General features: G+C 53.3%; 57 protein-coding genes (2 of these 57 only partly in view). 33 read left to right on the top strand and 24 right to left on the bottom strand.

What is annotated here, in order from left to right; all coding sequences use genetic code 11:
* Positions 1 to 151, bottom strand: the 5' portion of a protein-coding gene (locus tag H6853_09275; protein USO03692.1) for a hypothetical protein. Its footprint begins 98 nt before the window's first position; only the first 151 of its 249 coding nucleotides appear in the window; its start codon is at positions 149 to 151; its stop codon lies off the left edge, out of view.
* 340 nt (positions 152 to 491) lie between these two features.
* Here H6853_09275 and pal point away from each other — a divergent pair, with 340 nt between their 5' ends.
* From pal to H6853_09250, 5 genes are all read left to right on the top strand, one after another.
* Positions 492 to 1,022: a peptidoglycan-associated lipoprotein Pal gene (gene pal / locus H6853_09270; GenBank protein ID USO03691.1), complete on the top strand. Its 531-nt coding sequence runs from the start codon at positions 492 to 494 to the stop codon at positions 1,020 to 1,022.
* Positions 1,023 to 1,146: 124 nt separating this feature from the next.
* Positions 1,147 to 1,917, top strand: a complete 771-nt coding sequence (gene ybgF / locus H6853_09265; GenBank protein ID USO03690.1) for a tol-pal system protein YbgF — start codon at positions 1,147 to 1,149, stop codon at positions 1,915 to 1,917.
* 8 nt (positions 1,918 to 1,925) lie between these two features.
* Positions 1,926 to 2,909 carry a tRNA lysidine(34) synthetase TilS gene (gene tilS / locus H6853_09260; GenBank protein ID USO03689.1) on the top strand — a complete coding sequence of 328 codons (984 nt, stop codon included), beginning with the start codon at positions 1,926 to 1,928 and terminating at the stop codon, positions 2,907 to 2,909.
* Positions 2,906 to 3,577, top strand: a complete 672-nt coding sequence (locus H6853_09255) for a hypothetical protein (protein USO03688.1) — start codon at positions 2,906 to 2,908, stop codon at positions 3,575 to 3,577. The genes tilS and H6853_09255 overlap by 4 nt, the downstream gene beginning before the upstream one ends.
* A 120-nt stretch (positions 3,578 to 3,697) precedes the next feature.
* On the top strand, positions 3,698 to 5,632 hold the full coding sequence (locus H6853_09250) for an ATP-dependent metallopeptidase FtsH/Yme1/Tma family protein (GenBank protein ID USO03687.1): 1,935 nt from the start codon (positions 3,698 to 3,700) through the stop codon (positions 5,630 to 5,632).
* Here the strand turns inward: H6853_09250 and H6853_09245 are convergent.
* Positions 5,629 to 6,564: a hypothetical protein gene (locus H6853_09245; GenBank protein USO03686.1), complete on the bottom strand. Its 936-nt coding sequence runs from the start codon at positions 6,562 to 6,564 to the stop codon at positions 5,629 to 5,631. The genes H6853_09250 and H6853_09245 overlap by 4 nt on opposite strands.
* A gap of 90 nt (positions 6,565 to 6,654) precedes the next feature.
* Between H6853_09245 and H6853_09240 the strand changes: the two genes are divergently transcribed.
* The 4 genes from H6853_09240 (at position 6,655) to sucD (ending at position 10,772) form a co-directional block, all read left to right on the top strand.
* Positions 6,655 to 8,013 (top strand): phosphoglucosamine mutase, encoded by a 1,359-nt coding sequence (locus H6853_09240; GenBank protein ID USO03685.1) that lies wholly within the window; start codon positions 6,655 to 6,657, stop codon positions 8,011 to 8,013.
* Positions 8,010 to 8,279, top strand: coding sequence for an ankyrin repeat domain-containing protein (locus H6853_09235; GenBank protein USO03684.1), 270 nt, complete (start codon positions 8,010 to 8,012; stop codon positions 8,277 to 8,279). The genes H6853_09240 and H6853_09235 overlap by 4 nt, the downstream gene beginning before the upstream one ends.
* Positions 8,280 to 8,420: 141 nt before the next feature.
* The gene (gene sucC, locus H6853_09230; GenBank protein ID USO03683.1) at positions 8,421 to 9,626 is read left to right on the top strand and encodes an ADP-forming succinate--CoA ligase subunit beta; all 1,206 of its coding nucleotides are present in this window, start codon (positions 8,421 to 8,423) and stop codon (positions 9,624 to 9,626) included.
* A 270-nt stretch (positions 9,627 to 9,896) separates the two neighbouring features.
* Positions 9,897 to 10,772 carry a succinate--CoA ligase subunit alpha gene (sucD, locus tag H6853_09225; protein ID USO03682.1) on the top strand — a complete coding sequence of 292 codons (876 nt, stop codon included), beginning with the start codon at positions 9,897 to 9,899 and terminating at the stop codon, positions 10,770 to 10,772.
* Position 10,773: 1 nt separating this feature from the next.
* On the opposite strand, the gene H6853_09220 is transcribed toward sucD, so the two are convergent.
* Positions 10,774 to 11,199 carry a hypothetical protein gene (locus tag H6853_09220; protein ID USO03681.1) on the bottom strand — a complete coding sequence of 142 codons (426 nt, stop codon included), beginning with the start codon at positions 11,197 to 11,199 and terminating at the stop codon, positions 10,774 to 10,776.
* Positions 11,200 to 11,758: 559 nt separating this feature from the next.
* Here H6853_09220 and H6853_09215 point away from each other — a divergent pair.
* The 3 genes from H6853_09215 to odhB all read left to right on the top strand — a co-directional run bounded on the left by H6853_09215 (position 11,759) and on the right by odhB (position 16,589).
* Positions 11,759 to 12,280: a hypothetical protein gene (locus H6853_09215; GenBank protein ID USO03680.1), complete on the top strand. Its 522-nt coding sequence runs from the start codon at positions 11,759 to 11,761 to the stop codon at positions 12,278 to 12,280.
* A 116-nt stretch (positions 12,281 to 12,396) separates the two neighbouring features.
* On the top strand, positions 12,397 to 15,297 hold the full coding sequence (locus tag H6853_09210; protein ID USO03679.1) for a 2-oxoglutarate dehydrogenase E1 component: 2,901 nt from the start codon (positions 12,397 to 12,399) through the stop codon (positions 15,295 to 15,297).
* A 56-nt stretch (positions 15,298 to 15,353) separates the two neighbouring features.
* Complete coding sequence (odhB, locus tag H6853_09205) at positions 15,354 to 16,589, top strand: 2-oxoglutarate dehydrogenase complex dihydrolipoyllysine-residue succinyltransferase (GenBank protein ID USO03678.1); 1,236 nt, start codon at positions 15,354 to 15,356, stop codon at positions 16,587 to 16,589.
* 24 nt (positions 16,590 to 16,613) lie between these two features.
* Here odhB and H6853_09200 read toward each other — a convergent pair whose 3' ends face one another.
* Positions 16,614 to 17,585: a deoxycytidylate deaminase gene (locus H6853_09200; GenBank protein ID USO03677.1), complete on the bottom strand. Its 972-nt coding sequence runs from the start codon at positions 17,583 to 17,585 to the stop codon at positions 16,614 to 16,616.
* A gap of 45 nt (positions 17,586 to 17,630) precedes the next feature.
* On the opposite strand from H6853_09200, the gene H6853_09195 reads away from it, so the two are divergent.
* Together H6853_09195 and H6853_09190 are read left to right on the top strand one after the other, a co-directional pair.
* Positions 17,631 to 18,056: a nucleoside deaminase gene (locus H6853_09195; protein USO04657.1), complete on the top strand. Its 426-nt coding sequence runs from the start codon at positions 17,631 to 17,633 to the stop codon at positions 18,054 to 18,056.
* A gap of 93 nt (positions 18,057 to 18,149) precedes the next feature.
* Positions 18,150 to 19,547, top strand: coding sequence for a dihydrolipoyl dehydrogenase (locus H6853_09190; protein ID USO03676.1), 1,398 nt, complete (start codon positions 18,150 to 18,152; stop codon positions 19,545 to 19,547).
* A 534-nt stretch (positions 19,548 to 20,081) separates the two neighbouring features.
* Here the strand turns inward: H6853_09190 and H6853_09185 are convergent.
* From H6853_09185 to fsa, 3 genes are read right to left on the bottom strand one after another with little or no spacing between them, the layout of a single operon-like run.
* The gene (locus H6853_09185; GenBank protein ID USO03675.1) at positions 20,082 to 21,026 is read right to left on the bottom strand and encodes a tyrosine recombinase XerC; all 945 of its coding nucleotides are present in this window, start codon (positions 21,024 to 21,026) and stop codon (positions 20,082 to 20,084) included.
* On the bottom strand, positions 21,005 to 21,712 hold the full coding sequence (locus H6853_09180) for a DUF484 family protein (protein USO03674.1): 708 nt from the start codon (positions 21,710 to 21,712) through the stop codon (positions 21,005 to 21,007). Before H6853_09180 ends, H6853_09185 begins: the two co-directional genes overlap by 22 nt.
* A 35-nt stretch (positions 21,713 to 21,747) precedes the next feature.
* Positions 21,748 to 22,404: a fructose-6-phosphate aldolase gene (fsa, locus tag H6853_09175; protein USO03673.1), complete on the bottom strand. Its 657-nt coding sequence runs from the start codon at positions 22,402 to 22,404 to the stop codon at positions 21,748 to 21,750.
* Between the two features lie 48 nt (positions 22,405 to 22,452).
* Between fsa and H6853_09170 the strand changes: the two genes are divergently transcribed.
* Positions 22,453 to 24,666 (top strand): primosomal protein N', encoded by a 2,214-nt coding sequence (locus H6853_09170; protein USO03672.1) that lies wholly within the window; start codon positions 22,453 to 22,455, stop codon positions 24,664 to 24,666.
* Positions 24,667 to 24,818: 152 nt separating this feature from the next.
* Here the strand turns inward: H6853_09170 and H6853_09165 are convergent, their stop codons facing one another.
* Complete coding sequence (locus tag H6853_09165) at positions 24,819 to 26,126, bottom strand: fused MFS/spermidine synthase (protein USO03671.1); 1,308 nt, start codon at positions 26,124 to 26,126, stop codon at positions 24,819 to 24,821.
* Positions 26,127 to 26,315: 189 nt separating this feature from the next.
* Between H6853_09165 and H6853_09160 the strand changes: the two genes are divergently transcribed.
* From H6853_09160 to atpC, 6 genes are read left to right on the top strand one after another with little or no spacing between them, the layout of a single operon-like run.
* Positions 26,316 to 26,915, top strand: a complete 600-nt coding sequence (locus tag H6853_09160; GenBank protein USO03670.1) for a F0F1 ATP synthase subunit delta — start codon at positions 26,316 to 26,318, stop codon at positions 26,913 to 26,915.
* Between the two features lie 3 nt (positions 26,916 to 26,918).
* Entirely contained in the window at positions 26,919 to 28,469 is a 1,551-nt protein-coding gene (gene atpA, locus H6853_09155; protein USO03669.1) for a F0F1 ATP synthase subunit alpha, read from the top strand.
* 20 nt (positions 28,470 to 28,489) lie between these two features.
* The gene (locus tag H6853_09150; GenBank protein ID USO03668.1) at positions 28,490 to 29,395 is read left to right on the top strand and encodes a F0F1 ATP synthase subunit gamma; all 906 of its coding nucleotides are present in this window, start codon (positions 28,490 to 28,492) and stop codon (positions 29,393 to 29,395) included.
* Complete coding sequence (locus H6853_09145; GenBank protein USO03667.1) at positions 29,395 to 29,598, top strand: hypothetical protein; 204 nt, start codon at positions 29,395 to 29,397, stop codon at positions 29,596 to 29,598. The genes H6853_09150 and H6853_09145 overlap by 1 nt, the downstream gene beginning before the upstream one ends.
* A 26-nt stretch (positions 29,599 to 29,624) precedes the next feature.
* The gene (gene atpD, locus H6853_09140; GenBank protein ID USO03666.1) at positions 29,625 to 31,055 is read left to right on the top strand and encodes a F0F1 ATP synthase subunit beta; all 1,431 of its coding nucleotides are present in this window, start codon (positions 29,625 to 29,627) and stop codon (positions 31,053 to 31,055) included.
* Between the two features lie 6 nt (positions 31,056 to 31,061).
* Positions 31,062 to 31,490 carry an ATP synthase F1 subunit epsilon gene (gene atpC, locus H6853_09135; protein USO03665.1) on the top strand — a complete coding sequence of 143 codons (429 nt, stop codon included), beginning with the start codon at positions 31,062 to 31,064 and terminating at the stop codon, positions 31,488 to 31,490.
* Positions 31,491 to 31,496: 6 nt separating this feature from the next.
* Here atpC and H6853_09130 read toward each other — a convergent pair whose 3' ends face one another.
* From H6853_09130 to H6853_09115, 4 genes are all read right to left on the bottom strand, one after another.
* Positions 31,497 to 31,970, bottom strand: coding sequence for a hypothetical protein (locus tag H6853_09130; protein ID USO03664.1), 474 nt, complete (start codon positions 31,968 to 31,970; stop codon positions 31,497 to 31,499).
* A gap of 59 nt (positions 31,971 to 32,029) precedes the next feature.
* On the bottom strand, positions 32,030 to 32,785 hold the full coding sequence (locus tag H6853_09125) for an aminotransferase class IV (protein ID USO03663.1): 756 nt from the start codon (positions 32,783 to 32,785) through the stop codon (positions 32,030 to 32,032).
* Positions 32,782 to 33,939, bottom strand: a complete 1,158-nt coding sequence (gene pabB / locus H6853_09120; GenBank protein ID USO03662.1) for an aminodeoxychorismate synthase component I — start codon at positions 33,937 to 33,939, stop codon at positions 32,782 to 32,784. Before pabB ends, H6853_09125 begins: the two co-directional genes overlap by 4 nt.
* 203 nt (positions 33,940 to 34,142) lie before the next feature.
* A complete protein-coding gene (locus H6853_09115; GenBank protein ID USO03661.1) occupies positions 34,143 to 36,908 on the bottom strand; it encodes an ATP-dependent DNA helicase in 2,766 nt (921 codons plus the stop codon).
* 60 nt (positions 36,909 to 36,968) lie between these two features.
* Here H6853_09115 and H6853_09110 point away from each other — a divergent pair, with 60 nt between their 5' ends.
* Positions 36,969 to 37,196: a hypothetical protein gene (locus H6853_09110; protein ID USO03660.1), complete on the top strand. Its 228-nt coding sequence runs from the start codon at positions 36,969 to 36,971 to the stop codon at positions 37,194 to 37,196.
* A 35-nt stretch (positions 37,197 to 37,231) separates the two neighbouring features.
* On the opposite strand, the gene H6853_09105 is transcribed toward H6853_09110, so the two are convergent.
* Together H6853_09105 and H6853_09100 are read right to left on the bottom strand one after the other, a co-directional pair.
* Entirely contained in the window at positions 37,232 to 37,903 is a 672-nt protein-coding gene (locus H6853_09105; GenBank protein USO03659.1) for a hypothetical protein, read from the bottom strand.
* A gap of 3 nt (positions 37,904 to 37,906) precedes the next feature.
* Positions 37,907 to 38,641, bottom strand: coding sequence for a hypothetical protein (locus H6853_09100; GenBank protein ID USO03658.1), 735 nt, complete (start codon positions 38,639 to 38,641; stop codon positions 37,907 to 37,909).
* A gap of 29 nt (positions 38,642 to 38,670) precedes the next feature.
* On the opposite strand from H6853_09100, the gene H6853_09095 reads away from it, so the two are divergent.
* From H6853_09095 to H6853_09060, 8 genes are all read left to right on the top strand, one after another.
* Complete coding sequence (locus H6853_09095; GenBank protein ID USO03657.1) at positions 38,671 to 40,278, top strand: lysine--tRNA ligase; 1,608 nt, start codon at positions 38,671 to 38,673, stop codon at positions 40,276 to 40,278.
* A 232-nt stretch (positions 40,279 to 40,510) separates the two neighbouring features.
* Entirely contained in the window at positions 40,511 to 42,076 is a 1,566-nt protein-coding gene (locus tag H6853_09090) for a hypothetical protein (GenBank protein USO03656.1), read from the top strand.
* An 80-nt stretch (positions 42,077 to 42,156) separates the two neighbouring features.
* Positions 42,157 to 42,894, top strand: a complete 738-nt coding sequence (locus H6853_09085; protein USO03655.1) for a hypothetical protein — start codon at positions 42,157 to 42,159, stop codon at positions 42,892 to 42,894.
* A 71-nt stretch (positions 42,895 to 42,965) separates the two neighbouring features.
* The gene (locus H6853_09080) at positions 42,966 to 43,535 is read left to right on the top strand and encodes a response regulator (protein ID USO03654.1); all 570 of its coding nucleotides are present in this window, start codon (positions 42,966 to 42,968) and stop codon (positions 43,533 to 43,535) included.
* On the top strand, positions 43,532 to 44,047 hold the full coding sequence (locus H6853_09075; GenBank protein ID USO03653.1) for a hypothetical protein: 516 nt from the start codon (positions 43,532 to 43,534) through the stop codon (positions 44,045 to 44,047). The genes H6853_09080 and H6853_09075 overlap by 4 nt, the downstream gene beginning before the upstream one ends.
* A 41-nt stretch (positions 44,048 to 44,088) precedes the next feature.
* Positions 44,089 to 46,152, top strand: coding sequence for an excinuclease ABC subunit UvrB (uvrB, locus tag H6853_09070; protein ID USO03652.1), 2,064 nt, complete (start codon positions 44,089 to 44,091; stop codon positions 46,150 to 46,152).
* Positions 46,149 to 46,616: a hypothetical protein gene (locus tag H6853_09065; GenBank protein ID USO03651.1), complete on the top strand. Its 468-nt coding sequence runs from the start codon at positions 46,149 to 46,151 to the stop codon at positions 46,614 to 46,616. The genes uvrB and H6853_09065 overlap by 4 nt, the downstream gene beginning before the upstream one ends.
* Positions 46,613 to 46,993: a hypothetical protein gene (locus H6853_09060; GenBank protein ID USO03650.1), complete on the top strand. Its 381-nt coding sequence runs from the start codon at positions 46,613 to 46,615 to the stop codon at positions 46,991 to 46,993. Before H6853_09065 ends, H6853_09060 begins: the two co-directional genes overlap by 4 nt.
* Here H6853_09060 and H6853_09055 read toward each other — a convergent pair.
* Positions 46,990 to 47,343: a hypothetical protein gene (locus H6853_09055; protein USO03649.1), complete on the bottom strand. Its 354-nt coding sequence runs from the start codon at positions 47,341 to 47,343 to the stop codon at positions 46,990 to 46,992. The genes H6853_09060 and H6853_09055 overlap by 4 nt on opposite strands.
* A 249-nt stretch (positions 47,344 to 47,592) precedes the next feature.
* Here H6853_09055 and H6853_09050 point away from each other — a divergent pair, with 249 nt between their 5' ends.
* Positions 47,593 to 48,183, top strand: a complete 591-nt coding sequence (locus tag H6853_09050; GenBank protein USO03648.1) for a PepSY domain-containing protein — start codon at positions 47,593 to 47,595, stop codon at positions 48,181 to 48,183.
* A 15-nt stretch (positions 48,184 to 48,198) separates the two neighbouring features.
* On the opposite strand, the gene H6853_09045 is transcribed toward H6853_09050, so the two are convergent.
* From H6853_09045 to H6853_09035, 3 genes are all read right to left on the bottom strand, one after another.
* Complete coding sequence (locus H6853_09045) at positions 48,199 to 48,744, bottom strand: hypothetical protein (protein USO03647.1); 546 nt, start codon at positions 48,742 to 48,744, stop codon at positions 48,199 to 48,201.
* A 159-nt stretch (positions 48,745 to 48,903) separates the two neighbouring features.
* On the bottom strand, positions 48,904 to 49,116 hold the full coding sequence (locus H6853_09040; protein USO03646.1) for a cold-shock protein: 213 nt from the start codon (positions 49,114 to 49,116) through the stop codon (positions 48,904 to 48,906).
* A 329-nt stretch (positions 49,117 to 49,445) separates the two neighbouring features.
* Entirely contained in the window at positions 49,446 to 49,868 is a 423-nt protein-coding gene (locus H6853_09035; protein USO03645.1) for a hypothetical protein, read from the bottom strand.
* Between the two features lie 174 nt (positions 49,869 to 50,042).
* On the opposite strand from H6853_09035, the gene H6853_09030 reads away from it, so the two are divergent.
* Positions 50,043 to 50,351, top strand: a complete 309-nt coding sequence (locus tag H6853_09030) for a hypothetical protein (protein USO03644.1) — start codon at positions 50,043 to 50,045, stop codon at positions 50,349 to 50,351.
* A 136-nt stretch (positions 50,352 to 50,487) separates the two neighbouring features.
* Positions 50,488 to 51,231, top strand: coding sequence for a hypothetical protein (locus tag H6853_09025; GenBank protein ID USO03643.1), 744 nt, complete (start codon positions 50,488 to 50,490; stop codon positions 51,229 to 51,231).
* On the opposite strand, the gene H6853_09020 is transcribed toward H6853_09025, so the two are convergent.
* The 6 genes from H6853_09020 to H6853_08995 all read right to left on the bottom strand — a co-directional run.
* Positions 51,228 to 52,877, bottom strand: a complete 1,650-nt coding sequence (locus H6853_09020; protein ID USO04656.1) for an alpha-glucosidase — start codon at positions 52,875 to 52,877, stop codon at positions 51,228 to 51,230. The genes H6853_09025 and H6853_09020 overlap by 4 nt on opposite strands.
* A gap of 74 nt (positions 52,878 to 52,951) precedes the next feature.
* Complete coding sequence (locus H6853_09015) at positions 52,952 to 53,524, bottom strand: peptidylprolyl isomerase (protein ID USO03642.1); 573 nt, start codon at positions 53,522 to 53,524, stop codon at positions 52,952 to 52,954.
* A gap of 92 nt (positions 53,525 to 53,616) precedes the next feature.
* On the bottom strand, positions 53,617 to 54,099 hold the full coding sequence (locus H6853_09010) for a hypothetical protein (protein ID USO03641.1): 483 nt from the start codon (positions 54,097 to 54,099) through the stop codon (positions 53,617 to 53,619).
* 197 nt (positions 54,100 to 54,296) lie between these two features.
* On the bottom strand, positions 54,297 to 54,767 hold the full coding sequence (locus tag H6853_09005; protein USO04655.1) for a hypothetical protein: 471 nt from the start codon (positions 54,765 to 54,767) through the stop codon (positions 54,297 to 54,299).
* A 42-nt stretch (positions 54,768 to 54,809) separates the two neighbouring features.
* Positions 54,810 to 56,108: an adenylosuccinate lyase gene (locus H6853_09000; protein USO03640.1), complete on the bottom strand. Its 1,299-nt coding sequence runs from the start codon at positions 56,106 to 56,108 to the stop codon at positions 54,810 to 54,812.
* 267 nt (positions 56,109 to 56,375) lie between these two features.
* On the bottom strand, positions 56,376 to 56,507 hold the final stretch of the coding sequence (locus H6853_08995; protein USO03639.1) for a hypothetical protein. Its footprint extends 1,068 nt past the window's final position; 132 of the gene's 1,200 nt are visible here — the last part of the coding sequence; its start codon lies beyond the right edge, outside the window; the stop codon is at positions 56,376 to 56,378.

The raw sequence follows: 56,507 nt of genomic DNA, 5'->3' as shown, positions 1-56,507 counted from the left end.
GTTGTTTCAAAAACGTCTCGGCATGATCCAACTGGGCGATTTCGTTCTGGATATCCTCTACAAATTCCATCATGACGCGGTCGACCTTTTGACGGCGTTCTTCCAGAGATATTTCCTTGGGAATATCCTTAAAATTCAAAATTTTGCCCATTGTTTTACTCCCTATTTTCCACACACCGTAAACACAACGAAATTCTTACGTAAAATATATTAAAAAATTATTAACAAAGCTGCGAATTTAAACGTTTTCAACTTTTATGATATTAAGCCAGCGCCTTCTTATATGTAATAAAAATAATATAACAATGCGTTTTCAGGGGTTGTGGCTGCCTTTCAGGAAAGCAAAAATGTGGACGAAGAGGGGCAATTTTATACGTCCTCTTGTCACACTCATTTGAAATGCCTAAAAACTAAGAACGATATATCAAGTATAAAGAGATTCGTTTATAAAGAGATTCGTTTTTATTAATTTTTTTAAGGAGTTTTTCCCCATGCTCATCCGGTTTTTATCTATCGCCCTGCTTGCCGTGAGTTTGACAGCCTGTTCTTCCAATAAGGAGGGGGATGTCGAGCCGCTTGTTATGGGTGAGCGCGAAAATGTTTCACAAGGTCCTCTGGACGGCACGGAAGGCTACGGCGGCGAAGGGGTAGAAAGCTCTGCCGTTCCGGGCTCGCAGCAGGATCTGGTCGTCAATGTCGGGGACCGTGTTTTCTTTGGGTATGACCGGTATGATCTGGCGCCGGAGGCCCGTGACGTTCTGGATGCACAGGCACAGTGGCTTGGCCGTTATCCGAGTGTGAATGTCACGATTGAAGGCCACTCGGATGAGCGCGGAACCCGGGAATACAACCTGGCTTTGGGCGAGCGGCGGGCGTCTTCCGTGAAGAACTATCTGACGTCCATGGGCGTTGACCCGATCCGGATTAACACAATCAGCTACGGGAAAGAGCGTCCGGCTGTGATTGGTGCAAATCCGGGATCGTGGGCTCAAAACCGTCGCGGCGTGACCCGCGTGGAGTAGTCCGATTCGTAGAAGTCATCCTTATCAGGAATTAGCATGCAGGCTTGGGCTTGCGTGCTTTTTCTGTTTTGTGCTGCCGGTTTTTCCTGCTTCCACGCCTTCTTTTGCGCAGTCCGATGATTTTATGAATCGGCTAAATCGTGTCGAGAATGAAATCGATACGTTAAACAGGGCTGTTTATAAGGGGGAGATGCCCCCGCCGGGCATCCGTTCCGAGGCGGGCTCCTCTGAAAGCGGTGTTGAAGTCCGGCTTCAGGAACTGGAGATGCAGCTTCGGGATATGACGGGGAAAATCGAGCAGCAATCTTATGATCTGCAGAATCTTCAATCAAGGCTGAACGATCTGGAAGCTGCGCAGCGTTATCAGGCGCAGGAGGATCGTTCCTCTTTTTCTCCATTGGAGAGGGATACAACGTCATATAATAAGCCGGACAGTGCGGGGGATTTGCCTGCGCAGGAGATGGATCGGGGGGCTGTGGGGATGAAGACGGCCAGGCCGGTGCCTGCGGATAGTGCGGCGGGGCAATATGAACAGGCTTTTTCCTATTTGAAGAGCGGGGATTACGGCGCTGCGGAAAAGGGGTTTGAGGTATTTCTGGAAAAGTATCCCGATCATGCCTTGTCGGCCAATGCGATCTATTGGCTCGGGGAAACTTACTATGTGCGCAACGAGTACGAAAAGGCCGCGAAAGTTTTCGCGCAGGCGTACCAGAAATACCCGGGCGGGCCGAAGGGGGCGGACAATCTGTTAAAGCTGGGCATGTCTCTTGGGGGGATGGGCAAAACAAAAGACGCCTGCATTGCCCTGGGGCAGCTTCAGACCGAATATCCTAAAGGGCCTACGCCCGTCCTGCGCCGGGCGCAGCAGGAATCGGACAAACTTGATTGCCGTTAAATTAAATTATGTGCCTGACATTTGAGGATTTAAATCTGGAGCGTTTCGGGCAGGAGCGCTGTGTGGCGCTTGCGCTTTCCGGCGGTCCGGATTCCATGGCGCTGGCGTGGCTTTTGTCATGCTGGTCGGCTGAAGTAAACGGGCCGGAAATTCATGCGCTGACGGTCGATCACGGCTTGCGGCGCGAGAGTGCTGAAGAAGCGCAGCAGGTCAAAGACCGGGTGAAAGACTGGCCCAAAATCACGCCGCATATCCTGTGCTGGAAAGGGAAAAAGCCCGAAAACCGGATCATGGAGGAAGCCCGCCGGGCGCGTTACAGGTTAATGGAAACGTACTGCTGGGAGAAGAATATCTCCTGCCTTTTTATTGCGCATCACCGCGACGATCAGGCGGAAACTTTTTTAATCCGGCTGGCAGCGGGCAGCGGGCTGGACGGTCTTTCCGGGATGAAGGACGTGCAGCCTTATAAGGACGATTTAACGCTGGTCCGGCCTCTGTTGAATGCGGGCAAGGAAGATCTGATAGAGGTCTGCCGTAAAAACAACATTTCCTATGTGGAGGATCCGAGCAATCTTTCGCCGGATTATTTGCGTCCCCGCCTGCGCGGGGCGCGGGAGGTTCTGGAAGCGGAAGGGCTCACGTCAAAACGTCTTGCGCGGACTGCGCAAAGGCTCGGCCGCGCGCGCCGGGCGCTGGAGGAAATTGCGGAAAGGGCATTTGAGGAAAGCCTGAAAGATAAAAACGAACATCGTCTTGTGTTTGACCTGCCGGCGCTTCGCAGGCAGCCGGAAGAAATTTCTTTGCGCGTTGTTTCAAAGGCGATCGCGTATTTGGGCTGCGGGCAGGAATACGGTCCCCGTATGGAAAAACTTGAGGCTTTATTTGACAAGATAATGGAGGACAAGAATTTTAAACCCTGTACGCTGGGGGGGGTGCGGTTTGCAATCAGGGACAAAAACACGTCATTATGGATGGAGAGAGAACATCAATGAAAACCATTCTTCTTTTTTTAGCGGGCCTTTTACTTTCTTTTCCTGCCGCTGCACAGGAAACGGAGAATATTCAGGGCGAGTTCCTGCAGGATATGAGCGCCTGGGGCGATGTGCGCGGCTTTATATGGGGGGTGACGCCGGAAGACGTCAAACATTTCGAGCGCGTTGTTTTGTTTGATGAAATTGAAAACACGCTGTTTTTTATTGATGAGATTAATGGAATCAAAACCCTGATTTCTTATGAATTTATAGACGGAAAGCTCTGGCGGGTCGTTATGGATATGCAAAAAGACGACTATCCCGATCCGCAGGAGATCGTCAAGGATTTCGTCCGCTTTCAGGTCGGGCTGAACAAAAGATATGGCGAGATGACAAGCACCAAGCTCGACTGGTCGAATGATTACTACAAGGATAAACCGGATTATTGGGGGCTGGCGGTCTATAACGGCCATTTGAAAATGCGTATGGACTGGCAGTCCGGCAAAACGGACGTGTCGATGACGCTGGGGGCGGAAGATTACGATTATGATTTCAAAATGACCTTTACCAGCCGGGCCATCGAAAAAGCGGTGGCGGAGGCGAAGAAGGAAGCGAACAGGGCCTCCTCTCTTTTGGCGCCGGATCTTCCGCCTTCATCCGCGCCGCCGCTGGAGGAGAGCGCGCCCTGATTCTTTCTGCGCCTTAATGTCGCCGCCTTTCTCGTAGAAACTAGGCTGAGAGCGACTTTTCATAGACAAACTTCCTGTTTCTCCCTACAGTGGAGGAAGCTTAACGAGAGTGGTTTTAAAATGGATGGATTTGGACGAAATTTAATGTTCTGGCTGGCGATCGGTCTGGTTCTGGCCTTCCTGTTTAATGTGTTTCAGGGGGCGCAGATGCAGCCTTCCGGCAAGGCCGAAAAGCTCGCTTATAGCGATTTTATGGCTGAAGCCAAGGCAGGCCGGATTTCCGATGTTACCGTGAAGGGGCAGGAGATTACCGGACATTACACCAGCAGCGGGGAGAAATTTTTAACGCTCGCGCCGACGGGTGAAAATGTTGCGGGGCGTCTGGACGGAACCGGCGTACGGATCGCGGCGGAGATGGAAGATCCTGAGAAAATGAGCGCTTTTAGCATTCTTCTGTCATGGTTCCCGATGCTTCTTTTGATCGGGGTGTGGATTTTCTTTATGCGCCAGATGAACGGCAAAGGCGGCGGCGGGGCGATGGGCTTTGGGAAGTCCCGCGCGCGCCTTCTCACGGAAAAGCACGGCAAGGTGACCTTTGAGGATGTGGCCGGGATTGAGGAAGCCAAGCAGGAACTGGAGGAAGTGGTCGAATTCCTGAAAGATCCGCAGAAATTCCAGCGTCTGGGCGGGAAAATTCCCAAAGGCGCTTTGCTGGTCGGACCGCCGGGAACGGGTAAAACACTGACGGCGCGGGCTGTGGCGGGGGAGGCCGAAGTGCCTTTCTTTACCATTTCCGGGTCCGATTTTGTCGAGATGTTTGTCGGGGTTGGCGCGTCGCGTGTACGCGATATGTTCGAGCAGGCCAAAAAAAATGCGCCCTGCATTATCTTTATTGACGAGATCGACGCGGTCGGGCGTCATCGCGGCGCGGGCCTTGGCGGCGGGAATGACGAGCGCGAACAGACGCTGAACCAGCTATTGGTCGAGATGGACGGGTTTGAAGCCAATGAAGGGGTGATCCTGATTGCGGCGACCAACCGTCCCGATGTGCTGGACCCCGCGCTGCTCAGGCCCGGACGCTTTGACCGCCAGATTGTTGTGCCGCTGCCTGACGTCAAGGGCCGCGAAAAGATTCTGGATGTGCATATGAAGAAAGTGCCGCTCGCGCAGAATGTCTCTTCGTCCGTGATTGCGCGCGGGACGCCCGGATTTTCCGGCGCGGATCTGGCCAATCTGGTGAACGAGGCGGCGCTGCTCGCGGCGCGGCGCGGCAAGCGCGTTGTCGCGCAATCCGAATTTGAAGACGCCAAAGACAAGGTGATGATGGGCGCGGAGCGCAAATCCATGGTCATGAGCGAGGAAGAGAAAAAACTCACCGCTTACCATGAAGGCGGGCATGCGATTGTCGCGCTGCATGAGCCTGAATCCGATCCGATTCACAAGGCCACCATTATTCCGCGCGGCCGGGCGCTGGGGATGGTCATGCGCTTGCCCGAAGGAGACCGGATTTCCCTCTCTCTGGCAAAACTCAAAGCGGATCTTGCGGTCACAATGGGGGGGCGGATTGCCGAAGAACTGATTTTCGGAAAAGAGAAAGTCACGACCGGCGCAAGCAGCGATATCAAGCAGGCTACCGGCATGGCGCGCTCCATGGTGACGGAATGGGGCATGTCCGATAAAATGGGCCCGCTCCATTACGGCTCCGATCAGGAAGAGGTTTTTCTGGGGCATTCTGTGGCGCAGACCAAGAACGTGTCGGACGATACGGCGGCGCTTGTGGATTCCGAAGTCCGGCGGATCGTCGAGGAAGCGTATGCGCGGGCGGAAAAAATTCTGACCGAAAACATAGACGAACTTCACACGCTGGCCAAAGCCCTGCTGGAATATGAAATGCTGACGGGGGACGAGATCAAGGGCCTGCTGCGCGGGGAGCCGATTATTCGCGACGAACCGGAAGACCTGCCGAAAGGCCCCCGCTCTTCCGTGCCTTCCAGCGGGGACGGGGCGCCGTCTTCAGACACGCCGCCCGGCGGCGCCGAGCCGCAGGGGGTTTAAGAGGGTTGGTTACCTCGGTGCTTTAAGGTCTGAGATGTTGGTGGGGTGAGGCCTATTCGGTTGAGTTCTTCTTGTATGGTAGATTCCAGTTTTCTTGGGCCGATTAAATCAAAATCACCTAGCACACTTTCATAGCTTGTTTCTGCTGTTGTTTCAAAAAGACTGGTGCGCATTCTCCGTTGTTCTTCCGGTGAAGAATTTTTATATTTATTGAACAAGGCGAGGCCAATAAAGGATGCTGTGCCGTGATAGTGCGGTTGCTGGGTATAAAGAAGAGCCTGTTGTCTTTCTGGTTTTTCAACTTTTCCATTTTTTAAATTTGAAAGAACATGAAGGGCATCGGAAAACCTTCCCAGCATGAGTAAGAGGTCTTGTTTTTGATGGTTCTTGGCAGATTCTGCGATTTCTTCTCCCCATTCATGGTCAATTGTAAGGGCATGAAGTTGTGCGTATTGCATAAAAAATGCCTGCCATTCATTGATTAAAGATGGTTGGTCAAGACTGCCAACATGTACGGGAATGTAATGACCAAATTCATGGGTTAGATAAATAACATCATTTATGGTACCGTCTCTCCTGTAATCTATCCCCTTCTCATTGCATCCGCCGCCGCCGTGTCCTGCGATAACGTCTGTTACTTTTACGTTTCCGTATGCAAAAGAGTGATCGAAAATTTGAGCGTATTTTGGTAAAAGTTTTTCCAGAACAGAGCGGGTTTGTTCTTTACTGGTTTCCCAGTCCACTTCTGTTCTCAATGTATCAGGATGATTCCATGAACCCGGAGTGTCGTTAGAAAAGGGTGGGGAATTTTGTATGTAGGGTAAAAGAATCCGGTGCATTCTCTCCATGAAGGAATCCGGGAAGTAGCTTTTTTTAAAACTGTCCTTATAATCCCAATCCGGATGTGAATATTTTTTCCATTCCTTTTTCATGGAGGGAATATAACACATAGTTTAACATAATACAAAAACCACCTCTCAATGCTTTGTTTTTTTACGGGTTTGCGGGTATAAACATTTGCTATGACACGGAAATATTTCGGGACAGACGGTATAAGAGGGACGGCGAATGAGCCGCCCATGACGGCGGACATGGCGCTTAAAGTGGCCATGGCCACGGCGCATGTGATGGGCGCGCGTAACAGGGGCGGCAGGGGGATGAACCGTGCTGTGATCGGCAAGGATACGCGTTTGTCCGGTTACATGCTGGAGCAGGCCATGGCGGCGGGCTTTGTCGCGATGGGGATGGAGGTTATTTTGACCGGCCCGATCCCGACGCCGGCGGTGGCGCGCCTGACCACGACATTGCGCGCGGATGTCGGGGTGATGATTTCCGCTTCGCACAACCCTTATCAGGATAACGGCATAAAGCTTTTCGGGCTGGACGGGTACAAGCTCTCCGACGCTTTGGAACAGGAAATTGAATCGGTTATCGATATGGATCAGGATTCGCTTTTGCCGGGGCCGGACAAAATCGGAAAAGCCACGCGGCTGGACGATGCGCCGGGGCGCTATATCGAATATATCAAACGCAGCTTTCCCAAGGGAGAAACGCTGGAGGGCATGAAGATCGTTATAGATTGCGCCAACGGCGCGGCCTATAAAGTCGCGCCGCAAGTGCTGTGGGAGCTGGAGGCGGACCTGATAAAAATGGGGAACCGTCCCGACGGGCGCAATATCAATGCGGCCTGCGGCGCGACGGATACCGCGGCGTTACAGACATGCGTCGTTGAAGAGGGCGCGGATATCGGGATTGCGCTGGACGGCGATGCGGACCGCCTGATCGTTGTGGACGAAAAAGGCCAAAAGGTTGACGGAGATCAACTGATGGGCCTGCTCGCGGTTACGAAGAAAGAGCAGGGGTTTTTGCAGGGCGGCGGGATTGTCGCGACCGTCATGTCCAATCTGGGGCTGGAGCGTTATCTGGGCGCGCAAGGGCTGGAACTTGTCCGCACGCCTGTAGGGGATCGCTATGTGGTCGAGAAAATGCGCGAAGGCGGATACAATCTTGGCGGGGAACAGTCCGGTCATATTATCATGTCCGATTTCGGGACGACGGGAGACGGCCTTTTGGCGGCGCTTCAGGTTCTCTCGATTGTCCGGCTTTCCGGCAGGCCGACAAGCGAGGTTTGCAATGTCTTTACGCCTTTGCCCCAGATTCTGGAGAACGTCCGTTTTCAGGGTGGAGAGCCTCTCGAACAGGACGCCGTGAAAGCGGCGATCAAAAAGGCGGAAGAGACGCTGGTTCACGACGGGCGGTTGCTGGTGCGTCCTTCGGGGACGGAAAGTCTTATCCGTGTGATGGCGGAAGGGGAAGATATGACAAAAATCAAAGCGGTGGTCGGCGATGTGTGCGCTGTCATTGAAGAGGTAGCGGGATGATGACGAAAGAAGAAGTGCTTTGGCGGGCAGCGCGGCGCGGTGATTGTTATGCCATCCGGCGTCTGGTTCTGGACGGGGTGGATGTCGATGCGCGCGATCCGCAAGGGCGCACGGCCATCAATATTGCGACACAGTACGGCCAGGCGGAAGCGCACAAAACCTTGCTGGCGGCCAGGGAGATGCGGTATCTGGCGTCTATCGGCGATTTGCCGGAGGGCAAATTCTACAGCCGGTTCAATGCCGGGAAAAAAGCTTCCGGCGCCTGATTTTCTCCTCTTTCGTATGCGTTTTGTATGTTTGTCCCCGTTTTGCAGGGGAGGGCTTTGCGCGGGGCAGCGAAAATGTTAAAAAGTATGGGGTCGAAATAGAATCACCTGCGGGCTCTTTCATTAAGGAACGGATTTTTCATGAATATTCACGAATATCAGGGCAAGGAATTGCTTAAGAAATACGGGGTGGCTGTGTTGGATGGCCATGCGGCTTTCACGGTAGATGACGCGGTTGCTGCGGCGGAAAAACTGCCCGGTCCGGTCTGGGTTGTGAAGTCGCAGATCCATGCGGGCGGTCGTGGCGCCGGGCATTTCAAGGATGCGGGTGATGATAAGGGCGGCGTGCGGGTGGTGAAATCCGTTGCCGAGGTGAAAGCGGCTGCTGAAGCGATGCTTGGAAAAGTGCTGGTGACCAAGCAAACGGGCGAAGAGGGCAAGGAGGTCAAACGCCTTTATATCGAGGATGGGTGCGATATTGATCGCGAACTTTACTGCTCCGTTTTGCTGGATCGGGGAACAAGCCGCGTGACCTTTATGGTATCGACCGAAGGCGGCATGGATATCGAAGAGGTGGCCAAAAAGACGCCGGAAAAAATTATCAAGGTCGGCATTGATCCGGCGACGGGGATGATGCCCTTTCATGCGCGGAAACTGGCGTTTGGGCTGGGGCTGTCCGGCGATGCGCTCAAATCCTGCATAAAATTCATGCTGGCGATGTATAAGGCGACGATGGATCTGGATGCCTCTATTGTCGAGATTAACCCGCTGGTCGTGACGAAAGGGGGCGACCTTGTTGCGCTGGATGCGAAGATGAACTTCGATGACAATGCGCTTTTCCGGCAAAAATCCGTTGTCGAGATGCGCGATGAAGAGGAAGAAGACGCCAACGAAAAAGAAGCCAAGGACCATGATCTTTCCTATGTACGCCTGGACGGGAATATCGGCTGCATGGTGAACGGGGCGGGGCTGGCGATGTCCACGATGGACATTATCAAGCTTTATGGCGGGGAGCCGGCGAATTTTCTGGATGTCGGCGGCGGCGCGGACGCCGAGCGCGTGACCGTCGCGTTTAAAATTATTCTCTCGGACCCCAATGTGAAGGGGATTTTGGTCAATATTTTCGGCGGTATCATGAAGTGCGATGTGATTGCCGAAGGCGTGATTGCGGCTGCCAGGGAAGTGTCCTTGAATGTGCCGCTGGTTGTGCGTCTCGAAGGGACCAATGTTGAAAAGGGAAAAGACCTGATGGCGGGGTCCGGTCTGCCGATTATTGCGGCGGATGATCTGGGGGATGCGGCCAAGAAGGTGGTGGAAGCCACGCAAAAGGCCCAGGCCGCTGCGTAACGATTTAAAAAGGGAGCGTATATATATGTCTAAAATAGAAGATGACTTTTCTAAGGGGGCTGACTCAGAGCCGCCCTCAGGGGGTTTTACACATTTGGGGAAATCAACCGGCGGCGTTGTCGGGTATGATAACGGGCGTAGTGGCGGTAGAGATTCGACCGGGCGGTTTGAGACAGGTCCGGACGGCAGGAAGAACCGTATCTGGCAGCCATCGTAAATTTTGGTCCGCTTTTGATCCGCTGGTGACGTTCAAATTAAAAAGGAAAAAACATGTCTGTACTCGTTGATAAGAATACAAAAGTCATTTGTCAGGGTTTCACCGGTTCGCAGGGGACCTTTCATAGCGAGCAGGCCATCGCATATGGAACAAAAATGGTGGGCGGGGTGACGCCGGGCAAAGGCGGGTCGGAGCATCTGGGCTTGCCTGTGTTTGATACGGTGGCGCAGGCTAAAGAGAAAACGGATTGTAATGCGAGCGTGATTTACGTGCCGCCGCCTTTTGCTGCCGATGCTATTTTAGAGGCCATTGATGCCGAAATCGAGCTGGCCATCTGTATCACCGAAGGGATTCCCGTTCTGGATATGGTGAAGGTGAAACGGGCGCTGCAGGGTTCGAAAACGCGGCTGATCGGGCCGAACTGTCCGGGGGTGATTACGCCGGGGGAATGCAAGATCGGGATTATGCCCGGCCATATCCATACGCGCGGGAAGGTCGGGATTGTGTCCCGCTCCGGGACGCTGACCTATGAAGCTGTCGCGCAAACGGGCGCGGTCGGTCTGGGGCAGACGACCTGCATCGGTATTGGCGGCGACCCTGTGAACGGGACGAATTTTATCGACTGTATCGAAATGTTCATGGATGACGATGAAACGGAAGCCATCCTGATGATCGGGGAAATCGGCGGTACGGCGGAAATCGAAGCGGCCGAATTTTATAAATCCCTGAAAAACAAGAAGCCGATTGCAGGCTTTATTGCCGGGGCGACGGCGCCGCCGGGGAAACGGATGGGCCATGCCGGCGCGCTGATTTCCGGCGCCGATGATACCGCGCCTGCCAAGATGGCGGCGATGCGGGCCGCCGGCTTTGTTGTGTCGGACAGTCCTGCCGGGTTGGGGCAGGCCGTCAAGGAAGCAATGGCCGCTTAGTCTAGTTTTTCGTAGGAGAGGGCGCCTTGGCCCCATAGGCAACGTACACTCCTTCACGCACCATATTGCGTAAGGCTTGTTCGGCTTTTTGATTCAACGTTTTGGCCACTTCGTTTAATGGTCGTAATTTATTGCTGCTTTCGTCCATGACCATGACGTTGGAATTTGGTGCCACAAGATTGTTAAAAGCAAGATATAAGGTGCCGTCAATTCTTTGGGCTGAAAAGCTGGGGTACGTGTAAAGTCTTTTGTCTGCCGGAGACATAAAGATTGTTTCGGAAGCAAGCTTAAAGGCAGTACAAATTTGTTGTTCCTGATTTTGTGATGTAATTGCGGAGATATTTTTCTCTAGGATGTTTAGTCCTCCTTGTAAATAGGCTGGGAGATGCGAGAAGGAGGTGCGTTCATGAGCTTCGGTATCAGACATAATAAAACTCTTCTTACGATGTTAAATTCAAAACAGCTCTATACCTAAAGTCTGCCTGTGTATATGTCAATAAAAGGCGCGTATTGATACGGAAAATATTGCCGGGTGGCAGGCCGGGCCGGTCTTTTTTGCCGCTTTTTCAGGGATTTACCTCAAATTTTAGGCGTCAGTCTGTGGCGCTTTTAAGGCGCTAACCCTTTGATTTAATGGAATTTATTTACATAACGTGAAGTCGCCTGAGGGGAGTCCTCGGACAGGGGAGATGGCCTGGGACGCTGGCCTCTGCCTTGCAAGCCTTCAGGGTGGGTATAACGGGTTTAACTGGTCAGGGAGAAAACAGATGACGAATACAATATATGTGATGGGCACAGGATTATGGTTGATGGCGCTGATGATGGTTGCGGATGGAAACTTTATGGATACCGCTGCCGCGGCGATTTTAAGCCTCACCGGATTTTAGAATTTTAGCGTTCCACCCTTCCCTTCGGAACCTGGCGGGCTGTGTTTCAACGCAGCCCGCCTCTTTTTTTACGTGTGATTTTGGTGTAGTCTTGCCTCCATGTATTTCTTTGACGATTTTATGGAAGAAGATCTGGCGCTGATTGTCTCGCTGCCCTACCGTGTGGGCGCGTGGATCGGCGGCGTGGACGATGTGGAAGGGGACAGGGATGACCGCAAGGAGGAGCGTGCCCTTCTTTCCGTTTTGCAGGGGGTTGCCAAAGAAGAGAAGGCGACCCCTTTCGTGAGCGCGGTTGTCGATCAGACGCTGACATACAGGCATATGTGGGACGCGTGGAAGGCCCTTGAGTCGCGGATTATACCGGACATGGAAAAGGCGCTCCGCCTGATGGAAGCGCGGCTGCCGGACGAAAATATCAGGAATTACAAAGAGATGTTGTTGCGGATCGCGCGCGTTGTTGCGCAGGCTGCGGGTGAGTTTGAAGGTGGCGAGGAAGTGGGCGGTGGCATGATGAGCCGTCTTCTGGAGCGCTTTTCGGATCCTCTCGCGGATGAGCCTGAAAACATTAGCGCAGCGGAAGCGGCAGCTCTTCAGAAGTTAAAGGAAAGTCTCAAACCCTGAAAGAGAGAGGGGTTTTCGGTTTTCTTGTACCTTTTCGCGTATCTATTTGTCTGTGCTGCTGTTCGATTCTCAAGTCAACGCAATGAGGGAGGGGCTCCTGTCCCCGAAAGGTCAATATGTCTGGTAATCTTTCTTTTCTAAGCGGGTCCACGTCCGAATATATGATGCATCTCTATGGCATCTACCTTAAAGACAAAAGCAAGGTCGATGCGAGCTGGCGGGATTTTTTTGACACGCTGGGCGATCAGGAAGTCTCGCTGCTGCGGGAGCTGCATGGCGCAAGCTGGACGCCGGAGACGCACAGGAAAGACAAAAACGGTTTTAGCGATTTTGAGCAGGCGACCCATGCCCTGCCGGATAACGTTTCCGGGGAACCCCGTCCTGCGACGAACGGCTTTGCCGCCGGATTAAGCAAGGAGGAAGTCCATCGGGCAACGCAGGATTCTATCGGGGCGCTGATGATGATCCGCGTCTACCGTGTGCGCGGGCACCTGATCGCCCGTCTCGATCCGCTGGCGCTGAAAGACAAGGATTACCACCCTGAGCTTGATCCGGCGCATTACGGGTTTTCGCCTTCGGATTACGACCGGCCTATTTATATCGGCGGTGTTCTGGGGATGGAAACGGCGACTTTGCACGAAATTCTGGCGGCGCTGAAGGAAACCTATTGCGGCACCATCGGGGTGGAGTTTATGCATCTCACGGATCCGGATGAGAAAACATGGATACAGCAACGTATAGAAGAGCCGCGCAATCACACGGATTTTACGATCAACGGAAAACGGGCGATCTTGCAGCGTCTTACGGCGGCGGACACGTTTGAAAAGTTTCTTCATACCAAATATGTAGGGACCAAGCGCTTCGGCCTGGACGGGGGGGAGGCGCTGATCCCCTGTATTGAGCAAATTATGAAGCGGGGCGGGCAGCTTGGCCTGAAGGAGATTGTGCTGGGGATGGCGCATCGGGGCCGTCTGAACGTTTTGACGAACGTGATGGGCAAGCCCTTTACGGCCGTGTTCAGCGAGTTCCAGGGGAACTCCAGCGTTCCCGACGATGTGCAGGGCTCCGGCGATGTGAAGTACCATATGGGGACGTCGAGCGACCGTGATTTTGACGGCAATGTGATTCATCTTTCCTTGACGGCGAACCCTTCCCATCTGGAATTTGTAAACCCTGTTGTTATCGGAAAGGTGCGGGCCAAACAGGTCCAGCGTGAGGACCGCGAGGCTGTTGAGGTTATGCCCTTGCTGCTTCACGGGGATGCGGCCTATGCGGGGCAGGGGATTGTGGCCGAAACGCTGATGATTTCCGAACTGCCGGGCTATCGTGTGGGCGGCACGGTTCATATCGTGATTAATAACCAGATCGGTTTTACGACCATGCCGGAATATAGCCGTTCCGGTCCGTATTGCACGGATGTGTCGAAAATGCTGGCGGCGCCGATTCTTCATGTGAATGGCGATGATCCGGAGGCCGTTGTCCATGTGGCGCGGCTGGCAACGGAATTCCGGCAAAAATTTCGCAAGGACGTTGTGATTGATATGTTCTGCTATCGCCGTTTCGGTCACAATGAAGGCGATGAACCGGCCTTTACCCAGCCGCTGATGTATAAAAAGATCAAGGACCATAAAACGACGCGCGAGATTTACGCCGACCAGCTTGTCGCGGAAGGCGTGATTTCGGAAGAGGAAGCGCAGGAAATGGTCGGGGAATTCACGGACTTTCTGGAAGAGGCTTTTGAGGCAACAAAAAGTTACAATCCGTCCAAAGCGGATTCGCTGGACGGGGAATGGTCCGGGTTCGGGTTGCCTCCCGGCGGAAAGCGCAGCGGGCGTACGGCGATTCCCGAAGCGGATCTGCAGCATATAGGAAAGGTTTTGACGAATGTTCCGGAGGGCTTTAACGCCAATCCGAAAATTGTCCGGCTGTTGTCTGCGAAACAACAAATGTTTGAAAGCGGCGAGGGGTTTGACTGGGCGACGGCGGAAGCTCTGGCGTTTGGAAGTTTACTTAAAGACGGATACGGCGTCCGGCTGTCGGGGCAGGATGTCGGGCGCGGCACTTTTTCCCAGCGTCATGCCGTTATTTACGATCAGGAAACGGAAGAAAAACATTTCTTCCTGAATTATGTTTCTGAAAACCAGCCGAAATATGAGGTTCATAACAGCCCGCTGTCCGAAATGGCTGTGATGGGGTTTGAGTATGGCTATTCTTTATCCGATCCGCGGACGCTTGTGATGTGGGAAGCGCAGTTCGGCGACTTCGCAAACGGGGCGCAGGTCATGATTGACCAGTTTATTTCCGCCGGGGAAACAAAGTGGCTGCGCATGTCCGGTCTGGTTCTGCTTTTGCCGCATGGTTATGAAGGGCAGGGGCCGGAGCATTCCTCCGCGCGTCTGGAAAGGTTCCTGCAGGCGTGCGCGGAAGATAACTGGCAGGTGGCCAATTGCACGTCTCCTGCCAACTATTTTCACATTTTGCGCCGGCAGATGTGCCGTGATTTCAGGAAGCCTTTGGTGTTGATGACGCCGAAATCCCTGCTGCGGCATAAATTATGTGTTTCGCCGCTTTCCGATTTTTCGGGAGAAAGTATTTTTCGCCGTACCTTGTGGGATCATGACCGGGAAAAACTGGCGCCGGCGGATAAAATCAGGCGCATCGTGTTTTGTACGGGAAAGGTTTATTATGACCTTCTTCAGGAGCGCCGCGACCGGAATATCGAGAATATCGTCCTGCTCCGCGTGGAACAGCTTTATCCGTTTCCGGCGGATTTGATCGCTAAAGAGCTTAAAACCTATCCAAATGCGGATGTGGTCTGGTGTCAGGAAGAACCGAAGAATATGGGTGCATGGTCCTTTGTTTCTCCGCATATTGACGATGTTATGGAAGAGGCCGGGCATAAGGCCGGCCGTGTGAGATATATCGGGCGCGCTGAAGCTGCTGCGACGGCGACGGGCCTGATGTCCCGCCATGTGGCGCAGCAAAAGGCGCTGGTGGATGAGGCATTGAGTGTTTAGGTAAGAAGGCGTAACTTACTGAAGTCGGTTTTTAACTTTTTTAAAAGGTATATCTTATGACCCAGATTGTTGTTCCCACCCTTGGAGAGTCCGTTAGCGAAGCCACGGTAGCCAAATGGCTTAAAAAAGAGGGCGAAGTTGTCAGTGCGGATGAGCCGATTGTCGAGCTGGAAACCGATAAGGTGACGCTGGAAGTGAATGCGCCCGAAGCGGGGACGATCCGTAAAATTATTGTCGCCGAGGGGAAGAATGTCGAGGTGGGGGCGATTCTTGGGGAGATTGGCGAAAGCTCTGCGGCGAACGATTCTGCGCCTGCGGCTGCCGAAGCGCCTAAAAAGGAAACGCCTGCGGCCTCAGCGGGCGCCGAAGAGGAGCCGAAGCTGTCTCCGGCTGTTTTGAAGCTGGTGAGCGATCATAATCTGGATCCGGATAAAATTCCGGCCAGCGGAAAAGACGGGCGTCTGACCAAGGAAGATGTGCTGGCTTTTGTGAATGACGGCGGGAGTGCGGCGGAAACGCCTGCGCCGCAAGCCGTGTCGACACATCCTGTTGAGGTTTCTGCGGCGCTCGAAACGCCGCGTGCGCCGGGTGAGCGGGAAGAGCGTGTGCGCATGACCCGCCTGCGCCAATCGATCGCAAAGCATTTGAAAGATGCGCAAAACACGGCGGCCATGCTGACCACGTTTAATGAAGTGGATATGGGCGCGGTGATGGATCTGCGCAAGGAATATAAAGACAGCTTCGAGAAAAAACACGGGGTGAAGCTGGGCTTCATGTCTTTCTTTGTGAAGGCGGCGGTCAATGCCCTGAAAGAAATTCCGGCGGTCAATGCCGAAATAGACGGCGATGAACTGGTTTATAAAAATTATTATGATATCGGGGTGGCGGTGAGTACGCCGCAGGGGCTTGTGGTGCCTGTGGTCAAGGATTGCGATGACAAGTCCATGGCGGATATTGAAAAATCCATTATGGATGTGGGGACCCGCGCACGCGATGGGAAACTGTCGATGGACGAAATGAAGGGCGGCACCTTTACCATCACCAACGGCGGTATATTCGGCTCCCTTCTTTCCACGCCGATTCTAAACATGCCGCAATCCGGTATTTTGGGGATGCATAAAATCCAGCCCCGCCCCATGGCGATGCCGGACGGAAGCGTCGAGGTGCGGCCGATGATGTATCTGGCCCTGTCTTACGATCACCGGGTGATTGACGGGCGCGAGGCGGTCAGCTTCCTGGTGCGGATCAAGGATGCGATCGAAGATCCGCAGAGGCTCCTGCTGGATATTTAGTGGTCAGGCCGGGGGACAGCCCCTTTAGTTATATCTTAAAATGCCCGCATCTTTCAGTTGCCGCATCGCTTCGCGGCCATGAGGATCCCGGCATCTTTGGAAATCGCCCACGGTAATGCGCTTGATGCCCGCGCCGACCAGATTGACCTGCTCCCGTGAGGTTGGGACTTGAGAACAATAGAAATATCCGGGTTCCGGTTTTAGTCCCCTTCGGGCCATGAACATAAGGGTCCGGTTTACGGGCTCCTGAATAAAGCTGTATTTCCCGATCGGGGTCAGAAGGTCCAGGGCTTCGTCCGGGTCGCTCATGGAATATCCCCGGACGGCGTGGGCGCGCGCAACAAGGGAAAAAAGGGCGCTATCGTTATCGCGGGCCAGGGCGATCGCAAATTTCCGGCGGCTATGGTCTTTTTCCGCTTTCTGGACAAGCTGCCGGAGCAATGTATCATCGGCTTTCAGGATGGGCTGCATATCGATAGGGCTGTCTTCCGGCGGAATGTAGCTATAGGGCACCTCCAGAATAGGAACAAGTTTTTCGTCCTCGCGGCGAAGTTCGTACACGCTTATGCCCGCATGTTCGCAAATCTGCATCGACATGGTGTCGAATTGCTCTCCCCGGCGTTTAAAGAAGTCCTTATCGAATCCTTTATGGTCGATATAGATGGTTTTGACTCCCGCTTCGGCAACGTTTTTGGCGCAGTTCGGGCAAAAAGGGTCGGTGATGCAAAGGGAGGCGTCCTCTGTGGCTTGCGGCGCGTTTAAAATACAGGCCGTTTCCGCATGGATAGTTCCCGAAGAATTTCCGATTTTTTTCTCTGTACCTATTTTTTCTTTGATTTTTTCCGGCCAGTGATTGGTGCAGGAGATCGAAAATCTTTCATTGAACAGGGTTGCTGCGACTTTGTTATGCGGGTGCTCGCTTGTGTGGACGATGTCCACAGCGGCTTGCATCTGCTGAAAAGGCGTCTGAAGGGGAGCGTCTTGTTTTTTTAACATCGGCCCATTATACAGGGAATTATGCAATGCGACCACAATCATTATATGAAACGGGCCTATCGTTTGGCGCTTGAAAGTTATCGGGAAGGGGGCTGTCCCATTGGCGCCCTTCTCGTCGATGACTCGGGCCGGATACTGGGTGAAGGACATAATATGCTGGTGCAGGAAGGCAACCCGATTCTCCATGGGGAAATGGCGGCGATGCGGGCGGCTGGCCGGCATGAATCCCGCCGTGACACCACAATGTATACAACGTTGAGCCCCTGCATGATGTGTGCGGGCACGATTGTGCAGTTTAAAATTCCGCGTGTCGTTGTGGGGGATGCCGTCAATTCTGCAGGAAATATTGAGTTTTTACGGGAGCGCGGGGTGGAGGTCACCGTTCTGGAGGATCCGGATTGCATTGCGCTGGTTAAAAAGTTCCGGGAAGAAAAGCCGGATCTGTGGCTCGAAGACTGGGGCGGCGCTTAACGTTGAAATGCCTGAATTCTCTGAATAAATCTTTGCAGCGCTCTTGCTTTTTCGGAGGGTTGCGCTAGCCTCTTTCTGGAACAGGAGATAAGCATGAGCGACCAGAATTCTTACGATGTGATTGTCATTGGGGCCGGCCCGGGCGGCTATGTCTGCGCCATTCGCTGCGCGCAGCTGGGGATGAAAACGGCCTGTGTCGAAAAGCGCGAAACGCTGGGGGGGACATGCCTCAATGTCGGCTGCATACCATCGAAAGCGCTTTTGTCGGCGTCTGAAAAATATGAAGAGGCGGGGAAGCATCTGGCCAAAATGGGCGTAAAAGTGACCGGCGCGGAGGTCGACCTGCCGGAGATGATGAAATTCAAGGAGTCCGTCATCGGTGCCAACACGCAGGGCATTGAATTCCTGTTTAAGAAAAACAAGGTGGACTGGCTCAAAGGGGCGGGAAAACTTTCCGGCGGCGGCAAGGTGGACGTGGCGGGAAAAAGTTACAGCGCCAGACACATTGTGATTGCCACGGGTTCCGATGTGGCCGGTCTGCCGGGCATTGATATTGACGAGAAAAGAATTGTCTCTTCCACGGGCGCGCTGGAACTGGAGAAAGTGCCGGAAAATATGGTTGTGATTGGCGGCGGGGTTATCGGGCTGGAGCTTGGCTCCGTCTGGGGCCGTCTGGGCGCTAAAGTGACGGTCGTGGAATTTCTGGATGAAATCCTGCCCGGAATGGACGGGGAAATCCGTAAGGAAACGCGCAAGCTTCTTCAAAAACAGGGGCTTGATTTCAGGCTTTCAACGAAGGTGACATCGGCGGTATCCGGCGCGGCGGGCGTGGATTTAATGCTGGAACCTGCGGCGGGCGGCGCGGAAGAAAAGATCTCTGCGGAGATTGTGCTCGTGGCTGTGGGACGCAAACCCTACACGGAGTCCCTTAATCTGGAGGCGGCGGGCGTGGAGCTGGACGAGCGCGGCCGGATCAGAACCGATGGGCACTTCAAAACAAGCGCCGAGGGAGTCTATGCGATTGGCGATGTGATTATCGGGCCGATGCTTGCGCATAAAGCCGAGGATGAAGGCATGGTGCTGGCCGAAATGCTGGCCGGGCAATCGGGCCATATCGATTATAATCTTATTCCCGGCGTGGTGTATACGCATCCGGAAGTGGCCTGCGTCGGCCGGACGGAAGAACAGCTCAAGGAAGACGGCGTGCCCTATAAAGCCGGGAAATTTCCTTTCATGGCGAACGGGCGGGCGCGGGCGATGGGGTGCACGGACGGGTTTGTCAAAATTCTGGCGCATGCCGAAACGGACCGCGTTTTGGGCGCTCATATCATTGGCCCTGAAGCCGGGACCTTAATCGGCGAAGTCGTGCTGGGGATGGAGTTCGGCACGTCCGCCGAAGATATCGCTCGCACCTGTCATGCGCACCCGACTCTGGAAGAAGTGATCAAGGAAGCGGCTTTGGCCGTTGATGGCCGCCCGATTCACATGTAGAGGCTCTCTGGGAAGAAACGACAGCCCGAATATAAGGCGGCGGCGTGTATCTTTGGCCTGTCGCCTTTTTCGCCATGGCGGGCTTTATATGTGATTGGTCCGCGATATTTATAACGGGGTATTGTCTTAGAATGCTGACGTTCGTTATCTGACCGGCCTTGTAAGGCCACTGCCCTTCGAATCCATCAGGATCAAGAAGATCAAGGGCAACGATAACAGTCCTGTTCCGGTGCCTGAGCAGAGATAAGGCCCCTAAAGGATCATCTTTCAAGCGAACAGAATGGAATTTACAGTCACTATTGTTTTCGTCCGGCCTCTGCCGGACCGGTAATGTTACAAACAGGTAAGAGTGCTCTTTCTCACCACGGCATTCGTTATACAATCTTTCCAATTCTGCTTCAAACACGGTCGGAAATTGGGGCAGACGCGGATCTCGCATGTTTTGTACCTTAAAAATTACAACGATAATTCTTTCACATAACATCACTCAAAAGCGGCCGCAAGCTTTTTTATGTCTTACGCCGCCGGGGGCGTTTACCCTCTCGGATGGCATTTCCTGTAAACCTCCATCAGCTTTGCGTCATTCACATCCGTGTAACGCTGGGTCGATTTGAGGGAGGCATGGCCGAGGAGTTCCTGAATTTCCCGTAAATTTGCTCCGTTTTGGAGAAGATGCGTGGCGAAGCTGTGACGCAGGGCGTGCGGTGTAGCCGTCTCCGGCAGGTTGAGCGTTTTGCGCAAATCCCGCATGGTCTTTTGGGCCACGCCCTGATTCAGGCGTTTTCCTTTTGCCCCCAGGAAAAAGGCGCGGGCCGGCTCTTCCGGGTAAGGGCAGCTTTTACGGTAATTTTCAAGGACGGGCTCGATCTGGGACAGGACAGGAACCTGACGTTCCTTGTTTCCTTTTCCGGTGACGCGCAAAAATCCGTCGCGGGGCAGGTCTTCGATATTTAAGGTCAGCGCTTCGTCGATGCGCAGGCCGCAGCCGTAAAGGAGCGTGAACAGGGCCTTGTCGCGGCGTTCGGTCCATGTATCGTCCGGCATGTTTTCCAGCAGCCGGAAGGCCTGAATTTCTTCGAGCGGGCGGGGGAGTTTGCGGGGCTGCTTGGGGCTGCGCACATTTCCGATGGAGGCGTTGTGGGCGATGCCCTGCCTGTCCATCCAGCCGATGAAGTTTTTAACGCCGGAGAGCGCGCGGGCGCGCGAAGCGCTGGATGCGCCGTCAATGGCCTGCCGCGACATCCATGCCCTGAAATCCGCAAGGGAAGAGCCGGAGAGGGCGTCAATCGAAAGGGCCCTGCCGTCATGCCGGGCGAGGAAAGTCAGAAATTGTGAGACATCGCGCTGGTAAGCTCTTAGCGTATGGGGGGAGAGGTTCTTTTCGATTTTGAGCCATCTGTGCCAGTCCTGCAGGATTTTGGCAAGGTCGGGGGCGCAGAGGGCGGAAAGGTCCGGTTTTATTTCGGCAGTGTCAGCCATGACCTGAAAATCCGTTCAAAGGCGCGGGCGAGGAACATGACCATTTCCGTGCCCTGCCCGTCCTGAAACATGAGGGGGTCGCGGCTGCCGAAGACCAGAAGGGCGGGCGGCGTGTCCCTTGAAATATCGATGCGCAGAAGGGCCTGGGATTGCACAAGATTCGCCCCGCCGCCATAAATGGCTTCGATGCCGCTGATATTCGATTGCAGCAGGATATTTTTGCCTTGCATCCATTTATCGACCGTTCCTTCCGGAAGGATGCGGATTCCGTTGGTGGAAATGTGGGGGATGTCATGTCCGTTCGATTCAACCAGAAGGGCCGAGATATCGGTGTCGAGCATGGCCGAAAGATCCATGGTCGTGATATGGATGAATTCGTCAAAATTCCGGGCGTCCAGAAGGCGCAGGACGGTTTCGTGGATTCGCTGCTGGTTGTTCATGTTGGAGCGGGCGTTTTCCACGATTTCCCTGGTAGTTTCCAGCACATCTTTCTTGTCCGATTTCAGGCGGTCGATCAGGAAGGACTGGAAATCCGCCACGTTTTTTCCATTGCTGTTTTTGGGCGGGATCAGAAAATCGCAGACCTGCGGGTTTTCCTGCAGGAATTTCGGGTGGGCGCGTAGAAAGTCCACGACTTCCTGGGCGGTTATGACCGGCGCATCTGTTTTCGGCGTTGAATCGCTCATGCCCTGATTTTACCACAGAGAAAGATATTCTGTTTTTACAAAATGCTTTGCCCGGTTTTTTTCCAGTCTTCGACGAAGGCGGCAAGCCCTTTATCCGTTAAAGGATGTGCGTAGAGCTGGCGAATGACGCCGGGAGGGCAGGTCACGACATGGGCGCCCATTTTGGCGCTGTCCACGATATGCATCGGATGCCGGATAGAGGCCACCAGCACCTCGGTATGGAAATCCGGGTAGTTGTCGTAGATGGTGCAAATTTCGGAAATCAGCCCCAGCCCGTCCTGCGAAATATCGTCCAGCCGTCCGACGAAAGGGGAGATAAAGGTTGCGCCCGCTTTGGCGGCCAGAATAGCCTGAGCTGCCGAGAAGCACAGGGTGACATTCACCATGGTGCCTTCATCAGAAAGCTCTTTGCAGACTTTCAGGCCGTCCGGCGTAAGCGGCACCTTGATCGCGACGTTATGCGCGATTTTTTTCAGGACGTTTGCCTCCTTGAGCATGGTCTCATAGTCTGTCGCGGCGACTTCGGCGCTGACGGGGCCTGCAACGACAGAGCAGATTTCCTCAATCAGCGGGATGAAATTTTTCCCGGATTTGGCGATCAAGGAGGGGTTGGTCGTGACCCCGTCAAGCAATCCCGTAGAGGCGAGATCTTTAATGTCATCAATATCTGCTGTGTCGACGAAGAATTTCATGATGGGCTCTTTCCTTTTATATGAATCCTGAGCATCATAGGTAACCATATGCAGACACTTTTTCAAGAAGAGGATGACATGCTCTCCCGGGAAACAGGGAGGAAGTCCGTTCTTGTCCCGTATCCTGTGGACAAAGCGTATGATTACGGTGTGCCGGAGGGGCTGGAAATCTGCGCGGGGGCGTATGTCTGTGTGCCGCTGGGACGGCGTGAAATTCCGGCGGTGGTGTGGGGGGAGGCGGAAGGCGGCGTTTCGTCCAAAAAGCTTAAATATGTTTTATCCCGATACGATCTTCCCCCCATGCCGGAGGCTCACCGCCGGTTTCTGGACTGGATGGCGGGCTATACCATGGCGGCCAGAGGGAGCGTTCTGAAGCTGTCCTTAAGTGTGCCCGGTGCGCTGGAGCCGCCAAAGCCTGTGACGGGGTATGTTTTTTCGCGTGCAGGGAAGGAGGGAGAGTCGCTTTCTCCTCAGGCCCGCCGCGTGATGGAAATTGTGTCGGACGGACTGCCACGGCGGGCGGGCGAACTGGCGGAGGAAGCGGGATGTTCTTCGGGGGTTATCAAGGGGCTCTTTGAGAAAGGCTATCTCAAACAGATTAGCCTGTCGGCGCCGGCGCCCTGCCGCTTGCCAGACCCGGAGCGGCCCGGCCCTTTGCTTTCTTCCGTGCAGCAGGACTCTGCCCGGGACTTAAAAGAAAAAGTCAAAACAGGCCGTTACAACGTGACCTTGGTAGACGGTGTGACCGGAGCGGGAAAGACGGAAGTGTATTTTGAGGCGGTCGCGCAGGCTTTAAGGCAAAACAGGCAAGTCCTTATTTTGCTTCCTGAAATTGCGCTTTCCAATGCGTTTTTAGACCGCTTTAAAACCCGCTTTGGCTGCGTTCCGGCGCTTTGGCATTCTTCCCTTTCTTCGGCGCAGCGCAAAAAGACGTGGCGCGGCGTGGTCACCGGGGAAAGCCGTGTGGTTGTGGGGGCGCGCTCGGCCCTGTTTTTGCCCTATGCGGATCTGGGGCTGATCGTCGTCGATGAGGAGCATGATCCCGCTTATAAACAGGAAGACGGCGTGATTTATCATGCGCGGGATATGGCGATTGTGCGGGCCAGTTTAGGGGAGATACCCGTTGTGCTGGTGTCGGCAACGCCGTCGCTGGAGACGATTCACAATGCGTGGGAAGGGCGCTACAGCCATCTGAGTCTGCCGGATCGCCACGGGGGCGCGGATTTGCCGGAGATTCATCTGGTGGATCTGCGGCAGGAAAAAATGGCGCGCCAGCATTTTATCTCTCCATCCTTGCAAAAAGCGATGGCGGAAACGCTGGAAGCGGGACGGCAGTCCCTTTTATTTTTGAACCGGCGGGGTTATGCGCCGCTGACGCTGTGCCGGACCTGCGGGCACCGTTTTGAATGTCCGCGCTGCAGCGCCTGGCTGATCGACCACCGCAAGACGGGCAGGCTTCATTGTCACCACTGCGACCATTTTGTAGACCGTCCGCTGACCTGTCCTTCCTGCGGGGACAGGGAGTCGCTGGCGGCTTGCGGTCCCGGTGTGGAGAGAATTATGGAGGAGACGAAGGAGTATTTTCCGGAGGCCCGTATTTCCGTGCTTTCCAGCGATACGGCCGGGACGCATGAGCAATTGAAAGCTCTTTTATCCGATATTCAGGATCACAAAGTCGACATCATTATCGGGACTCAGATTATTGCCAAAGGTCATCACTTCCCCAAATTGACTTGCGTGGGGGTGGTGGATGCGGATCTGGGGCTGTCCGGCGGGGATTTGCGCGCTACGGAGCGCACCTATCAATTGCTGCATCAGGTGGCGGGGCGCGCGGGACGGGAAGATATGAAAGGCCATGTCTATCTTCAGACGTTTAACCCGGAGGCCCGCGTGATGCAGGCGCTGGCGGGCGGGGCGCGCGATGAATTTTTACGGGTGGAGGCGCAGGAGCGGGAGAATTCCGGCATGCCGCCTTTCAGCCGGCTGGCGGGTGTTATTGTTTCAGGACGTGACGAGGCGCAGGTGGTGGAGGTTTCGCGGGCGCTGGGACGCACCGCGCCCCAAAAGGGCGAGGAAATACAGACGTTCGGGCCGGCGGATGCGCTGATGTACCGTCTGCGCGGAAACTACCGGCGGCGTCTGCTGGTGCGGGCCGATAAGAAAATAGATATTCAAAAGGCAATAACGCACTGGTTAAAAGGGATAAAAATCCCTTCCTCTGTGCGCGTGTCTGTCGATATCGATCCCCAGAGTTTTTATTAAAAACCCGCCTTATCATGCTGGCAGGCTTATCTTTTTTGGGGCTTGTCCAGAAAGATTGTGTTCAGGTTGTCGGTGTAGACTTTCTGAGGCGTTGCAAAATCCTGATCCTGATAGATGTAAAGGATGTTGCTTTGCCTGTCATGATGGATGCTCTATCCGTTATAGTCTTCAATCATCTGGCGGGTGATGAAAGGAAAAACGGACCGGAATGTCGTATCGATATGCTGGCTGAAGCGGTCGGAAAAATTCGGGTGGACGATGAAATTTGCAACAACCGTTCCTCCCTTCGTGAGCGTTTCCCGGATTTGCTTGAAAAAATCCTGCGTGACGAGATGCTCGGGGATATTTACGCCTCCGAAATAGGCGTCCAGAACGATCAGGTCATAGTCGTTTTTGTTCTGGATCAGGAAGGCGCGCGCGGGAGAGGGGTAAAAATGCTTGTTCGGCCCGAGCTGTTTTTGTAAAAAATATTTTTCGGATACCTCTTTAAGAGAGCCGTCAATATCCACAAAATCGTAGATGTTTTTAGTGTCCTGGAGCCCCAGCGTGAACCCGCCCGCGCCTATCACAAGAATTCTTTTTGGCGCGTCTTCGGCAGGCAGGGGGTTGATGTAATGCTTTTCGATGAAATGGATGTATTCGTGGGGCCGCCCGTCGGCGTGCAGGGTTGAAGAGGAATTGTTGTTCAGGGAGATTGTGCGGCTGTGGGTCTGCGGATCTTCCGTCACCATAATCGTATTATATTGATTGTTTTCCACAATATGCAGATTCTCCATAACGCTTGAAGAGTTGAACACGAGCCCCATTCCGGCAATGCACAGAATAGGGAGGTTTCTTTCAAGGTTCCTGTCTTTGCGCAAAAGCAGGTAAATGGCGGCAAGCAGCAGGAAAGTGAGAGAGGCCGTATGGTGTACGCCAATGGTGGCCATCAGGATGATCGTCGAGAGGACGGCGCCGAGGAAGGACCCGATCGTGGAGAAAAAAAGCATCCGGCCGGTAATTTCCGACAGGCGTTCTTTTGAAAAGAAGTTGCTCACAAGCGGGATTGTCTGTCCCAGCAGGTAAACGGGCGTCACAAGAAAGATGGTGGCGTAAAGCCCGGTGAGCAATAGCCGGTAATAGATGCCGTTTTGGATAAGAAGCGTAAAAAAGAGGAAAAGAGGGACGTACGATATGGCAAGAATAAGAAACACGGATGAAACAAGGATGTTTTGCAGCAGTTTGCTTCGAACGGTCAGAAACCGGCGTCCCTGATAATGCGGTTTGAATTTTCCGCCGTTGTAATAGCCAAAGGCCAGGGGCATCAAAACGGCGGCAATAATGATTGAAATGGTATCCGTCCCGCTTCCGACGAAGGGAATGGTTTGACGGATCGCGAGAAGCTCTGTGGAAAGAACGATATAACCTTCCGTCAGGATGACGATAAAAAGCAGGAAAATGGCACGGGGTTTTAAAGACATCGAAATAAAGGGGCTGGAGGCAAAAAGCAGGACATTTACCTGAAGATTCTAGCAATATTTTGAAAAAAGGCCAGAAGAGAAGAAGTGCTTTCAAATTCTTCTCAAAATTAAGGGGCTAAGCGCTTGCGCAGGGCTATTTCCTGTGCTAAATCCTCAGCCAACTTTTAAGAATCGAAAGAGGGTCAAGACGTGGCTTCCAGACAGACTTCCGGCGTTACCGCCTTACGTTATGCGAATGCGCTCGTGGATACGGCTGTGGAAGCGGGATCTCTCGAGTCTGTGGAGCAGGATTTAAAAGATCTGGAAGGGATGCTTTCCGGCTGTCCTGATTTACAGAATTTAATCCGTTCTCCTTTGATTGAGCGTGCGGTCCAGCGCGATGCGATGATTTCCATTGCCGAAAAGGCGAAATTTAACGTGCTGACCCGCAATTTTTTGGCGCTTCTGGCTGAAAATCACCGCCTGAACATTATTTCTGCCGTTATCTGCGCCGTTAAAACGGATATTACCCGCCGGCGCGGGGAAGTGAATGCGCAGGTGCAGGCCGCGTTCGCTTTAACGGATGCGCAGACAAAGGCCCTGCGCGAGGCGCTTGGCAAGGCCACGGGGAAAAAGGTTTCCCTGAATGTTGAGATTGACCGTGACTTGATCGGCGGGATGGTCGTCACCGTCGGGTCCCGGATGATTGACGATTCCGTCAAACGGAAGCTGGAGCGGCTGGAGCGCGCGATGAAGTCCAGCTCCAATGTGAATTTAACCGATACAAACAAGCAAAAAGAGGGAAGCTAAGACATGGAAATCCGTGCCGCTGAAATATCCGAAATTCTAAAGAAACAGATTGCCGACTTTGGGGCGCAGGCCGATATCGCCGAAATCGGTCAGGTTTTGTCTGTTGGGGACGGGGTGGCCCGCGTGTACGGGCTGGATCAGGTTCGTGCCGGGGAAATGGTTGAGTTTCCCGGCGGGATTAAAGGGATGGCCCTGAACCTGGAACTCGACAATGTCGGGATCGTGATTTTCGGGGATGACCGCGATATCAAGGAAGGCGATATTGTGCGCCGGACCGGGGAGATCGTGGAAGTGCCTGTGGGCAAGGAGCTTCTGGGCCGTGTTGTGGACGCGCTGGGTAACCCGATTGACGGCAAAGGGCCCCTTAAAAACAAGGAAAGCAGCCGGATCGAAGTCAAGGCGCCGGGGATTATTCCACGCAAATCCGTGCATGAGCCGATGCAGTCCGGCCTTAAAGCTATTGATGCGCTGGTGCCGGTTGGCCGGGGGCAGCGGGAGTTGATTATCGGGGACCGCCAGACCGGTAAAACGGCGGTGGCGATCGATGCCATTATCAATCAAAAAACCGTTAATGCCGACAAGGACGAGAAAAAACACCTTTACTGCGTCTATGTGGCGATCGGACAAAAACGCTCGACCGTGGCACAACTGGTGAAGGAACTGGAAGAGCAGGGCGCCATGGAATATTCCGTGGTGGTGGCTGCAACTGCTTCCGATCCTGCGCCGATGCAGTTTCTGGCGCCTTATTGCGGGGCGTCTATTGGAGAGTGGTTCCTGAATAACGGTCTGCATTCTTTGATTATTTATGACGATTTGTCCAAGCAGGCGGTGGCGTATCGCCAGATGTCCTTGCTTTTGCGGCGTCCGCCGGGCCGGGAAGCCTATCCGGGTGACGTGTTTTACATTCACTCCCGCCTTTTGGAACGGGCGTGTAAATTGGGAGAAGGTCGTGGCAGCGGGTCGATGACGGCGTTGCCGATTATTGAAACGCAGGCCGGGGACGTGTCTGCCTACATTCCGACAAACGTGATTTCGATTACGGACGGCCAGATCTTCCTGGAAACGGACCTGTTCTTTAAAGGGATTCGTCCGGCCATCAATGTGGGGCTGTCTGTGTCACGGGTGGGGTCTTCCGCGCAGATCAAGGCCATGAAACAGGTGGCGGGGTCTATCAAACTGGAACTTGCGCAATATCGCGAGATGGAAGCCTTCGCGCAGTTTGCGTCGGATCTTGACGCCTCGACGCAGAAATTGCTGGCGCGCGGCGCCCGCCTGACCCAGCTTTTGAAGCAGCCGCAGTTCTCTCCTTTGGCGGTGGAAGAGCAGGTCTTTGTGATTTTTGCCGGTACCAAAGGGTTTTTGGACGGTGTGCCGGTTTCTTCGGTGAGCGAGTATGAACAGCGCTTGCTGGAAGATGTTCGCGCCAACGGCAAAGACATTCTGGAGACAATCAAAAAGCAGCAAAAACTGGATGACGCGCTGGAAGCTAAAATGAAAGCTTTCCTGGAAAAATTCACCAACGGTTTTTCTGCCAACGTTAAACAAGCTGCCTGATAAAAGGATATTAGACCTTAATGCCCAGTCTTAAGGAATATAGAGACCGTATATCTTCCGTGAAATCCACGCGGAAGATTACGTCTGCGATGAAAATGGTCGCGGCGTCCAAGCTGAAAAAGGCGCAGGAACAGGCCGAAGCTTCCCAGCCCTACGCGCAGGCGATGCTGGGTATGGTGGCGCGTATGACGGAAGGCGTGACGATCACGGATGTTTCGCCCAGGCTTTTGACCGGCACCGGCGCGGATCAGACCCATCTTTTGATTGTCGTGACATCCGACCGTGGTCTTTGCGGCGGGTTTAACGGGAACCTCGTTCGCAAAGCGCGCCAGCAGATCAAAGCGCTTGAAGCGGAAGGAAAAACCGTCAAGCTTATCTGTGTGGGGCGAAAGGCGCGCGATCTTTTAAAGCGCGACCATGGCGATAAAATCCTGGAAAGCTTTGTCGGGATTGCCGGGAAAAAAGGCGTGTCCTTTGCGGAGGTCAGCGGTGTCGCGCGGGTCACGCAGGAGCTTTTTGAAAAAGGCGCGTTCGATGTCTGCACGCTCCTTTATAACAAGTTTCGCAGTGTTCTCACGCAGGAGCCTTCCGCGCAGCAGCTCATACCTTTTAAGGCGGCAGAGCCTGAGGAAGCGAATGACAATGAACCGGAAGAAGCGTCCGCTTCGCTTTGTCCTTATGACTTTGAGCCGGAAGAAAATGAGATTTTAGGGCTTTTGTTGCCGCGCAATCTGGGCGTGCAGATTTTCCGGGCGATTCTGGATAGCGCGGCCGGGGAGCAGGCGGCCCGGATGACGGCGATGGATAATGCCACGCGCAATGCCGGGGATATGATTGACAAGCTTTCCATCCGGTACAACCGTGCGCGGCAGGCTTACATCACGAAGGAACTCATCGAGATTATCTCGGGTGCGGAAGCGGTGTAATGGCTGAAAATAAAACGAGTAAGGTGTCAAGTCGCCTTTCGGGGAAAGAATTGCAAGAGCTTTTGGCTGCGGCTTGGGGAGAAGAGAGTACCGGAGCTTTTTTAGATTGGAAAAAGGCGGAAAGTCGGCGTTTTGAAAAAGTTGCGGGATTTATAGCGGCTGAAGGTCACGCCGGTTTTAAAAAAATAGAGCTTAAATTTTAAAAAGTAGAAAAAGAGAGAAGAGAAAAATGGCACAAGAAAACGGAACGGTTCAGCAGGTTTTAGGCGCGGTTGTGGACGTGCAGTTCAAGGAGGGAAATGTTCCCGCTATTTTGAACGCCTTGCACACGGTGAACGAAGCCAATGAAGGGAAGACGCTTGTTCTGGAAGTCGCGCAGCACCTGGGGGAAAACACGGTGCGCTGTATCGCGATGGACACGACAGACGGTCTGGTCCGCGGTCAGGAAGTAACGGATACGGGAGGGCCGATTACGGTGCCTGTCGGACCTGAAACACTGGGCCGGATTTTTGATGTGATTGGTGATGCCATTGATGAAATGCCGGCGCCGAAGACGAAAAAGCGTTACCCCATTCACCGCAGCGCACCGGAATTTGTGGAACAGGCCACAGAGACAGAGCAGCTTGTGACGGGGATTAAGGTGGTTGACCTTCTGTGTCCTTACGCCAAGGGGGGTAAGATCGGTCTCTTTGGCGGTGCCGGTGTGGGCAAGACCGTGACGATTATGGAGCTCATCAATAACATCGCAAAAGGGCACGGGGGTGTGTCTGTGTTCGCCGGTGTGGGAGAGCGGACCCGGGAAGGAAACGACCTGTATCACGAAATGATTGAATCCGGCGTTATTAAAACGGACGGAGAATCCAAAGCGGCGCTGGTTTACGGTCAGATGAACGAACCGCCGGGCGCGCGTGCCCGTGTGGGGCTTTCCGGTCTGACCATGGCGGAATATTTCCGGGACGAAGAGGGACAGGACGTTCTGTTCTTCATGGACAATGTGTTCCGTTTCACGCAGGCCGGCGCGGAAGTGTCCGCTTTGCTGGGACGTATTCCTTCCGCTGTGGGATATCAGCCGACGCTCTCCACGGATATGGGGGCGCTTCAGGAACGGATTACATCGACCAATAAAGGGTCTATTACATCTGTGCAGGCTGTGTATGTGCCGGCAGACGACCTGACGGACCCTGCGCCGGCGACGGCGTTCTCTCACCTGGATGCGACGACGGTTCTGTCCCGCGCGATTTCGGAGCTGGGGATTTACCCGGCTGTGGACCCGCTGGATTCGACCTCCCGTATTCTGGATCCGCGCGTTGTGGGCGAGGATCACTATAACTGCGCTGCGGACGTTCAAAAAACGCTTCAGCAGTACAAAGCCCTTCAGGATATTATTGCCATTCTCGGCATGGATGAGCTTTCGGAAGACGATAAACTGGTTGTGGCGCGCGCGCGGAAAATCCAGCGCTTCCTGTCCCAGCCGTTCCATGTGGCGGAAGTTTTCACCGGTTCTCCGGGCGTTTTTGTCAATCTTGAAGACACGATCAAAGGTTTCCGCGCGATTGTGGACGGGGCTTACGATCACCTGCCGGAAAGCGCGTTCTACATGGTCGGCACGATTGAGGAAGTCGAAGCCAAAGCACAGAAAATGGCAGCAGAGGCGGCGTAGATACCCATGTCGGAACAGCAAACATTCCATTTCGAACTGGTCTCTCCGGAGAGAAAACTTCTTTCTGAAAGCGCGTTTCGGGTTACGATTCCCGGCGCGGAGGGGGATTTCGGCGTGCTGGCCAACCACAGCTCTCTTGTCTCCTCTATTCGCCCGGGGGTGATGGAGGTTGTGTCCGAAGAGGGGAAAGAGGCCCAAAAGATTTTCATTGGCGGCGGGTTTGTGGATGTGACGGCTTCAAATTGCACCGTTCTGGCCGAGGAAGCCGTGAATGTGGCCGATCTTAACAAAGAAGAGGTCGAACAGGAAATTCGCAACCTGAACGAGGACCTGGGGCGGGCGAAGGATGAAGTATCCAGTCTCCGGATTGCGCGCAGCCTTGAAGTGGCGCAGGCAAAATTAACGGCGGTTACCGGCGTTCTCCTGACGGCCTGATATTATCTAAGGTGCTTTTGGAGTCAGTGTTCTTCCCTTCGGCACGAAACACCCTGCTTCTTTTTGAGCTTTAATAAATACGTCTCGTTCTTTTCCGAGCTGGGCGGCATATTTAAATTGATTGCCTGGATCTTTATCTATTTGTTCAGGGTAGTTTCTTTGTGCTTGTTCATAGGTTAACTGTCCAAGGCCTAAGTACAGTGCGAGTCTGTTGTTTTCGTTATTTGATAGAGGGACCGTTGCTTCCCGGATAATACTGTTTTCTATCCAGCTTTGTTGAACTTCAAGTTCTGTACAATCCGTCACAAAGTCCTTTCCACTCTCATTTATTGTTGCCAAATGGGTTTCGGGATCCGCCGAAACGAGCCTAAAACGGCTTTGTATTCCTGTGTCCGTATCCTGAGCCAGTGCGGCGCCTGAAATGAGCGGGAGTGCGGCCACTGCGGCTGTTTTTAGAAAACCTTTAAGACCTTGGGACATAAATCTACTCCTTCGTTAAAAACCGGCATAGGTTTACATAACGTTAATAAGTTTGTCAACTATATTATTTTACTTATTTCTCTCAGGCCCGTGAGGCTATTGGTTAGAAAGGTTTTATCGGCCTTTTTTAGCCGCTCAACCGAAATGCTTTCTTCCCGCGCCCCGCGCTCTTCAATGATTTTACGGCGCGTGACGCCGGCCAAAACACCGTCGGATAAAGGCGGGGTGATGAGCGTTCCGTTTTCCTCGATAAAAATATTGCTGGTGGCGCCGCAGGCGATATTGCCGTCCGTGTTGGTCAGAATGGCTTCTTGCGCGCCCTGTTTCTCCGCCATGCGCCGCGCGGCGTAGCTGCGCGTATAATCCAGCCGTTTGCAGTTTTCGAGAGCGCAACCTGCAATGCGCGGATAGTCTGCAATAATGCACGCTTTGACAGGGGGCAGGGTGCCGGTGTCAGGCGCCGGGCCGACACACATTAAAACCGTCAGTTTTTGTGCGGGTCCTAAGATATGCTCCGGGATGCCGCCTGTGATTGTGCTACGCACGCGCGCACGGCCTGCGACCAAATTGTTTTTTTGAAGAAGTTTTTCTGCGGTTCGGATAAACGCATTAATATCCGTATCCGGTTTTTTTTGGATAACGATTTCACTGTCATGCATAAGCCGCGCAAAATGTTCTTCTCCGTAAACGAGTTTTCCATCGACGGCGAGCTGGCTGTCGAAGACACCGATTCCGGTTGTGAATCCGCTGTCTTCCGGGGAGATTAAAGCGTCTTCTTCCGGCAGGAATGCTCCGTTGAGCCAGAAAATATTCATGCGGCGTCTTCTTTCTTTTCAGGCGGTTCGAAACTTTCAAATATTTTTTGGGCTTTGTCGCAGGTTTCCTGCAATTCTTCTTCCGGATTGGAATCATAAACAATTCCACCGCCGCTTTGAAGCGTTACCGTATCGCCGGAATAGACAAGCGTGCGGATGGTGATGCTGGTATCCATCTGTCCGTTGAATCCGATATAGCCAAGGGCGCCGCAGTAGGGGCCGCGGCGGTACGGCTCCAGCGTTTCAATTATTTCCATGGCGCGGACTTTGGGGGCACCCGTGATGGAGCCGCCGGGGAAGCAGGCTTTCAGGAGGTCTACGGGTCCGTATTTCTTTCGAAGCGTTCCCTTTACGATGGAGACGAGATGGTGCACGCCTTCAAACGTTTCCAGTCCGCAAAGCTGTGGGACGCAAACAGATCTGTTTTCGCAGACCTTGGACAGGTCGTTGCGCATGAGATCGACAATCATCATGTTTTCGGCGCGGTTTTTTTCGCTGCCGAGCAGAAGGTTTGGGTTTTTTGAGGAGGGCAGGGTCCCTTTAATGGGCCGTGTTTCAACGTTCCGGCTTTTGACCGATAAAAACCGTTCGGGGGAGGTAGAGGCGATTTTGAGAGAGCCGAAATTCATATAGGCCGCGAAAGGGGCCGGGTTTGTTTTTCTTAAATGCAGGTAATGGGCGAAAGGATCGAACGTCTCCGGAAGGGATGCTTCCCAGCGGCGGGACAGGTTGGCCTGAAAAACCTCTCCCGCATAGATATAATCGATAATGTTCCGGATTTTGTTTTTATACTCTTCGTCGCTGCCTTCGGGCGCCCATTGTAGAGGCGTATTTTTTTTCGGAGAGGGAGGTATTTGTTCTTCCGATATCTGAAGAAAACGTTTTTTTGCTTCTTCCTTATTCTCCGCATAGACCAAAAAATGTGCCGTGTTGTTTTTATGGTCGAAGGAGAAAAGCCGGTCGTAAATTCCGATGCACATATCCGGCACGTCCGGATGGGCCTGCGCGCATGCCGGGAGTTTTTCAATGCCGCGCGCCAGGTCATATCCAAAATAGCCCGCGGCCCCGCCGGTAAAAGGGAAAGACGTTTCCTCTTCCTCTTTTTTATAATGCGCCAGGCGTTTCTTTAATGTTTCAAACGGGCAGTCTTCCAAAGATATGTTCTCTTTTTCATTTGTAATAGTGAGATGCCCGTTTTTGCTCTCTATTTTTTCCACGGGGTCGAAACAGATAAAGGAATGGTTATTGAGGGGGTGCGCGGTCCGTGCGCTGTCAAAAAACAGGCTGTAAGGCTTTGCCGCCAGCGTCGAAAAAATATCCGCCGGATCGGAATAGGGCCATTCAAAGGCATAAAGTTTTAACCTAGAAATTTTTTAATCTCCTTTGCGGCTTCGGCAAGTCCGAGGCGCTGCACGGGGACGGTTTCAGGAAAAGCACCGTGCAGGCGCGAGGGCAATCCGGAATCCAGCATTACAAAGACGCCTTTGTCTGTTTTTCTGCGGATCAGGCGGCCATAAGCCTGCTTTAGCTTGAGCCGTGTTGTCATGTCGTCATAGTTTTTTTTGCCAAAGCACTCCCGCCGCGCTTTGTGTAGGATGGTCGGCCGTGGCCACGGGACGCGGTCGAAGACGATCAGCCGTAAAGATTCACCGGGGACATCGACGCCGTCCCGCACGGCATCCGTTCCCAGAAGGCAGGCGTGCGTATCGTCGCGAAAAATATCGACCAAGGTGCCGTTGTCGATGGTGTCTACATGCTGCGCGTAGAGATTGAGGCCGTGTTCTTCCAGTTTTACGGCGATTTTTTCCTGTACGACCCGCAGACGGGAAATGGCGGTGAACAGTCCCAGCGCCCCGCCGCCGGCGGCTTCGAATAACGTGCGATAGGCGGAAGACACCTGTGCCAGGTCGTTTTTATTGACGTCTGTTATCACGAAAATGCGTGTTTGCGCGGCATAATGGAAGGGGGAGCGAAAATGCCGGGTCAAAACATGTTCGCCGAGGTGGACCAGTCCTGTCCGTTCTTTTGCGACGGACCAGTTGTCCGCGTCTTCTTTTGCGCCGTTATCCCGCAATGTGGCGGAGGTCACGGCAATGCCGTGTGCGTGCGGCCGCAGGGCGGCGGCAAACGGGGCTATGGGATTGACCCAGTGGCGGTAGAGCCCGATGTCCCATGTGCGTCCATGGGTGCGTTCAATTTCCATCCAGTCAACAAACTCTTCCGGCGTTTCGTCTTTTTCCAGTGTTTCCAGCATCAATATCCATGCGGTGATCGTCAGGGTTTTCAGTCCCATTGCGGTGCAAAGGACGTCGATCCGCCGCCGCGTATCGGCGTCTAATGTATCTGCCTGTTCGCCGAGGCGTTTGCGTAAACTTGCGCTCAGTTTGAGCATGGGTTTTTGGAGTTTGCTTAAGGCGCTTTTTAATTTTTTTGCCTCTTCCAGAAGGTCACGGGCGAGCGGGCGCGTTTCCGTTTCAATCGAGTGAGGGCCGTCGCGTTCGTTGCTGCGGGCCAGGACTTGTGCGTAGAGTCCGGCGATGAATGTTTCGGTTTCCCCTTTGGGCGCGTTTTCTTTCAGGCGGGTGGTCCAGCCGTCTGCGGTCAGGCATCTTGCGGCTTCCAGAATGTCCTGCAGGAGATGCTCGTCGGCGGCGCTTCCGGCGATCAGGTCTTCGGCGCGGCGTTTGAGTCCGCGGGCGCGGCTGCGTTTGCCGCTTTCCACCCCGCGCAGCCACCGGCGCAGCTCGTAGGTTTCGCGCGCGGTGAGATGTTGTGCGAACGCGCTGTCGGCGGCGTCGAAAAGATGATGTCCTTCATCAAAAATATAGCGCTGGGGCAAGTCGCTATCCACGCCGGAATCTGCGGTCTGGATCATCACAAGGGCGTGGTTGGCGACGACAATTTGCGCGTGTTTCGATTTTCGGACGGCCTTTTCAACAAAGCAGCGATGATAGTGATCGCAGGCGGAATAGATGCATTCTCCCCGCCGGTCTGCGAGGCCCGCCGTATATCGCGGCCCCAAAAGGCTTAAGAGCCAGCCGGGGAAGTCTCCGCCCTGCATGTCGCCGTTTTGAGTGGCTGCGGCCCATCGCGTCATAATCCCCAGCGCGACAGCCTGCAGGGGATCATGGGAAAGGGCCGCGCCTGCGGCTGCGTCTTCCAGATTCAGGAGGCAGAGATAATTCTCCCGGCCTTTCCGGACGGCGACTTTCGCTTCCTTAAGTTCTGGGTCGGGATACAGGCGGTCGAGTTCCTGATGTATCTGGCGTTGGAGATTTTTGGTGAAGGTGGATATCCAGACGCTTCCCTGATTCTTTTCGGCCCAGACACTGGCGGGGGCCAGATAGCCGAGCGTTTTTCCGACCCCTGTGCCTGCTTCGGCCAGAACGCTGCGTGGCTGGCCCTCTTTTTCGACGGGCGCGAACGCTTCGGCAAGAAGGGCGGCATAATCGGCCTGCTGCTCACGGGTTTCGGCGTCCGGTCCCAACATACGGGCCAGCCGCTCTTTGGCTTCCTCCTTTGAGACGCCATGTTGGGACGGCGGCGGGGGCGGTGCTTCTTCCGCCCATTCGGGCAAATGTTTCCAGATATTCAAATCGGCTTTGGAGATGACGGGCGTGGCCGGATCATAGACCTGTCCAAGGGCCGCGAACACGAACGGGGTCCACAGCCATCCTGTTCCCTGCCGGCCCATGACGGCGGCGATTTTCAGCGGATCGGCCCTGGCGCGCCACGGATCGTTTTGCAGGTCCGTTAAAAGGGCTCTCGCAATGTCAATCAGTGTCGGGGGGTAATCCTCGAAACTTGCCGGCGCGTTGAGGCCGAGTTTTTTGGCAAGGCCGACGGGGGTCGGCACGCAAAACTGCGCCGGATGCACAAAGGCGAAGAGCTCCAGCACATCAAAGGCCGGAAAAGTTTTTATGCCGAGGCGCTGCGCCGTGTAAGGCCCGTGGCAGACCAGAGGCGGGCTCTTTTCAATCAGGCCCGGCGCTTTTGCATGGGGCAGGGTTTTCAGCTCTCCGTCCGTGCTCAAAATAACGGCGTCGCGGGCCCGCACGCTCAGCGCCGGCACGTCCGGGAGCAGAAGGGGCGGTTTCGCAGGGATTGAAACTTGTGTGGACATCTTCTGGGTGTAGCATGGTTTGCGCCTTGTGTGAACAAAGACAATCTGGGAAAATAGCCTATGCCTCTTGTAATTTTACATGATATGTCCGATGAAGAAGTGATGGTCAATACGGACAATCTCACGGCCGCAAAGCGCAAGATTCCGGATGAAAATTCGGTTATGAAAGAGCCTTTCACAAAGCTCTTTTTTACGGCCAAGGATAAGACGATGGAATCTCTGGGGTTTCCGGATGTGGTTAAGGAGACGCCGCAGGAAATCGTTAAACTGGCAGATAAACTGAATTGACGCGGGCGTAATGCCGCAGGGTAACTTTCCCGCTTCTACCGTGCAATAAGGACGTGGTTGAAAAAGTAATCCCCTGCGCCATCTTTGGTGCAGCTTTGCGTTTGCCCGGCCAGCCATGCCGATGTGTTTCCGATTGTATCGCCGTTGGTTGTAGCGGTTCCGTACGTGCCGGTGAATTCGGTCTGGTTATAGTCTTCGCTTGGCGCGTCTGTGCCGCTATTGGCAATGCCGATCATGTTGTTGATCTGGGTGCATTGTATCTGGCTCAGGCCCGAATATTCGGCGAGAAGCTCTATGCGGGAGTCGCTTCCCAGTCCGAGGACTCTGGTTTCGCCCAGAAAGTTCCAGCCGGCTTCGTAGACCTGTCCGGCGCCTTCGGGTTCGAAGATATGGCAGGAATGATCGGTCGGGGCGCTTGCGTTGTAATAGGTATCGCCGGCGTCTTCTGTTCCGTTGCCGTCGCTGTCATGCCAGAAAGAGAGGCTGTTTTCGCTGCATCCGCGTGTTTTCAGGTTATTGACGGCCAGTTCGATGCCTGCCGCATAGCGCAGGACCTTGCTGCCTTGAATGCTGCGCTGTTCGTAATCGCCTGTGTCACTGCTGGTGTCGGAGGAGCGTGAGAGCATCATCGTCAGCGCGGCCAGAAGAACAATGGCAATCAGAATAACCCAAAGGGCGTTGCCGGAGTCTGTTTGCCGTTGTTTCATCTTTTACCTCGCGATCAGGACATAATAGAAATCATAATAAGGGGAACCGTCCGTGTCGGTTTCTGCGGCGTCTTTGTGGCATCCGGTCATTTTCCCGGAAAAATTCGCGCCGTCATTATCGTCGCCGAGTGTGGCGCCGGCGCTGTATGTTCCGACAAAGAGCGGAGCGGAATCGAATCCCGCTTCGGCCGGCGCGTCGCTGGTCAGGTTGGAAACGCCGGCAAGGGTATTATATTTCATGCAGACATCTTTGGAGCGCGTGCGCATCCACAGGTAAAGCTCTCCGGCGGTCGTGCCGACATTCAGGACGGCCGTTTTACCCACAAAGAAAGGATTCCTGTAGAGCGTATTGAGTGTCTGTATGTCTTCCGGAATGGTCTTCAGCCGCAATCCGCCGCCTTCCGGTTCAAAGACATGGCAGGATTTATCCGCCGGGGCGCCGGGATTGATATAACTTCCGCCGGTTTCAAAGCTGATTTCCGTTTCCGCGCAGCCATTGATCAGGAGGTCGTGGATGGCATTTTTCATGGCGCGTCCGTATTCCAGCGTTTCGGTGGCCAGAAGGCTGGCTTTTTCCTTGCTGATATTCTGGGCGCCGGTGCGGGTTCCCTTGGCCATGGTAAAACTGAGGAGTCCGAAAAGCGCGATGGCGACAAGAATCAGGACGATGGCGCTCCCGCGCTCACAGGGGCGTTGAGCCGCTTGATTTTTCGAAGATTTTACGTCAAAACAATCCATGTTGTTCATTCTAACATAGAAGAGTTCCCATGACAGCCGCAAAAATAGATATTGATATTGCCCGTGAATGCCGCGCCTGGCCGTTTGAAGAAGCCCGGCATATTCTGAAGCGGGTGGGCGGGAAGACGCCGGAGAAGGGCTATGTGCTGTTTGAAACGGGATATGGGCCTTCGGGGCTGCCGCATATCGGAACATTCGGGGAAGTGTGTCGGACCTCTATGGTGCGCCATGCCTTCCGGTGTCTGGCGCCGGACATTCCGACGAAGCTCATCTGTTTTTCCGATGATATGGACGGTCTGCGCAAGGTGCCGGACAATGTGCCGAACAAGGACATGCTGGCTGAAAATATTGGGCTGCCTTTGACGTCGGTGCCGGACCCTTTCGGAACCCATGAAAGTTTTGCACATCATAACAATGCCCGTCTGCGGGCCTTTCTGGATTCTTTCGGGTTCGATTACGAGTTTGTGTCTTCGACCGAGTGTTATAAATCCGGCAGGAAGGATGAAGGGCTTTTGAAAATGTTGCAGTTTCACGAAGAAGTGAAACAGGCGGTTATCCCTATTCTGGGGGAGGAACGTGCGGCGAGCTATTCCCCGTTTATGCCGATTTCCCCGAAAAGCGGAAAAGTCCTGCAGGTGCCGGTTCTGGAGGTCCATCCGGATGCGGGCACCATCGTGTTTGAAGACGAGGACGGGACCAGAACCGAATTGCCGGTAACGGGCGGGCATTGCAAGGCGCAGTGGCGTCCTGACTGGGCGCTGCACTGGTATGCTCTGGATACGGATTACGAGATGGCGGGAGAGGACCTGGTCAGCTCTAAAAATATCGCCAAAAAAATTCTGGAGGTTTTGGGAAAAAAACCGCCGGAGGGGTTCCACTACAAACTTTTTCTGGATGAGAAAAACCAGAAGATATCCAAATCCAAGGGCAACGGGATTGCTGTGGAAGAGTGGCTTAAATATGCGCCGAACGAAAGTCTTTCCTATTACATGTTTCAGCGTCCGGTATCGGGGAAGAAGCTTTATTTTGACGTTATTCCGAAAGCGGTGGACGAATATATCACCTTTGCCGACAAGTTTTTTGAGCAGGCGGAGGACCCGGCAAAACAAATTGAAAATCCGGTGTTTTATATCCATGAAGGGCGGGACCCGCAGCAAACGCCGGTCAGTTTTGCGCTGCTTTTGAATCTTGCGAGTGCGGCCAATGCCCATGATTCCGCCACGATGTGGGGGTTTATCAATCTCTATGCGCCCGAAGCGAGCGCGGAAAGCAATCCGTTTTTGGATCATCTTGTAACCTTTGCCGTGCGCTATTACGAGGATTTCGTTTTGCCGAAAAAGAAATACCGTGCGGCGGATGAACGCGAAAGCGCGGCGCTGCAGGATTTGGCGCGGCGGCTTGAAGCGTTGCCGGAGGGCGCGGATGGCGAAGCCATCCAGACGGAAGTTTTTAGCGCCGGAAAAGAAAACGGCTATGATAAGTCCGAGCTTCGGGACTGGTTTCAGGCGATTTACGAGATTCTTATCGGACAGTCGCAGGGTCCGCGCTTTGGGTCCTTTATAGAGCTTTACGGCGTACCGAAGACAATTGCCCTCATTGAGGATGCTTTAAGCGGGAAATTCGCAAAAGCCGCTTAAGTTTTCCCGATCTTTTTGTGTTGCGCTGCGCAAGGGGAAAAAGGCCGGAAAGCCAAGGATATTATTTTCATTTTGCTGCAGTTGCGAAGAAAAATCCCTGTAAAATCAAGACGATAGCATTTTATTAACGTTGCTTTTTTTTGAAAGAAATATCATTCTTTCCTCTTGTTTTGTGCGCTTTCCAGTGTGAGCGTGGGTTTTGGTATCGTGTCTGAAAAGAGGAAGTGTGTTCATGGCGTCAGGCGAATTTATCGGGGAAAAGATCGAGGTTGAAAAAGATCTTCCCAAGTCACAACTAAAACATGTCCGGCCGATGCGGGGGCGCTTTACGCATAAACGCGTTGAGGCCTTGCTCAAGAGCATTTACGGCGAAGAAGAATACAAAAAAATGCATGAAGCGGGCGTGGACAGGCGCATGATGTTCGGCACCAATCCGCATTATCAGGCGCTCGTGATGGGGGAAGAGCTTCAGGATGTGGATGGAAAAATTCTGGTGCCGAAAATGCCGCCAAGCAAGGCGGTGGGGGCGCTGATCTTGCCGCGTCTGGATGAGGCGCAGGATATGGCCGGGGAAAAAGATCCTTCGAACCAGATGGCTTACAGTCCCGGGAATGCGCACGGACAGCTTTTGCACAAATACGGGGAGATCGTTCTGGCCTATGCGTCGCCTACCTGTTCGGCGCATTGCCGTTATTGTTATCGTCTGGACCTGTTCAACAAGGATACGGGAAAGAGCAGCGTTCGCGCCGAAGATCTTCGTGATTATGTGGTGAACTATAACCGCGTGATTGAACAAACGGGTGGAATGGATCCGAAAACAGGGGAAAAGAGATATCCGGTCAAAGAAATCCTTCTTTCCGGCGGCGATCCATTGGTTCTGACCAATTACTCCCTCTACCGTTATCTTGTGGCGGCAGGGCAGGCCGGCGTGAATATGCTGCGGATCGGCTCTAAAGAACTGGCCTTTCGTCCGCGCAGGATTGACGATGCTTTTGTGGACATGCTGAAACGGGTTCATGCCCGTTTCCCGGATATGCATATCAATATCGTGTCGCATTTGACGCATCCGGATGAATTTTTGCTGCGCCGTTCAAACGGGGAATATGTCCCCAATGAAAGCGGGTCAGGTTATCGCTGGCTGGAAGAGTCTTTCGAGGCGGTGACGCGGCTTACGAGCTTGCCTTTCGTGAGTGTGGAAAACCAGACGCCGATCATAAAGGGCGTGAATGACGATGTGGAGTCCATCCATCTTTTGCATGAGGAAGTCCGCCGCATGGGGATCAAACCCAAATATTTGTTCCAGGGGCGGGAGATCGAGGGGCACAAGGCGTTTTCCCTTCCTGTCGAAAAGGCCTGGCATATCCATAACGAGGCCATGAAGGGGCTATCGGATACGGCGCGGTCCCGTTTTGCCATGTCCACGGAATGGGGCAAGATGGAGATTGTCAGCGTCATTGATCCGATCGGCACCTCAGAAGCGGAACTTGGAAGTTTGCCGCCTGCGATGGCCTCTTTATTTGAAGGGCTGTTCGGGGACGGGCTGATTGTTTTCCGGTCTCACAGGTCTCCTTATGCGGCGGGGGAACAGGGGGACCTGATTATTGCCCGCCGAAACCCGAACGCTCTCTGGATTTCCGGTTATGAAGATCGGATTCTCTACGATACGCGCCGGGCGGCCGGGGAGAAATACGCCGGCATGATGGCGCTTTTGACAGGTGCGTTTCCGCAACTTCAGACGCTTGGCGGGATGAACATGCCCGCACAAATGGACACTCACGAAATGGCCAGCGCCGCTTGAGGCTGATGGATCGCGGAAAATCCTGATTTTTGCTGGAAAAAAGGGATTTTAAGCGGTCATTAAACGGCTATAATGGAAAGATGAATCTTGATTTCAAACAGGTTTCATCCCTCCTTTTAAGGAACAGGCGTCTTGCCGCACTCATCGGGGCGGGAACAATTCTTGCTTTCACATTGATATGGGGCTTTGGAAGCGGTCTTTTTTTCGCGCAGCAAGAAGACTGGGCGCCCAAGGGGATAAGCCTTGCGGCCGTTGGGGAAATTCCGCCGTTGCATGAAGTGATGGAGCGGAATGAAGCGCTGCGCATGAAGGTCGAAGATTTTGCGGCCAGGGATGAAGCTTTTCTTTTTGTGAATTACAGGCAGGTGGATGAAGACATTGCGGCGATTCTTCTCCTGTGGGCGGGGGTTGATTTAAGCAAAGCAGGCGAAACGGCAGAAGGCATAGACCGGCGTGTGGATTCCTTTCTTCGAAAGGCGCATGGCCTTTCGCCCGACGACCTTCTGGTTGGAGAGCCTTTGCTGGGCAAGAATCCCTGGATACGCTGGCTGGGCTATTTTAAGTCCCGCCTTCTTATACAAGCCGCCGGACAAAGGATTTATGACGGGGGGGCGAGTTATGATTACCGGAAGGATAAAATCTACGTTCGGGGCAGGTTATCCGAAGATTTTCTCAAAGGCTTTACCGCTTTCGTAAAACAGCAGCCCGATCCGAAACCCTATATCAATAATCTTCTGGTTTTTATTGATGAAACCAAAGGTCTTAAAAATCTGGACGAGGAAGAAAACAAACTCGTTACGGAGCTGCGCGGGCAGTAGAGACTTTTCCTCTTTTGGTAATCCTGATACCCTCTATACCGGGATAATCAATCGGGACAATAAGGGACATTATGTCGATTTTCAAAAGAGACGATTCACCGGCTTATGATCTGAGCAATTTTACGCTGTTGATCGTAGAGGATTCGCAGTACATGCAATCCCTTATGGCCTCCATGTTGCGGGTTTTCGGCGTAGGGGACATCATGGTGTGCGACAGCTCCAAAGAGGCGCAGGATATCCTGACGATTACGCAGGCCCGTAAAACCAGTAAATATGCGACCAAGGTCGATATTGTCCTGACGGATTGGCTGATGCCGAAAGGGTCCGGGGAAGAGCTCCTGAAATGGATACGTTCGAATGAAGAAGACGAGATTCGTTTTCTTCCTGTGATTGTGGTGAGCGGTTATACAACAGAATATGTGACGGCGCGGGCCCGCGATCTGGGCGCGAATGAAACGCTGGTGAAGCCCGTATCCGGCAACGGGCTGGCGTCGCGCATTTGTTCGGTCATTGATAACCCCCGTCCTTTTATTAATATTTCCGGGTATTTTGGCCCGGATCGCAGGCGGACCGTCATGGTTTTTCAGGGGCCGGAAAGACGCGTGATGAAGGTAAAGGAAGTGGTGAAGGTTAAAAAATGACAAATTCAGAGTCACCGGGCATAACGGTCGAAATTTTTAAAATTGCCAACCGGCTGAAAGACAAGCTGGGCATTCAGGCGAAAAATATGCCGCCCGGCCACATTGCGTCCGAAGCGGTTGCGGAGGCGGACAGGCTGATCGCTGCGCTTTGTGTCGAATGTCCGGAAACGATCGCGGCGCACCTGAAGACCCTGACGGTTTTGTGGGATGAGATGCGTGACATGAAAGAATCGCAGGAACGCAAAGAGATTGCACAGGAGATTTTTACGCTGGCGCATGAGATCAAGGATGTCGGATCCATGTGCCGTTACAGCCTTTTGGCCTATTTTGCGGAATCCTTGCGCGATTATATCGGGCAGACGGACCTGAATATGGAGGCGCAAAGGGTTATTATTCAGGCGCATGTGGATGCGATGCTGCTCGTTCATAAGCAGGACATCAAAGATGACGGTGGCGTACAGGCCGAAGAGCTGAAGAAGATGGTTAAAATCGCCATTGGAAAATATAGCTGATCTGCGTTTGATTTCGTTCAAAACCCCTTTATATTGGCTCCATGCGTGGCGTTGTCGAAATAAATCAGGCTGCGGCCAATCCTTTTGCGGAGAGTCCGCCTTTCCGGCTGAAATCGGATTTCACCCCTTCCGGGGACCAGCCGGAGGCGATCAAAAATCTGTGCGCCGGGCTGGAAGAGGGCCTTACGGATCAGGTGCTTCTCGGCGTGACAGGCTCGGGGAAGACCTTCACCATGGCGCAGGTCATTCAGGAGATGCAGCGCCCGGCGATTATCATGGCCCCGAACAAAACCCTCGCGGCGCAGCTCTACGGGGAGTTTAAGTCTTTTTTTCCGGATAATGCGGTCGAATATTTTGTCTCTTATTACGATTATTATCAGCCCGAAGCCTACGTGCCGCGCACGGACACCTTCATTGAAAAAGATTCTTCGATCAACGAACAGATAGACCGGATGCGCCACAGCGCCACGCGCGCTTTGTTTGAGCGGCGGGACTGCATTATCGTGGCGTCCGTGTCGAGTATTTACGGCATCGGGGCCAAGGAAGATTATCTCGCCATGACCTGCGACCTGCATAAGGGCTTGCGCATGGACCGGCAGGAAATTATCCGCCGCTTTGTGGAGATTCAATATAAACGCAATGATATGGTGTTCGAGCGCGGCAGTTTTCGCGTGCGCGGCGATTGTGTGGAGATTTTTCCCTCTCACATGGAAGATAGTGCATGGCGTATTTCCCTTTTCGGGGATGAGATTGAAGAGATCACGGAATTTGATGCCCTCACGGGGCAGAAAACGGCGAAGCTCGACGGGGTGCGCGTCTACGCCAATTCCCACTATATCACCCCCGGCCCGACCATTACGCAGGCGATTAAGCAGATTAAAATCGACCTGAAAGACCGCATCGCGCAGTTTGAAAAAGAGGGGAAATTGTTGGAGGCGCAGCGTCTCGACCAGCGCACGAAATTCGATATCGAAATGCTGGAAGCCACGGGCATGTGCCAGGGGATTGAAAATTATTCCCGCTATCTCACGGGCCGCGCGCCGGGGGAGCCGCCGCCGACGCTCATTGAGTATTTGCCCAAAGATGCCATCATGTTTCTGGATGAAAGCCACGCGATGATCCCGCAGTTGCGCGCCATGTATAACGGCGACCGCGCGCGTAAATCCACGCTGGTGGAGTATGGGTTCCGCGTGCCGGCGGCGCTGGATAACCGTCCGCTGCAATTTGAGGAATGGAATAATTTCCGTCCGCAAACCATTTATGTCTCCGCCACGCCGGCGGATTGGGAGCTGGAGCAGGCTGGCGGCATCTCGGCGGAGCAGGTGGTGCGCCCGACCGGGCTCATTGATCCGCCGGTGGAGGTGCGCCCCTGTGAAAACCAGGTGGATGACCTGATGGATGAATGCCGCAGGGTGGTTGCGGATGGCGGGCGGGTGATGGTCACGACGCTGACCAAGAAAATGGCCGAGGCGCTCACCGAGTATCTCACCGAGAATAAACTCCGCGTGCGCTATATGCATTCCGATGTGGACACGCTGGAGCGGATTGAAATCATCCGTGATCTGCGTCTGGGCGAATTTGATATTCTGGTGGGGATCAACCTCTTGCGTGAAGGGCTGGATATTCCCGAATGTAAACTGATGGCGATTCTGGATGCGGATAAGGAAGGGTTCCTGCGCTCCAAAACCTCGCTGGTGCAGACGATCGGCCGCACCGCGCGGAATGTGGACGGGCGGGTGATTTTGTATGCGGACAAGGTCACAGGCTCCATGAAAGGCGCGATGGAGGAAACGGCGCGCCGCCGGGAAAAACAGATGGCCTATAACCGGGCGCACGGCATTACCCCCGAAAGCGTGAAGAAAAATATTTCAGATATTTTAGGCAGCGTCTTTGAAACGGGGGACCGCGTGCATGTGTCGCGCGGGCCGGCGGGGCTGTCGGACCGGGAGCAGGATCTCCTGATGCATCCCGATGCGCTGGCCCGGCACATCAAAAAGCTGGAAAAGAAAATGCATCAGGCCGCCGCCGACCTTGAGTTTGAGGAGGCTGCCCGCCTGCGGGACGAAATTAAAAAACTCGAAGCAGCGGATTTGGGGTTCTCATGAAAGCTTGGGTAGTAACTGCAAATTCTTTTTCTTATAGAAAAAAAGGGAATGCTTATGGAACTAAAGTTTTAACCCTCTTATCCGCAAGAAAAAATGCTAAAGAAGTGGGGTTCTTTATTGAAGGTCTTCATAATCTTTTTTGTCTGTCTTTGGAAGAACAACAGTTCGCAGCCAAATATAACAATCCATCAGTGGCTTATACATTTCATATAGAAGGCGGTTCAGACGTTAGTTGTGGGCATGATCCGTTTTTTCGTGCTCAGTTGTCCAATATTCTTGATGTTAAAGAAGAAGAGGGAAAGTCCGTGTTGGTTTGGAAAACATCAGATATGAGTATTATAAAAAGTAATGTTCCTTTGAAAATAGAAAACAGGAATGGAGTGCTGATAGAAGCGGAAAAAACAGACTTTCCCCTGTATACTTGTTTCGAAGATTTCAAAAACATAAGAGAACTAGAGTTATGATCGGGCCACATGAAGGAAAAGAACTGGAATTGATGCTGGCGGGCGATAAAAAGCTGGCGTTTTTTCATGACATTATTCCTGCGGAAGGCGAAATCGCGGAAGAGATTATCCCGGAACGCGCCTTTGCGCCTTATGTGCAGGAAGGCCGTCTCCTCCGGTTTGCCGGGGATATTCCGAAGACGGGCTCTGCTGATGTTCTCCGTTTTGTCTGCTTTACATTACCCGGCGAGGAATGGCGCGCGCAGTTTATCCTTTGGCTCAAGCGTGAATGGCTGGGCGGTCGTCTGGAATACAACCCTGCGCATGAAGACATCATTGGAAACCTGTTGGGCTATGACGCGCAGGACATTGAAGAGTATCTGGTCAACCGTTCCTAGCTTTTGGCATCACAATCCGGGCATAAATCGCCTTTCGATCCGCCATGCGGTCCGCCGCATTGAGGGCATCGGATGATAGGGCTTTTGACACCAGGGTTTTCTTTATTCAACTCTTCATTCAGTTTTGCAATGGTTTTTCCATGGGGGCAGATAATCCCATTGACTTTTAAACCGGAATCTTTTTGAAAATTTTTAATCGCCGTGAATAAAATCGTGTCCGGGTATGGAGTGAGGCCGTAGTCTGGCAGATCGTAATGTCCAGTTTTGATGAGGGCTTTTTTAACCTGCAGCACATCGTTCGGATCCGCTGGAGAATCTTGATTTAGTGTTTGTTTAAGGGATAGAAGCATGTTTATCAAATACCTTTACAATTTCAACAATAAGAGTATAGTATAGGTATATATTCCTATTTTTGTCAAGGGGAAAAGTCACGACATTTTTTTGTAGAGGCGTTGAAAGGCTCAAAAACGCAAAAGCCGAGTAGACTTAGTCCACATTTTTTCTTTTAAAATCAGTCTGTTATTAAAAAAGTCGGTCCACATGAAGTGGGTCCGCTTTTTGAATCTGGAAACGGGCGCCGTATTTGTTATAGTGCGCGCATGAGAAGCAGCTTTTTAAGCATATCGGGATGTCTGTTCCTTTTCGTGCTCGCCGCGCCGATGGCCTCCGCGCAGGCGCAGCAGGACAGGATTATCATCATTCACAAAGACGGCACGAGCGAGGAATTCAAGGTGCCTTCCGGCGGGGCGCCCGTCAAATCCGCGCCGGCGCCGGCTCCTGCGCCAAAGATACATACATGGGTTGAGCCGGTCCCGGCTGTAAAACGGGAGGATCCGCCGCCCGCGCCGCCTGCCCCGCAAAAGCCGTCTGTGGCGAAATCTGCGGCGGCCAGGGCGACGCCCGTCCCGGCGCAGCGTCCGGAAAATGCGTTGCCGATTCCTCCCCGCAAGCCGGATGCGGAAAGCCGGAAGCCTTACCGGCCGTATAAATGGGCGTTGCCGGAAGGGCACGCGGTCACAAGTGATGCGGCCTTGCGTATCGCGCTGGAGGTTGCGCCGCCCGCGCGGTCTTTCGAGGTGTCAAGGCGCATCTATCAGGACAGGCCGGTTTTTCAGGTGACGTTCAAAACAGAGGGCGGCTTTCATGACGTTCTGGTGGATGCGCAGACGGGGGAAATCCTGAAGAAATAAGGGCAGCAGGCAAGCCTAGTCGTTGTATCTGTGGTCTTCCGCGCCGGCGGCAGGTTCCGTGCTGGCCAGACGGGACGCAAGATCATTTTCGACAGGCGCAATCATCACGTGCTCGGTCGGGCCGTAGCATCCTTTGGCGTTGTATATTCCGATCATGAAGCCGCGTCGCCGGTCGGCGATATTCTGTATGCTGTCGGCCTGGTCCGCTTCCTTTTCCACGGCCTGTGAAGCCAGAAAACCGGCCGCGGCCAGTCCGACCCCGCCCGTGACGCTGCCCAGAAGGAGGGAGCCGACGGCTCCTGCGGCGCTGATGCCGTGATCTTTCAGGTCCGAGTTATCCTTGATGTTTTGTTTGCGCTGGATAATGTCGCGCATGCGCAGCGCTTCACGGGAAAGCTGTCCGCAGCTCAAATTGACATCGCCAAGCTGGCTCATACGGAAGGTCTGTTTTTTGGTTTCCATGGCGGCGGCGGTCAAATCTGCCGCGAATACCCGCGCAGGGAAGAAGGTAACGCTCGCGAGGGACAGGCCGAGAACCAGAAGCTTAAAATGCCTTTTCATGGGGATGTGGCTCCTGCATTTGAGATTTGTACGTTAAGAATCACAACTCTAAGTTAAAATTGTAGCATGCGGATGCTTTTAAAACAAAAAGACAATAAAAACGGGCGCTGGATAAAGGCTCCGGCGCCCGTTTGTAAACTTCGAATATTTAGAAAAAAACTAAGCGGCTTCTGAAAGGTTAGCTGCGCTTGATTTGCCTTTTCTTTCGTCCATGACGAGTTCGTAGTTAATTTTTTGGCCCTCCTTCAAGGTTTGCATTCCTGCATCCTGAACGGCGCTGATATGTACGAATACATCGTCTCCGCCTTCTTCCGGCTCAATAAAGCCAAAACCTTTTTGTCCGTTGAACCATTTTACTGTACCGACTGCCATGTGATTATCTCCTTTATGCAATTTCGGTTTAAACTTTCTGCAACCATTGCGGAAAGTTATTCTTGTGTACCTCCGGCAGACGGAAAACGCGCAAGCTGCGCATGACCGGCCAATATCATTTCTGTATGGGAGGGAAGTATTGTCGCGCCGCTTAAAAGCAATCCTGCCGTGGCTGCGGTGCAAGTTCTTATTCTTGTCGTCATTATTCTTGTCGTAACCGTCTCATAAAACACAGGCTTCCATATGCTGTTTCGGAGCCTCTTGAGGGGGTTCTACCCTTTATTCTCGGGAATGTAAATAAAAAAACAGAGGTTTCCGCTATTTTTGGGTTATCGCAGGTGGAAAGACTTCCGGATGTGCAGGGCATCCATCGTAGTGGCGTGGGGCAGGAAACGGAATAAATACTGCGCTTTTGGCATTGGCCGATCCCTTTTTCCAGAGGATTTTGCGGGGATACGCCGCTTTGCAACGCCTTTCTCTTCGGGGGTTGTTTTCCATGTATCGTTGGCAATTTCGTAAACGCCGTCCCGGTAGGACCGGGCCAGGTCTTCCAGCATGGGCGACAGGCAGGCATCGGAGGGAAGCACTTTTGCGCATTCCTGCAAAAAGGCCCTGTAGCCCTGCGGATAGCTGTTCATGACAAAACGGTCCAGCCAGTGCCAGGCCCAGGGCGGCATCGAAACGATGGCATATTCTGCGCGGAGCCCCGGCAGGAGGCGGCTGATATTTTCTGATGAGATCGGGTTTTGCATGTTCTTTTTCGTGCCTTGTTTGCAAGCTTTATCAAGAGTGTTCCATTTTCGGGAGATAAAAAGCAAATTTGGGGATTGTGCTTTGGTGGAAGCTCTTGTATAAATATGTGGATAATTCGCGTTTCTCTTTGTATTTACTTTATATTTTTTAATCCACAGCTTCCGAGGTGCGCGATGAAAACAATTCGCAATATAGGTTTTGTCTTTACCGGTTTATCCGTTCTGGCTCTGTCCGCCTGCGGCGAAGGGTATGAAGCGAGATCCGTCCGTGGCAAGGTCCCTTATGTCGAAGACCGGACGGCAGGTCCCGGTGTGGAATATGTGCGTGCGATGATGCTGCCGGAAAAAGGTCCTGTGCTGACGCCTGAACTGCCGAAAGAATTGCCGAAAGCGGAAAAGGCTGTCGTTCCGAAGAAGGAAGCGGAACCGATTAAGGATGCGGCTCCTTTCTTCGAAGAAGAACAGATGAAAGGTCCGAAATAAACCGGATATTCGAAAAAAAAGCGGGGCTGTTTTTCAGCCCCGTTTTTTTGTATTTTTTTCACAAAAAAATGACAAAAGGGGGCATTCAAGGGTAGACTTAGCAGAGTGACTCTGTTTTCACGTGGGGGAAATTGTTTTGTCGATCTGGTTTTTGCTCTGGTTTGTTTTAGCTGCGATTATTCTCGGGGCAAGCGGTTGGTCGACCGTGATTCTTTTTCGGCAGAAAAAGGCGTGGGAGGGGTTCGCAAATAAAAACAAGATGGCTTACATAAAAGGCCGTGTTATGGCGCCTCCTGCGGTTGAGGGATATATTGACGGATACAAGATATCTCTTTTTACGGCGCAGCGGCAAATGCCGGATGCGCGGTCTCACCGTTATTTAAGCGTGGTGGAAATTACGCTTCCCGACCCGTTAATTGATGGCGGCGCCGCGGGAACGCCGGAGATGTTTGCTTTCATCGAAAGCCTTGGGACGTTACGTCCGATAGAAATCGCATCGGATAAATGGAACAAGGAAGACCGTTTCTTTGTCCGCCATAAGGCCGCAGTCGAAAATTATTTAACGCCGGAGCGCATTGAAACCGTTGCGCGTATTTTAAAAACAAAAAATGCCGATGTCTTGTTTATTTTTGACGGGCAGACAGCCGTCATTCGTCTGGAAACGTCCGACCCGATACTGGATGAAAACAAGATGGATAAAATTATCCGGCGTCTTATTGCCGACGCTGAAAAACTGAAGATCGGGGAAGAGGAGCGCGCGGCTCTCTTGAAAAAGAGCGAAGATGTGCCGGATGAAGAGGTCCCCGCCGCAAATGTGCCTGCGCAGGAGCAGGACGAAGGCGAAACAGAAGAAGCCGCAGAAGAAAAACCGTCGTCTTAAACCGGAATTTTTCCGAAATAGATTCCGAAGGCCGGAAGCTTTATCGAGTCCGTATCGAGGAATCCTGACTGGTTTTCCGGCATGCCGAACGCCAGACTTTCTGTCTCAAGCCCGGTTTCCAGGGTCCTGTCTTCCGGTCCCAGATTAAAGACGCACAGGATTTTTTCATCCTCCGTTTTGCGAACGAATGCCAGAAGTTTTGTATCTTGCGTGTCCAGAAATTCTATCTCCCCTTTGATGAGAGGCGGTTGTTCCTTGCGCCATTTCAGGAAAGCGCGGGTGAATTGCAGGGGTGAATCCGGATCTATATCCTGATTTCCGGCGCAGAGCGCCCTGTGTTCGTCCGGGATAGGCAGCCATGTTTTTTTGTCGGCCGTTGTGAATCCGCTTCCCAGTTCATCTCTCCAGGGCATAGGCGTGCGCGCGCCATCGCGGCCCTTCCATTCCGGCCATGTGAAAATCGCCCAGTGATCGAGCAGGTCTTCAAATTCCAGATCCGCTTCCGGCAGGCCGAGTTCCTCGCCCTGATAGATAAAAGGCGTGCCTTTGAGGGAACACAGCAGGGCGATGAGCAATTTGGCAAAACGCGGGTTGCGGCCCTCCCCCCTGTTCAGCCGTGAAACGGCGCGGTAGACATCGTGATTGGAAAAGGCCCAGGACGGCCAGGAATCTTGCGGCAGGTTTTCATACCCTTCGACATGTTTACGGATGAAGCTTTCCTTCAGCGAGCCGCCGCCCAGAAGGGTGTGGCTGTAGGCTGTATGCAGGAATTTATTGCCTTCCGTGTAACGTGCCGCCAGTTTCATGGTTTCTTCGGACGAGGCGCCGGAGGCTTCGCCGATGGTAACGGTGCCGGGATATTGGTCCATGAGATGCCGAATGCGTTTTAAAAAATCGAAAATTTCCGGCGCGCCCTGATTATATTTGTGAATCTGCATCGTATAGGGGTCAACGAAATGCAAGCCTTCGATCTTGTTTTCTTCCGGAAGCGGTTGGAACGGATTGTCGCGAAGCCGGCGGTCGTGCATGTAAAAGCTGACCGCGTCCATGCGGAAACCGTCTACGCCGATTTTAAGCCACATCTCCATGGAGGCCAGAAGGGTGTCCTGGACGTCCTTGTTGTGCAGGTTTAAATCCGGCTGGTTGGCGTAAAAATTATGCAGGTAATATTGCCCCCGCCGAATGGAGTAGGTCCATGCCGGTCCGCCGAAGCGGGCCAGCCAGTTTGTCGGCGGCATACCGTCCCGGCGCGGGTTTTCCCACACATACCAGTCTGTCTTGGGATTGTCGCGGGTCCGGCGGGATTCTTTGAACCAGGGATGCTCTTCGGAGGTATGGGACAGGACCTGATCTATAATGACCTTCAGGCCAAGGTCATGCGCTTTATCGAGCAGGGTCTTGAAGTCGTCCATAGTTCCGAAGAGAGGGTCGACGCTTCGGTAATCCGAAACGTCATAGCCGGAATCTTTCATCGGGGAGGGAAAAAAGGGATTGATCCAGATAGCGTCAACCCCTAAGGACGCGACGTAATCCAGCTTCTCTGTAATACCCGGAAGATCGCCGATTCCATTTCCTGTCGTATCTTTAAAGCTGCGCGGGTATATCTGATAAAAGACAGCTCCGCGCCACCAGTCTTTGTGACTCATTTCAAAACTTTCTTCAGTGAAAAACATCCCCTCGCCCCGATGTGGGGCAGAGGGGATGTCCGGTGTTTTCTGATTTATTCAGCAGCTTTTTCTTCGGCCTCTTTTCCGGCTTCTTCTTTCACGTCTGCCGCAACCTGCAATTTGATGATTTTATCGGGATTGCTCGGCGGTTCGCCTCTTTTGATGGCGTCCACGTGTTCCATGCCGTCTGTGACCTGTCCCCAGACGGTGTACTGACCGTTCAGGAAACTGCAGTCATCGAAGCAAATAAACCACTGGGAATTGGCGCTGTCCGGATCGCCCGTCCGCGCCGCGCCGATGGTGCCGCGCCCGAAATTGTAATTGTTAAATTCGGCCTTCAGATCCGGCAGGTCGGAACCGCCCGTGCCCGTGCCTGTCGGGTCGCCTGTCTGGGCCATGAATCCCTCGATAACGCGGTGAAAAACAATACCGTCATAAAAGCCGTCACGGGCCAGTTTTTTAATGCGGTCCACGTGGTTTGGCGCGATGTCCGGCATCAGTTTGATGATTACCCGCCCGTCTTTCAGGTCGAGGTAAAGCGTGTTTTCCGGATCCGTTTGTGCGGCGTCTGCGGCTGAAGTCATAATGAATAAGCTCCCCAGTAAGAGTGTAAAATATCTAAGCATCCTTAAAAGCCTTCCTTTAACGTTGAGACAAAAGGGATGCCACAGGAATACGGGGATTGCAAGACGGGAAGATTATATTTCCGGTCTATATTTTAAGAATAATGTATTTCGATAGTGCGTCTGCCGTTCACAGGGGAGACAAAGGGGCCTGTCTGGTGGTTGATGCCCTGATCCTGAAAACAGGCAGAGGCTTTAACCAAAAAATGACCGACATTTCTTCCCAGCTCCGGATTGGCCCCGGATATCCTGCAAAAACCTTCCATGCGGTTGATAACAGTCGATTGCTGTATTTTAGAAAATGGATTTACCGTTTCCGGTCCCTGTCTAAATTGATCGAGATGGGCGCGTTTATATTCGAAAACGGCGCGGGATTGGCCATGGCGGGTACAGATTTGCCTGCAAAGATCCTCGAATTCTTTAAGCTTCCTCTCCCGTGAGGGTTTTTCTATCATCTGGGCGACTCCGGCGACAAGTTCAAGCGGCGTGTCGGTTTTGAGGCAAAGCGTTTGAATACCTTCTGGAAAGTTTGCAGATTCTATAAATTGCTGCAAGTAAGATACCGTTGGTTGCTTCACCGGTAAGGCGGCAGCCCTGAAATGTGTCAAGCGGCCGGAAATCTGGCGATCCGTTTCTTCTATGTCTCTACGAACGATATCAAGTTCAGGTTGATAACAAGATTGCAACACATTCACTCCTTGCATGGCACACCATCGTTTTTTGCATGGCTTAAATGTGTTTTATCGAAAATATTTTTGAAAGGCAAGCGTATTTTTTAAATAAACGGATCATATGCCCATTGAAGAAGGGCCTGTCGTTGCCGCGGCCGGCAGCCAAGGTCGCCGGGCATGCAGTTGGCCCGGATCTGTCCGGCATGGCGGGCGAAGGCTTTCCAGCGTTTGATCTGCCATGGATCGACCTCCGGCAGGCGACGCCCCAGATAATAACGGCAATACCACTGGAACCAGCCGCGCGGGTCGGGCGGGACAATCCAGCCTTTTTGTTTCCACACACTCAAAGGCTGGCGGCTTTTGATTCCGAAGAAATTCAAGGCGGGGTCTGCTTTGTCGCTTGTTTTGGCTTCGGCGAACCAATCGGCTGGAAACTCATTGCGGCAGTCGTTGCAGTATTTGCCTTCAAACACGCCGAGGGCCAGCATCTCTTTGGGCGTAAAATGCGGCGTAAAAGCCGGGTCAAAATTTTCGCCCGGGTTTTCTGCCGTGACATAGACGTAGTCTTTTTGCATCAGATCATTGACGACGATCTGCGTTCCTTTTCCCGTCACGGTTTACGCAAGCGCCCGGCTGATAATGGAATCAACATGCCGGGTGTAGGCTTTGTAATCGAAGATGGATTTCAGCGCGCCTTCATCCAGTTTTGCGGTGACGTCCTGATCGTCCGACAGTGTTTCAAGCAAGGTTGTTTTCCCTTTGCTTTCCCAGACTTTCATCGCATTGCGCTGGACGATCCGGTAGGCGTCTTCGCGCGAAATCCCGGCCTGTGTCAGGGCAAGGAGGACGCGCTGCGAAAAGACAAGCCCGCCCATTTTCTCCAGGTTTTCCATCATCGTGTCCGGATATACCAGCAGGTTTTCGACAAGGCCCGTCAGGCGCGCCAGAGCAAAATCCAGCGTGACGCAGGAATCGGGGCCGATATTCCGCTCGACGGAAGAGTGCGAGATATCCCGCTCATGCCATAACGCGACATTTTCCATCGCAGGCGTAACCGCAGAGCGTATCAGGCGCGCAAGCCCCGTCAGGTTTTCACTTAAAATCGGGTTGCGCTTATGCGGCATGGCGGAGGAGCCCTTTTGCCCCTTGGCAAAGAACTCCTCAGCTTCGCGCACTTCGGTGCGCTGCAAGTGCCGGATTTCAATGGCGAGGTTTTCAATGCTGGCGGCAATGACGCCCAGCGTGGCAAAGAACATGGCATGCCGGTCCCGCGGGATCACCTGTGTCGCTACGGTTTCGGCCCTAAGCCCCAGCCTTTTGGCCACGTAATCTTCCACCTGCGGATTGATGGTCGCGTAAGTCCCGACCGCGCCGGAAATGGTGCACACGGCGATCTCTTCCCGCGCCGCTTTCAGACGGTCCCGCCCGCGTTTAAAGGCCGCGTAATGCCCGGCGAGTTTCAACCCGAAGGTTGTCGGTTCCCCGTGAATGCCGTGGGAGCGGCCAATGCAAAGCGTATTTTTATGTTCCACCACGCGTTTTTTAAGCGCCGCCAGAAGCCTGTCCATGTCCTGTAGAAGCAGATCCGCGGCCTGCGTCAGTTGCAGGGAAAAACAGGTATCCACCACATCCGAGCTTGTCATGCCCTGATGCACATAGCGGCTGTCTTCCCCGATATGTTCGGCCACGGAGGTCAGGAAGGCGATCACGTCATGTTTGACTTCGGCTTCTATTTCGTCGATGCGGGCCACATCGAATCCGCCTTTTTCCCGCAGAACCTTCGGCACGCTTTCCGGAATGACGCCGATCTGCGCCATTTTCTCGGCAGCCAGCGTTTCAATCTCCAGCCAGATTTTGAAACGGTTTTCCGCTTCAAAAATACGGGCCATTTCGGGGCGGGTATAACGTGGGATCATTTAATCTTATCCTGAACTTTAGTGAACAGGTGCATGTTTTAGCATCCCTTGATATACGGCGCCAGTGTTCAAAGAGGCTCTTTGAGCGGTTTTTTTATTTACCGTAATCTGGAATCTCTCAGTTCGTTTGCAAAAATGGCGGTTATTTTCCTCCTTTTCCGGGCCCAAAAGCCCATAATTTACGTTGCCGCCTCCTCCCTTTTGGGAGGTTGGCAGGGTTCTCCAACCGCTGGAGAAACAAAACAGTTAGGAATATAGTCTCATATTTTAACGGCCAAGGGAAGGGGGCAGTGACGCAGTGGGCATTTTTGTTGCCGGGGTTTCCATTTCGTCAACAAAGTCTTCTCTCACCTCATCCATTTCTATGGCCAGAGTTTCCTTTTGCAGCTTTTCCGCTTC

The organism is Rhodospirillales bacterium, assembly GCA_023898765.1.
In the GTDB taxonomy this organism is placed as follows: Bacteria; Pseudomonadota; Alphaproteobacteria; order Micavibrionales; family Micavibrionaceae.
The sequence above is the reverse complement of the archived record's forward strand: the minus strand, read 5'-3'. Positions and strand labels throughout refer to the sequence as shown.

Coding starts and splice junctions, on each gene's coding strand:
- pal (USO03691.1), top strand. CDS start 492: ATGCTCATCCGGTTTTTATCTATCGCCCTGCTTGCCGTGAGTTTGACA.
- ybgF (USO03690.1), top strand. CDS start 1,147: ATGAATCGGCTAAATCGTGTCGAGAATGAAATCGATACGTTAAACAGG.
- tilS (USO03689.1), top strand. CDS start 1,926: ATGTGCCTGACATTTGAGGATTTAAATCTGGAGCGTTTCGGGCAGGAG.
- H6853_09255 (USO03688.1), top strand. CDS start 2,906: ATGAAAACCATTCTTCTTTTTTTAGCGGGCCTTTTACTTTCTTTTCCT.
- H6853_09250 (USO03687.1), top strand. CDS start 3,698: ATGGATGGATTTGGACGAAATTTAATGTTCTGGCTGGCGATCGGTCTG.
- H6853_09245 (USO03686.1), bottom strand. CDS start 6,564: ATGAAAAAGGAATGGAAAAAATATTCACATCCGGATTGGGATTATAAG.
- H6853_09240 (USO03685.1), top strand. CDS start 6,655: ATGACACGGAAATATTTCGGGACAGACGGTATAAGAGGGACGGCGAAT.
- H6853_09235 (USO03684.1), top strand. CDS start 8,010: ATGATGACGAAAGAAGAAGTGCTTTGGCGGGCAGCGCGGCGCGGTGAT.
- sucC (USO03683.1), top strand. CDS start 8,421: ATGAATATTCACGAATATCAGGGCAAGGAATTGCTTAAGAAATACGGG.
- sucD (USO03682.1), top strand. CDS start 9,897: ATGTCTGTACTCGTTGATAAGAATACAAAAGTCATTTGTCAGGGTTTC.
- H6853_09220 (USO03681.1), bottom strand. CDS start 11,199: ATGTCTGATACCGAAGCTCATGAACGCACCTCCTTCTCGCATCTCCCA.
- H6853_09215 (USO03680.1), top strand. CDS start 11,759: ATGTATTTCTTTGACGATTTTATGGAAGAAGATCTGGCGCTGATTGTC.
- H6853_09210 (USO03679.1), top strand. CDS start 12,397: ATGTCTGGTAATCTTTCTTTTCTAAGCGGGTCCACGTCCGAATATATG.
- odhB (USO03678.1), top strand. CDS start 15,354: ATGACCCAGATTGTTGTTCCCACCCTTGGAGAGTCCGTTAGCGAAGCC.
- H6853_09200 (USO03677.1), bottom strand. CDS start 17,585: ATGTTAAAAAAACAAGACGCTCCCCTTCAGACGCCTTTTCAGCAGATG.
- H6853_09195 (USO04657.1), top strand. CDS start 17,631: ATGAAACGGGCCTATCGTTTGGCGCTTGAAAGTTATCGGGAAGGGGGC.
- H6853_09190 (USO03676.1), top strand. CDS start 18,150: ATGAGCGACCAGAATTCTTACGATGTGATTGTCATTGGGGCCGGCCCG.
- H6853_09185 (USO03675.1), bottom strand. CDS start 21,026: ATGGCTGACACTGCCGAAATAAAACCGGACCTTTCCGCCCTCTGCGCC.
- H6853_09180 (USO03674.1), bottom strand. CDS start 21,712: ATGAGCGATTCAACGCCGAAAACAGATGCGCCGGTCATAACCGCCCAG.
- fsa (USO03673.1), bottom strand. CDS start 22,404: ATGAAATTCTTCGTCGACACAGCAGATATTGATGACATTAAAGATCTC.
- H6853_09170 (USO03672.1), top strand. CDS start 22,453: ATGCAGACACTTTTTCAAGAAGAGGATGACATGCTCTCCCGGGAAACA.
- H6853_09165 (USO03671.1), bottom strand. CDS start 26,126: ATGTCTTTAAAACCCCGTGCCATTTTCCTGCTTTTTATCGTCATCCTG.
- atpA (USO03669.1), top strand. CDS start 26,919: ATGGAAATCCGTGCCGCTGAAATATCCGAAATTCTAAAGAAACAGATT.
- H6853_09150 (USO03668.1), top strand. CDS start 28,490: ATGCCCAGTCTTAAGGAATATAGAGACCGTATATCTTCCGTGAAATCC.
- H6853_09145 (USO03667.1), top strand. CDS start 29,395: ATGGCTGAAAATAAAACGAGTAAGGTGTCAAGTCGCCTTTCGGGGAAA.
- atpD (USO03666.1), top strand. CDS start 29,625: ATGGCACAAGAAAACGGAACGGTTCAGCAGGTTTTAGGCGCGGTTGTG.
- atpC (USO03665.1), top strand. CDS start 31,062: ATGTCGGAACAGCAAACATTCCATTTCGAACTGGTCTCTCCGGAGAGA.
- H6853_09130 (USO03664.1), bottom strand. CDS start 31,970: ATGTCCCAAGGTCTTAAAGGTTTTCTAAAAACAGCCGCAGTGGCCGCA.
- H6853_09125 (USO03663.1), bottom strand. CDS start 32,785: ATGAATATTTTCTGGCTCAACGGAGCATTCCTGCCGGAAGAAGACGCT.
- H6853_09115 (USO03661.1), bottom strand. CDS start 36,908: ATGTCCACACAAGTTTCAATCCCTGCGAAACCGCCCCTTCTGCTCCCG.
- H6853_09110 (USO03660.1), top strand. CDS start 36,969: ATGCCTCTTGTAATTTTACATGATATGTCCGATGAAGAAGTGATGGTC.
- H6853_09105 (USO03659.1), bottom strand. CDS start 37,903: ATGAAACAACGGCAAACAGACTCCGGCAACGCCCTTTGGGTTATTCTG.
- H6853_09100 (USO03658.1), bottom strand. CDS start 38,641: ATGGATTGTTTTGACGTAAAATCTTCGAAAAATCAAGCGGCTCAACGC.
- H6853_09095 (USO03657.1), top strand. CDS start 38,671: ATGACAGCCGCAAAAATAGATATTGATATTGCCCGTGAATGCCGCGCC.
- H6853_09090 (USO03656.1), top strand. CDS start 40,511: ATGGCGTCAGGCGAATTTATCGGGGAAAAGATCGAGGTTGAAAAAGAT.
- H6853_09085 (USO03655.1), top strand. CDS start 42,157: ATGAATCTTGATTTCAAACAGGTTTCATCCCTCCTTTTAAGGAACAGG.
- H6853_09080 (USO03654.1), top strand. CDS start 42,966: ATGTCGATTTTCAAAAGAGACGATTCACCGGCTTATGATCTGAGCAAT.
- H6853_09075 (USO03653.1), top strand. CDS start 43,532: ATGACAAATTCAGAGTCACCGGGCATAACGGTCGAAATTTTTAAAATT.
- uvrB (USO03652.1), top strand. CDS start 44,089: ATGCGTGGCGTTGTCGAAATAAATCAGGCTGCGGCCAATCCTTTTGCG.
- H6853_09065 (USO03651.1), top strand. CDS start 46,149: ATGAAAGCTTGGGTAGTAACTGCAAATTCTTTTTCTTATAGAAAAAAA.
- H6853_09060 (USO03650.1), top strand. CDS start 46,613: ATGATCGGGCCACATGAAGGAAAAGAACTGGAATTGATGCTGGCGGGC.
- H6853_09055 (USO03649.1), bottom strand. CDS start 47,343: ATGCTTCTATCCCTTAAACAAACACTAAATCAAGATTCTCCAGCGGAT.
- H6853_09050 (USO03648.1), top strand. CDS start 47,593: ATGAGAAGCAGCTTTTTAAGCATATCGGGATGTCTGTTCCTTTTCGTG.
- H6853_09045 (USO03647.1), bottom strand. CDS start 48,744: ATGAAAAGGCATTTTAAGCTTCTGGTTCTCGGCCTGTCCCTCGCGAGC.
- H6853_09040 (USO03646.1), bottom strand. CDS start 49,116: ATGGCAGTCGGTACAGTAAAATGGTTCAACGGACAAAAAGGTTTTGGC.
- H6853_09035 (USO03645.1), bottom strand. CDS start 49,868: ATGCAAAACCCGATCTCATCAGAAAATATCAGCCGCCTCCTGCCGGGG.
- H6853_09030 (USO03644.1), top strand. CDS start 50,043: ATGAAAACAATTCGCAATATAGGTTTTGTCTTTACCGGTTTATCCGTT.
- H6853_09020 (USO04656.1), bottom strand. CDS start 52,877: ATGAGTCACAAAGACTGGTGGCGCGGAGCTGTCTTTTATCAGATATAC.
- H6853_09015 (USO03642.1), bottom strand. CDS start 53,524: ATGCTTAGATATTTTACACTCTTACTGGGGAGCTTATTCATTATGACT.
- H6853_09005 (USO04655.1), bottom strand. CDS start 54,767: ATGCAAAAAGACTACGTCTATGTCACGGCAGAAAACCCGGGCGAAAAT.
- H6853_09000 (USO03640.1), bottom strand. CDS start 56,108: ATGATCCCACGTTATACCCGCCCCGAAATGGCCCGTATTTTTGAAGCG.